Source organism: Mesorhizobium sp. WSM4306 (genome assembly GCF_007003975.1).
GTDB lineage: Bacteria > Pseudomonadota > Alphaproteobacteria > Rhizobiales > Rhizobiaceae > Mesorhizobium.
This window is the reverse complement of the sequence record NZ_VFTC01000039.1, coordinates 1-46182: the sequence shown is the minus strand read 5'-3', so window position 1 is coordinate 46182 and position 46182 is coordinate 1. Positions and strand designations below refer to the sequence as shown.

The window sequence follows — 46182 nt, the reverse complement described above, 5'->3', positions numbered from 1 at the left end:
CTAGGTGGCGGCCGCTTCACCTGGACAGCGGCAATGGTGATCGAGTTTTTGCGCGGGGGGTGAGCTTGATCTCCCCCTTGTGGGGGAGATGTCCGGCAGGACAGAGGGGGGGCGCTGTCCCGCCGGCCTCTCAATGGAGCAAATGGCGCCCTCAGGCTTGTTCCCGCCTGGTGCAGAGCGAACAAGGTGGCGTTCTGTCACGCCCCCCTCTGCCCTGCCGGACATCTCCCCCACAAGGGGGGAGATTAGCACTTCACCCGAACTTCGGATCAAGGCTCCCCGACTTGTACCGCTTGGCCATCTCAGCCACCGGCAGCGGCTTGATCTTCTGCGCATTGCCGGCCGTGCCGAACTGCTCGAAACGCTCCTTGCAGAGCTTGCGCATCGCGGCCATGGCCGGCGTCAGATATTTGCGCGGATCGAACTCTGAGGGATTCTCGGTCAGCACCTTGCGGATGGCGCCGGTCAGCGCCATGCGGTTGTCGGTGTCGATGTTGATCTTGCGCACGCCGTGCTTGATGCCGCGCTGGATCTCCTCCACCGGCACGCCCCAGGTCGGCTTCATCTGGCCGCCATATTTGTTGATGATCTCCTGCAGGTCCTCCGGCACCGAGGACGAGCCGTGCATCACCAGATGCATGTTGGGCAGGCGGCGGTGGATTTCCTCGATGACGTTCATCGCCAGCACGGCGCCGTCCGGCTTGCGCGAGAATTTGTAGGCGCCGTGGCTGGTGCCCATGGCCACCGCCAGCGCATCGACATGGGTGTCCTTGACGAACTCGACCGCCTGCTCCGGATCGGTCAGCAGCTGGTCGTGGCTGATCGCGCCTTCGACGCCGTGGCCGTCTTCCTGCTCGCCGCCGCCGCTTTCCAGCGAGCCGAGCACGCCGATCTCGCCTTCGACCGAGACACCGCCCCAATGCGCCATGTCGACGACGCGCTTGGTGATGCCGGAGTTGTAGGCGTAGTCGGCCGGCGTCTTGCCGTCTTCCTTCAGCGAGCCGTCCATCATCACCGAGGTGAAGCCGTACTGGATCGCGGTGACGCAGGTGGCTTCGTTGTTGCCGTGGTCGAGATGCATGCAGACCGGGATGTCGGGGTGGATTTCGACCAGCGCGTCGATCAGCTTGGCCAGCACCACGTCATTGGCGTAGGCGCGCGCGCCGCGGCTTGCCTGCAGGATGACCGGCGACTTGGTCTCCTCGGCCGCCTCCATGATGGCAAGGCCCTGTTCCATATTGTTCATGTTGAAGGCGGGCACGCCGTAGCCATATTCGGCGGCGTGGTCGAGCAATTGTCTCAGTGTTATGCGAGCCACCCAATAGTCTCCCGTATCTGGTTTCAAGCGCAACGTCGCGGCCGGCCGGTTGCCGGCCCGATGCTTCTGGCCGGATTTCGCCAGAACCGCAACCGTCAGCGGCCATCGAGGCCGCAATTCTTGTTGCAGGGCTGAAATCCGGCCATTTTCATTGGATCACACCGCGATCAGCTCCCGCGCCGCCAGGATCTGCACGCAGGCGTTGGCCGCTTCCTTGCCCTTGACGGTGAAATGCTCGAAGAAGAAGCGGTGATGCTCGGCGCTGTCATGATAATTGTGCGGCGTCAGCACCGCCGACAGCACCGGGACGCCGGTCGCCAGCTGCACATTCATCATGCCGTCGAGCACCGCGCCGGCCACGAAATCATGGCGATAGATGCCGCCATTGACGACAAAGGCGGTACCGAGGATCGCGGCGTAGCGCCCCGTTTCGGCAAGCGTCTTGGCATGCAGCGGGATTTCGTAGGCGCCCGGAACGTCGAAGACATCGACGGCAAAGCGCCCGCCGCCGAGCATGCTGAGTTCCGCCTCGAAGGCCTGCACGCATTGGTCGACGATATCGGCATGCCAGCGCGCACGAATGACGGCGATGCGGGTTGTTCCATAGTCAGTGGGGGTATGCTGATTCATGGGTCCATCCTTCCGTTTCGAACCAGAATCAGGACGCACGACGCAAAAACCGGCCCGCGAGCGAGCCGTCCTTTACGATCGTTCTCTTCCATCCGGACTGTAACCGTCGGCTCCGGAATCACACCGGATCTGCTGACCTTTCCGATGCCGGAAAGCGCTCGCGGGCTCGGGCCGAAACCCTTACCGCCGGTGGGGACTTTCACCCCGCCCTGAGAACATTAACGGAAGGGATATGGAGGGGCGGGAAGGGGCTGTCAATTGGCGACTAGCTAATCTCCCCCCTTGAGGGGGAGATGGCCGGCAGGCGAGAGGGGGTGGTCTCGCGTGAAGCGCTAACCTCCTATCGTCGCTGTAAGGTCGAGCCCGGTCGAACCGACCCCCTCTGTCGCCTTCGGCGACATCTCCCCCTCAAGGGGGGAGATTACCCACGTTCCGGAAACATCGCCTTCAACCCCACGCGCGAGGCCTTGGCCACGCCGCGCTCGGTGATCAGCCCCGTCACCAGCCGCGCCGGCGTTACATCAAACGCCGGATTTGCCGCCGGCGTCGCTTCCGGCGACACGCGCACCTGCGCTATTTTTCCGTCCGCCGTCTTGCCCCAGACAAGCGAGACCTCGTCGCCCGAACGTTCCTCGATCGGAATCTCAGCCAACCCGTCACCCACCGTCCAGTCGATGGTGGGCGAGGGCAGGGCGACGTAGAAGGGAATGCCGTTGTCGGCGGCGGCGAGCGCCTTGAGATAGGTGCCGATCTTGTTGCAGACATCGCCATTGGCCGTGGTGCGGTCTGTGCCGACGATCACCATGTCGACCGCGCCATGCTGCATCAGGTGGCCACCGGCATTGTCGACGATCAGCGTGTGCGGCACGCCGTGGCCGGCCATCTCCCAGGCGGTCAGTTGGGCGCCCTGGTTGCGCGGCCGCGTCTCGTCGACATAGACGTGGATCGGAATGCCGGCCTCGGCAGCCAGATAGATCGGCGAGGTCGCGGTGCCATAGTCGACGGTCGCCAGCCAGCCGGCATTGCAATGGGTGAGGATGTTCACCGGCTCGCCCGGCCTCTTGCGCGCAGCGATCTCCTTTATGACTTTCAGGCCGTTCTCGCCGATTGCGCGGTTTAGCCCGACATCCTCGTCGGCGATCTCCGCGGCGCGCTTGTAGGCGGCCTCAGCGCGTTGCGCTGGTGCGATCGGCTTGAGAAAGCGGCGCATTTCGTCCAGCGCCCAGCGCAGATTGATCGCCGTCGGCCGCGTCTTGTGCAGCGTCTCCCACACCGCGTCGAGCGCTGCGTCCGACGGGTCGTCCGCCATCTGGATGGCAACGCCATAGGCGGCGGTGACGCCGATCAGCGGCGCGCCGCGCACCCACATGTCGCGGATGGCGGTGGCGATGCCGGCAACGGTGCCGATCTTTTCGACACGGAACTCATGCGGCAGCCAGCGCTGGTCGATGATCTCGACCGAGCGCTTGTCGTCGCTCAGCCAGATGGTGCGGTAATGGCGCTCGCCGACGTTCAAATCCTGCTCTCCCGTTCGATCAGCATGGCGAGATTGTTGACCTCGTCGATGCTGTGGATCTGGCGCCGGTTGACGGCGATATGGCGGCCGAACTTCAGCGCTTTGGCCTCGCAAGAGGCGCGCAGATCCTCGTCCTCGATGGTCTCGAAATCGGCATTGTGGGCGAGTCCGAGAATGCGCCGATGCACCTCGATGCCGGCAAAGCCGAGCAGGTCGGTCCAGATCTGGTGCAGCACATGGTCGAGCGCCTGCTCGGAGGCAAGAATGTCGCCCTGATCCTCGAACAGGCTCTTCTGGTAGAGCATGCCGGTGCGCTCGCGGCGCCATAGATGCGAGAACTCGGCGCGGAACACCGCCCATGTCTCTGCCGCCACCTCGAGCAGATAGGAGCGCATGGCGTCGCGCTTGCCGTTCTGTTCGTGGCCGCGCTGCGAGAAGAAGGACATCCAGAAGTTGGCGAGCAGCATGCCGACGTCAAAAGCCATCGGACCGTAGAAGGCGAATTCCGGATCGATCATCCTTGTGTCGGTGTCGGTGACCATGATCGAGCCCGAATGCAGGTCGCCATGCAGCAGCGTTTCGGCATTGGCCGCGAACAAATGCTTCAGCCGCTGCGCCTCGACCTTGAGGTCGCGGTCGGCGCGCAGCTCGGCGACCAGGCCGTCAAGTTGCGGCGAGGTGTGCCGGTTCAACTTGGCGTCGAAATAGGGGTCGGAAAACACCAGGTCCTCGGTGATGCCGCAGAGTTCGACATTGTCGGCGAACAGCGCCAGATCGGCCTTCCGGTCCTTGGTCGGCATTGAGAGATCCGAGCCGCGGAACAAGGTGCGGGCCATGAACAGGCCGATATCCCTGGCGATGTTCGGCAGCTGGCGGCCGTCGATCAGGGCGCGGCGCAGGATGATGTGCGGCGGCGCCAGATACTCCATGATGATCAGCGCCTGGGCCTCATCGAAATGGTAGATCGCCGGCACCGAGCCCGGCGCGCGCGCCTCCTGCCTTGTCAGCGCGTGATATTCGAAAAAGGAGCGTTTCAGCGGCAGCGGCCAGCTGTCGCCGACCAGGCGGACATAGGGCAGGGCCTGCTTGACGATTGCTCCACCCGAGGGGCCCTCGACGATGAAGACGAGGTTGAGGTTGCCATCGCCGACCTCGCGCACCTTCCAGGCGCTGGTGTCCTTGCCGATCTTGGCGCACAGCGCTTCGTTGGCGCCGAGCCGCGCCGCAAGCGTCTCGACCGACAGTGCTTCGAACGGCAATTTCCCAGTCATTTCTCATCCTCCCGCTTGCTCGCTCCGATCATAGTGGAGCGATGGCGGCCGGGCCAAGCTAGGAAGCTGTCTGGCAATTGTCAATCGAGTTGACAATTGATGACGTAGCCCATAGCGTCATCGTCAGGGAGGAACGAATGGGCAATGATGCCGTGTTCCGCGTGGACGGGCTGAGGAAGTCCTTCGGCCATATCGAGGTGCTTGGCGGCGTCTCGCTCGAATTGCATGCCGGTGAGATCACCGTGCTGATGGGCGCCAATGGCGCCGGCAAATCCACCCTCGTGAAAATCATCAGCGGCGTCTACGACCATGCCGGCGGCACCATGAGCCTCGCCGGTCATGACTTCGCGCCGAACACGCCGGCCGAAGCGATCCGCGCCGGCGTCGTCACCGTGCACCAGAATATCAATGACGGCGTTGTCGCCGATCTCGATGTCGCCACCAATCTGACGCTCGACCGGCTGAGCGGCAAAGGCGCGTCGCTGCTGTTCAAACCCGGCCGCGTGCGCCGCGAGGCGAGGGCGGTCGCCGACCGCATGGGGCTCGCCATCGACCTCAGGGCCCGCGTCAGCGATCTGTCGCTGGCCGACCGCCAAATGGTGGCGATCGCGCGCGCCATGGCGCACCAGCCGAAAGTGCTGATCCTCGACGAACCTACCTCGTCGCTCTCCAGCGCCGAGGCAGACAGGCTGTTTTCGCTGCTCGATCGGCTGCGCGAGCAGGGCGTCGCCATCCTCTACATCTCGCACCGCATGTCGGATATCAGGCGGCTGGCCGACCGCATCGTCTCGATGCGCGATGGCGTCATCTCCGGCGTCTTCGATACCAAGCCGCTCGACTATGAAGGCGCGGTCAACGCCATGCTCGGCCGCAAGATCCATCTCGACCGGATCGAAGCGAGGAATTCGGCCAAACCGATCCTGACCATCGAGGGCCTGCGCATCGCGCCGAGCGCCCGGCCGATCTCGCTGACGCTTGGCGATGGCGAGGTCGTTGCCGTCACCGGCCTCGTCGGCGTCGGCAAGACCGCACTGGCCGAGACGCTGTTTGGCCTGCGCAAGCCGCTCGCCGGCACGATGGCTTTGAACGGCAAGCCCTATGCGCCCGCGTCGACCGGCGAAGCCATCGCCGCCGGCGTGTTCCTCGTCGCCAAGGACCGTGGCGAAAACGGCATTGTCGGTGGCTTCAACATCCAGGAAAACATCAGCCTGCCCTTTCACAAGCGCATGTCGCGCTTTGCCGTTCTCAAGCGCGGCCTCGAGCGTGCCACGGCCCGCCGCCAGATCGAGGACCTCGGCATCGTCTGCCGTTCCGAGAAGGACGAAATGACCACGCTGTCGGGCGGCAACCAGCAGAAGGTGATGGTGGCGCGCTGGATGGCGCAGGACGCGAGACTGTTCATCCTCGACGAGCCGTTCCAGGGTGTCGATATCTCGGCCAGGCGCGACATCGCCGCCAAGCTGCGGGCAAGCGCCAATGGCCGCGCCACGCTGTTGTTTGTCACCGAGCTCGACGAGGCGTTGGAGACCGCCGACCGTATCCTGGTGATGTCGGAGCAGACCATCGTTGGTGAACACCGCAACGCCGATGTCGATCTCGATCGCCTGCTGGCCGAGGTCGCGGGCGGGCAGCTGCACAGCGCGGCCTGAGCAAAGAACTATAGGAATTGGAATGGAGCGCATGGGTTTGAGTTGGGTAAAGACGGCGGGCGCTGAATGACGTTGCGCGACTACGCCATCCGCTATGGGTTCATCGTGCTTTTGTTCGGCCTGATAGCGTATTTCGCCATCGCCGCCGACGGGTTCGTCTCGCCGCAAAGTGCTGTCTTCATCTTCCAGTCGGTCGCCATCACCGGCGTGCTGGCGCTCGGCGTTACCGCCACGCTTGTCGTCGGCGGCTTCGACCTGTCGATCGGGTCGGTCGCTACATCGGCCATGATGGCGGCGGCCTATGTCATGGTCGTGCTGGAGCAGAACGTCGTCGTCGCCGTCGTCGTCTGCCTGCTCATTGGCGCCATTGTCGGCCTGATCAATGGCTGGCTGATCGTCTATATGCGCGTGCCCGATCTCCTGGCGACGCTCGGCATGATGTTCCTGCTCGTCGGCCTGCAGCGCATCCCGACCGAAGGCCGCTCCATTGCCACCGGCATGACCATGCCCGATGGTTCGGTCGCCAACGGCAAATTTGCCGACGCCTTCCTGGCGCTTGGCCGCCACCGCTTCGACTTCTTCATTCCGAACCTCATCCCGGTCTCGGTGGTCGTGCTCATCGTGCTTGCCGTGCTGATCTGGTTCTTCCTCGAATACACGCGTTTCGGCCGCATGATGTATGCCGTCGGCTCCAATGAACGTGCCGCCGAACTCGCCGGTGCGCCTGTCAAGGCATACAAAATCTGGGCCTACGTCATTTCAGGAGTTTTTGCCTCGATCGGCGGTATTTTGCTCGCCGCACGGCTTGGACGCGGCGACATCGCCTCGGGTAATAATCTGCTGCTCGATGCGGTTGCCGCGGCGCTGATCGGCTACGCGGTGCTCGGCGCCGCCAAGCCGAATGCCTTCGGCACCGCCGTCGGCGCGCTGTTCGTTGGCATCCTGCTGCAAGGCCTGACGATGATGAACGCGCCTTACTACACGCAGGATTTTGTGAAGGGCGTGGTCCTGGTCGTCGCCCTTGTCTTCACCTTCGCCCTCTCGGGCAGGGGCAGAAGATAGTCTCGGCCGGAAAAGGTTTTTGGGTTCAACAAAGTGGAGGAAACAACGTGAACATCACAAGAAGACTTCTGGGGAAAGTCGCGCTCGGACTGGCCGGCGCAACGATGCTGATGCCGGGGGCATTTGCCGCCGACAAGCCGGCGCCGTTCGACAAGCCCGGCGTCAAGATCGCGCTGGTGCGCTATCTCTCGACCGGCGATTTCTTCCAGGCCTATCTCTCGGGCGTTGAGTCGCAGTCCAAGGCGCTCGGCATCGACCTGCGCGTGCTCGACAGCCGTCAGGATGCGGCGCTGCAGTCCGACATGGTCGACCAGGCCATCGCTCTTGGCGTGCAGGGCATCATCATCCAGCACGGCCTGACGGAATCGATGAAGGACGCCGCCCAGCGCGCGGTCGACGCCGGCATCAAGGTCGTGGCCTTCGACGTGAATGTCGAAAACCCCAAGATCCCGCAGGTCGAACAGTCGGACAAGGATCTCGCCCGCCTCGCGCTCGAACAGGCGGTCAAGGACGATGGCGAGAGCTGGAACGCCGGCTATGTCTATGTCGCCGGCATCGCGCCGCTCGACCGCCGCAACGAGACCTGGGTCGACGTGAAGAAGAAATACGCCGGGATCAAGGAAGTCGCGATGTTCGGCACGCTCGACAACCCGATCGCCAACTCCGTCGCCAACCAGGCGCGCTCGGTGCTGCAGGCGCATCCCGACATCAACGTGATGTTCGCCCCCTATGACGAATTCGCCAAGGGTGTGAAGATCGCCGTCGACGAGGCGGGGCTGAACAAGAAGATCAAGATCTACTCGGCCGACATTTCGACCTCGGATATCGCCGCCATGCGCGAAACCGACAGTGCTTGGGCAGCGACCGCCGCTACCAATCCGGCCGTCGTCGGCCAGGTCTCGGTGCGCGCGCTGGCACAGCTGCTCGCCGGTGAAGATCCCGGCCATAGCGTCATCGTGCCGCCGACGCTGATCACCCAGAAGGACCTGATCGACAAGGACATCAAGAACATGGAAGACCTGTCGGCCAAGCTGCCGCAATTCGCCCATGCCGATGTCGCCATGCCGGCCTGGATGCCCAACCCGAACGCGAAGTAGCGTTCGGCATTCTATGTCTGGTGGAATTGATACGAAGCCGCTTGCAGCAGAACGCTGCGGGCGGCTTTTCCATAGAGTTCACTCGTTGAACAGGTCGGAATGCGAACCTGTGCGGGCAAGCTGCAGTTCGTCGCCGACAACGCGGTAGATCAGCAGCCAGTCCGGTTCGATATGGGCGTCCCGAAAGCCTTTCCAGTCGCTTTCAGAGGATGGTCCTTATACGCCGACGGCAGGTCATGCCCGGCGATGAGCAGCCCTAACAGATCGCGCAACTTGCCAAGGTTCTTGCCGCGCTTTTCCATGCGCTTCACGTCCCGGCGAAATTGCCCGGAGTGAATGGGAACTGGCATACCTAAAGTCCAAGATCCTTGAACAACTCGTCAGCTGAGGAGAAGCGCTTGCCTTTGCCTTTTTCCAACTCGGCCATGGCCTTTCGCGTGGTTGCATTGGGCACTTTCACGGGAAAGGGAAATTCCTTGTCAGCGGCTACGCGCACCAGAAGCAGGCGAATGGCATCGGAGACGGACAATCCCATCGCCGCCAACGCCTCAGTCGCCTGATCTTTTGTCGCGGCATCTATCCGAGCGCGAACTACTGTATCAGTAGCCATGTCGTGACTCCTTTTATGGAGCCACAATGTAGCTACAAAGTTTGGCAATTTCAAGCGGGACTGCAGTTAAAGCTGGCCTTCATCATGTCCGCCCGGCGCGCGCCAGCCCGTGCGCCACCAGCCGGTCGATGACCTCCGGGTAGCTGACGCCACTTGCCGCCATCGCCTTGGCGTACATGCTGATGTCGGTGAAGCCGGGGATGGTGTTGAGCTCATTGATGACGAACGTCATGTCCGGCATCAGGAAAAAGTCGACGCGCGCCATCGCGTCGCAACCGACGGCTCGGAAAGCCTTTGCCGCCATGGCGCGCATGGCTGCCTCGACCTCCGGCGGCAGCTCGGCTGGCACCATCAATGCCGCGCCATTCTCGTCGATGTACTTGGCATTGTAGTTGTAGAAGCCGTGGCTTTCCGCCGGCACGATCTCGCCCGGCCGCGAGACGAAGAGTTCGCCCACCGGGTTCTCCAGCACGCTGTATTCGATCTCGCGGCCGCGAATGAATTCCTCGGCCAGAAGCTTGCGATCGTGCTGGAAGGCTTCCGCCAACGCCCGCTCGAATTCCTGGCTGCCATTGACCTTTGCGACGCCGACCGACGAGCCCTGCCGCGCCGGCTTGATGAACAGCGGCAGGCCAAGCTGGTCCTCCAGTATGGCGAGCGAAGGCGCTGCACCCTCCTCGATCGTCACCGAGCGCGCGACGGGCACGCCGGCCGCCTTCAGCAGCCGTTTGGCGATGTCCTTGTCGAGCGCCGTGGCGGAACCAAGGATGCCGCAGCCGGCGAGCGGCACGCGCGCCACCTCGGCCAGCCCTTGCGCAGCGCCGTCCTCGCCATGCAGGCCGTGCAGCACTGGAAACAATATATCGATGGCGGGCAGGTCGTGAGGCGCGCCCTTGGCGGGAATCGCCAGCATCTGTCCATGTCCGCCCGGCACCAGGCAGACCTGCGTGCCGTCAGACGGCGTCGCCAGCACGCCGTCCTTGAAGCGGCTCAGCAGCCATTGTCCTTCGCGCGTGACGAAGATCGGAACGGCGTCGTATTTCGCCGGATCCAGCGCGGCCATGACATTGGTTGCCGAAAGCAGCGAAACCTCATGCTCGGCGGAGCGCCCGCCAAACAGCACGCCGATACGTAGTCTTTTCGCTGCCATCGATTACTCCACCAAGGATTAGTTGGGGGGCTTGCATGCGAAACACCAGGCGCCCCCAGAACTGGTCGAGCAATAAGCGAAGGATTGGAGTGGGATTTTGACCGGTTCGAGCAGTTTTTCAGCACGACGTGCGAAAGCGGTTTTCCGCCTGGAGTCCGTCAAGACCGGAGCGGCTCGCCGTTGGTGAAACGATGAACCGCTCCAGGACTATGTTCAGCGCAGCGCCGCCGCGATGTTGCCGCCGTCGACGGTGGTCACATCGGCGGTGGTGCGCTCGGCCAGCGCCTGGTGCAGGAAGGCCTGCGCCACATCATCGGCCGTCACTTCCTGTCCGAGCAGATTGCCGGACATGTATTCCTTCTCCGACACGCCGCGCGCGCCGGAGCGGTTGGCGATCATGGCGTCGGTCAGCAGGCCGGAGCGGATGCGGTCGGCGTTCACCGCATTCGAACGGATGCCATAGGCGCCGTAGTCCAGCGCATATTGCCGCGACAGGAACAGCGTCGCCGCTTTCGGGATGCCGTAGGCGCCGAATTTCGGGCCTGGATTGATCGCCTGCTTGGAGGTGTTGAACAAAAGCACGCCGCCCGTGCCTTGTTCCAGCATGATGCGCACCGCATTCTGCGCCGCCGACTGGTGGGCGAAGAAGTTGAGCTCGAAACTCTTGCGCAGCAGTGCATCGTCGAGTTCGCCGATGCGGCCTTCCCAGGCTGCGCCCGCATTGGAGACCAGGACATCGACGCCGCCATAGACGGCGACCGCCTTGTCGAAGGCCGCACGCATCTGCGCGGGGTCGGTGATGTCGGCGCCGACGCCGATCGAATTGTTGCCGGCCGCCTTGGCAGCTTCTGCTGCCTTTGCCGCGTCGAGATCGACGACGACCGCATGCGCGCCGTTGGCGGCAAAAAGCTTGGCCGTCGCTGCGCCAATCGCGCCGGCGCCGCCGGTGATCAGCACCACCTGGCCGGTCAGCGGCTTCGGCTTGTTCGAGGCAAGCTTGGCTTGTTCCAGCGACCAGTATTCGAGCGGGAAGAGGTCGGCCTTGGACAGCGGATGGAAGCTGCCTACGGTCTCGGCGCCGCGCACCGCCTCGATCCACATCTCGCCGACATCGGACGCGATCTTCGCATCCTTCAGCGTGCGGCCATGGCCGAACATGCCGAGGCCCGGCACCAGGGTCAGCCGCGGCATCGGGTCGAGCATGGTGCGCTTGACGTCGTCCAGCGCATCGTTGGTTTCGAAATAGGCGCGATAGTCACTGGCGAAGGCGTCGACATGGCTTTTGATGACGGCCTTGTAGTCGCCGGCCTTGTCGGCGTCCGGCGCCGGCACCGCCATCGGCCCGGTCTTGATGCGGATCGACAGATCGGGGGTCGACACACCGCGCGCGGCATAGTCTGCAATGCCGGCCGAGTTGATGAAATCGACGATCGCGTCCGAGGTGCGGAAATCGCTGATCATGCGATCGAAGCGGCCTTCGCCACGCGACACCGCCACCGCGCCGCGCAGCGTCGGTGCGATGGCAGCCGGCGTTGCGAGCTTTGCCGGCAGCGCTGCCTTGGCAGGCTGCGGCTTGCCGTTCTTCGCCACATAATCCACGGCGACGTTCACATAATGGATCATCCGGTCGTAGGCCTGCCTGGCATCGTCGCCGAAGGTGAAGATGCCGTGCTTGTCGAGGATCAGGCCTTCGACACCGGGGTCGGCGTCGTAAACGTCGGCCGCCACCTTGGCCAGGTCAAAGCCTGGCTTGATGTAGGGCACGTAACCCATTCTGTCGCCGAACACCGTCTTGATCAGCGCCTTGCTGTCTTCCTGGTCGACGATGGCGAGGATCGCGGTCGAATGGGTGTGGTCGACGAATTTGTGTGGCAGGAAGGCGTGCAGCAGCGTCTCGACCGAAGGGTTGGGCGAGGCGGGATCGATCAGGTTAGCCCGCTGCAGCGCCACCATGTCCTCGTCGGCGAGGCTGTCCAGCGCGCGCGCCTTCAAGAGCGCGCCCATCTTCACCGCCGGCAGGCCTTGCGGCTCGATGACGCCCATGTCCCAGCCGCTGCCCTTGACGCACAGCACATCCCACTCGTCGCCGACGAGGTCGGTCGCCTTGGTCTTGCAGGAGGTGTTACCGCCGCCATGCAGCACCAGCCGCGGCTCGCCGCCGAGCAGCCGGGTCGTGTAGACGCGCAGCGCGAGGTCGCGGGCAACGCCCTTTTTCGCATAGTCGGCAACGAGCTTTTCCGCCTCGCCATCATTCCAAAGGTTCTTCATGTCGCTATGTCCGCTTTGCTGTCTTTGATGTTGCTGTGAACAGGAATGCCGCGACGCCTTAATGACAATGCGCCGGCTGCAGGGATTTCGTTTGTCAGGAAGCCTTTTTTGCCCCCGCACTGGCTCCGGCATGGTCGAGCAGCCGGCGCGCCATGCTGGCGCCCACGACCAGATGCGTGCACAGACCGCCTGCGAGTGCCGCCAGCAGCGGCTGGAACTTGCTGTCTTCCTGCACCACCATAAGGCGTTTTTCGATCTGGCGTAGCGACGCGAGCGAGGCCGAGATGACGCGGCGGTTGTAGCTGCAGTCGAGCGCCTTGCCGGCGGCGTCGATGATCTGGCCGGCGATGACGCCGGCCGCACCCGCCTCACGCAACACCCCCATCTCGCCGGGGCTCAGCGCGCCGCATTTGACGACGTGGCTGTCGGCGTCGACGGTGCCGACCGAATAGAGCGCCAGATCGCAATTGCCGATATCGGCCAATTGCTCGCGGATCACCGGCTCGGCCCGCAGCCCATGCGCCAGCAATTCCGTCGTCAGCACCAGCGGCGCGTAGAAATTCAGGCCCTTGGCGTTGAGTCGGCGGGCGATCTCCATCGTGCACTGGTCTGGCCGGTAGGAATAGGGCGCGCCGAGATTGCCGCAGAGCTGCACCACAGTGACATCCTGCAGGTCGGCATAGGACATGATGTCGGCGATGGTGTAGACGGTGCGGCCCCAGGCGACGCCGATGCGGTCGCCCTTCTTGACCAGTTCGAGAAAGACGCTCGCCGCCAGCACCGCAATGTCTGTCGATGGATCGAGGACATAGTCGTTCTCTGGCGCGATCCAGACGGCGTCGAGTTCGAGTGCGTCCTCAAGCTGGCGGGCGAGTACGTCGTCGGTGAACAGCTGCGTCGAGGTCGAAATGTTGACGATGCCGGTCTCGCGCGCCTTGCGCAGATACATGGCGACCGAGGCGCGGGAAATGTTAAGCTGGCTTGCGACCTGGTCCTGGCGCAGGCCATGGGCATAATAGAGCCATGCGGCCTTGTGGATAAGCTGTTCTGCCGGTCGGATCGCCATGCCGTCTCCTCGGCTGACATTATTCACGGCTCTCGACAAAAGTCAAACTGGCATGGGTACACGATGCCTTCTTGCCCGTCGAATCTGGATAATCATTGCGCCAAATGTGCCCAGTCGGGAATCGCTGATGGTGACGTGGCCGGAACGTGTGGTTAGAAGTTCTCAACAAAAGAAAATTCGGGGAGAACGGGATGGGCAATCCCTACGATCAGGATCTCGGCAAGAGCGCCGCCAACCACCAGCCGCTGACGCCGCTCACCTATCTGGAGCGCGCGGCAAGGACCTATCCCGACCATGTCGCCATCATCCATGGCGGCCAGCGCATCACCTATCGCGACTTCTGGCGGCGCTCGCTGAAGCTCGCCTCGGCGCTGTCGAAGCACGGCATCGGCAAGGGCGATACAGTAACCGTCATGCTGTCCAACACGCCGCCGATGCTGGAGGCGCATTTCGGCGTGCCGATGACCAAGGCGGTGCTGCATTCGCTCAACACCCGCCTCGACGCCGCCGTCATCGCCTTCCAACTCGACCATGCCGAGACCAAAGTGCTGATCGTCGACCGCGAATTTGCCGCCGTCGTCAAACAGGCGCTGGCGCTGGCAAAGGTCAAGCCGCTGGCCATCGACTATGACGATCCCGACTATGCCGCCGACGCATCCTATCCAAAGGGCGAGCGCATCGGCTCGATCGACTATGAGGATTTCGTCGCCGGCGGCGACGAGAACTATGCCTGGTCGATGCCTGACGACGAATGGGACGCGATCTCGCTCAACTACACGTCAGGCACGACAGGCAATCCGAAGGGCGTTGTCTACCACCATCGCGGCGCTGCCCTGATGGCCTACACCAACACCATCCATGCCGGCATGGCCAAGCACGCCGTCTATCTCTGGACGCTGCCGATGTTCCACTGCAATGGCTGGTGTTTTCCGTGGACGCTCGCCGTCCAGGCCGGCACCCATGTCTGCCTGCGCTGGGTGCGGCCGAAGCCGATCTACGATGCCATCGCCGATCACGGCGTCACTCATCTCTGCGGCGCGCCGGTCGTCATGTCGGTGTTGATCAACGCCAGGGATGAGGACAAGCGCCACTTCCCGCAGACCGTCACCTTCAACACGGCGGCCGCGCCGCCGCCGGAAGCCGTGCTGTCGGGCATGGCCGATGCCGGCTTTGCCGTCACCCATCTCTATGGCCTGACCGAGACCTATGGCCCGGCGGTCGTCAACGAATGGCATGGCGCGTGGGACGACCTCGACAAGGGATCGAAGGCGCAGAAGAAAGCCAGGCAAGGCGTGCGCTATGCCGCACTTGAAGGCCTGACGGTGATGGATCCGGAAACGATGCAAGAGACGCCGGCCGACGGCGAGACCATCGGCGAGGTCATGTTCCGCGGCAACATCGTCATGAAGGGCTATCTCAAGAACAGGAAGGCGACCGACGAGGCTTTCGCCGGCGGCTGGTTCCATTCCGGCGACCTCGGCGTCATGCATCCCGACGGCTACATCCAGCTCAAGGACCGCTCCAAGGACATCATCATCTCCGGTGGCGAGAACATATCGTCGATCGAGGTCGAGGACGCGCTCTACAAGCACCCGTCTGTAGCGTCCTGCGGTGTCGTCGCCAGGGCCGACGACAAATGGGGCGAGGTGCCAGTCGCCTATGTCGAACTGAAGCCTGGCAAGGCGGCGAGCGAGGCCGAGATCATCGAGCACTGCCGCGCTTTGCTTGCCCGTTTCAAGGTGCCGAAGGCGGTGGTGTTTGCGGAGATCCCGAAGACATCGACGGGGAAGATCCAGAAGTTCCGGCTGCGCGAGATGGCGAAGGGGGCTTAGGTCGCGAGGCACTTCGCCACAGCTTCGACAATTTGCCGCGGGCCTCCGCGACTTCGTCATCCTGGGTGGAGCAGTCGCGAAGCGACGTCGCGGAAACCCTAGGATCCATGCCGTGACCTTGCGGCCGTGTTCCGGCGGGCGAGAATGGCTGCTGCGGATGGCGACTTGGTGTGGCCAGCGTAAGCTATTGATCCGTAGCACTTTTTGACCGACGTCCCGGCATGGATCCTAGGGTCTGCGCTGCGTCGCTACGCTCCTTGCTTCGCCCTAAGATGACGAATTCATAAGGCGGCCGCCAATCATCGCCCGAGGCAGCACGCTCCGCCCACTGTCACCATCTGTCACCAATTATACGCGTACGTCGAATCCGCATTGACACCTCCCTCTTTTCAATTTACGACTGACGAAAATTGAAATTCGTCACTCGTTAATTGACAGAGAGCTAATGTCCGAAGCCGCCAGCATTATGGTCGACGCCGCCCGCCAGGAGAATGTCACGCGCATTCTCGACTGCGCCGAGCGCTTGTTCCGCCACTATGGGTACGGCAAGACCAATGTTGCCGATATCGCCCGCGAACTCGGCATGTCGCCGGCCAACATCTACCGTTTTTTCGCCTCCAAGGTCGAAATCCACCAGGCTGTCTGCGGCCGGATGCTCCTCGCCAGCTACAATATGGCCTACGCGATCTGCCACCTGCCGATCAGCGCCGAGGAACGGCTGCGTCGCTATGTGCATGCGCAGTACAAGATGACACTGGAAGTCATGCTCGACGACCAGAAGGTCCACGAGATGGTCATCGTCGCGCTCGAGCGCGACTGGGGCGTCATCGACAAGCATGTCGACAGCATTCACGACCTGTTTGCCGAGGTGATCCGTCAAGGCATCGAGGCCGGCGAGTTCCGGGAACAGGATCCGGTCATCGCATCGCGCTGCTTCGGCGCCGCCACCGTCATTCTGTGCCACCCGCAAATGGTGGCGCAGTGCCTTGCCAAGACCAATCGGGCGATGCCCGACGACCTCATCGATTACGCCATCAAAGCCCTGAAATAACCGCCGCCTGCCGGGCGCCGGTGTCGACCATTCATCTCCAGTCGGGAGTACAAAAGTGTCTTTGTCCAGTTCCATCCTACGCAAGCTGCCGGCCGCCGGCCTGATCGTCGCCACGCTCGGGCTCGCCGCCTGCAGCCAGGAAAAGGCCGAAGTCCAGGACATCATTCGTCCGGTCAAGGTGGTCGAGATCGGCCAGGCGCAAAACAGCCGCGAACTCGCCTATTCCGGTTCGGTGCGCGCCCGTACCGAAATGAATCTCGGCTTTCGCATCTCGGGCAAGGTGACCCAGCGCCTTGTCGATATCGGCCAGCATGTGACATCGGGCGATGTGCTCGCCCGTATCGATTCCACCGACTACGAGCTTTCGGTCAAGAGCGCCAAGGCTAGCCTCGATGCCGCCGAGCGCCAGGTCGAGACGGTCGATCTGTCCCGCAAGCGCGCCGAGCAGCTTTTTGCCAAGAACTTCACCTCGAAGTCGCAGCTCGAGCAGGCGACGCTGAGCTACAACCAGGCCATGGCGACGCGCGATGCCGCCCGTTCGACCCTTTCACAAGCGCAGAACCAGGTCGTGTATACCGATCTCAAGGCGAGCGAGAATGGCATCGTGACTGCAGTCTCTGCCGATGTCGGCCAGGTGGTCGGCGCCGGAACGCCGGTCATGACAGTTGCTGTCGACGGCGAAAAGGAAGTCTTGATCGCGGTTCCCGAAATGGACATCGCCGCCTTCAAGCCAGGCAAGGATGTCACGGCCAGCTTCTGGTCCGACGATGCGCTGAAGCTCTCCGGCAAGGTTCGCGAAGTGGCCGGCAGCGCCGACCAGCAGTCGCGCACCTTTGCCGTTCGTGTCTCGCTGCCCGACGATCCGCGCGTGCTGCTCGGCATGACCGCCAACATCGAGGCTTCGGTGGCCAAGAAGCAGGAGATGGTGTCGATCCCGCTCAGCGCGCTGGCGGAAAAGGATGGTCGCAAGATTGTCTGGACCGTCGATCGCGCCGGCGAAACGGTGCACGAGCGCTCGGTCAAGGTAGCGGAGTTTACCGCCGACGGCGTCAGTGTCGCCGACGGGCTCAAGCCGGGTGATGTCGTCGTTGCCGCCGGCACTCAATTCATGACCGAGAATCTCAAGGTCAAGCTGACCGGCGATGCGGTGCAGGCCGCATCCGCGGAAGGCGACGCCGCAAAGGCCCTGCGCTGAAGGCAGGCGCATGAAGCCGGCTTGATCGTCGCTTCGGCGAAAAGGCTGGTGAAGCATTCAAGGTTTCCGGGCGGCGAGTGCCCGATGGTCGAGACGCCAAGGTCGAGTTCCCCCGCATCGATCCACGCGTCCCACCGCGATGAGAGTCTCTCCCGCTCGGAAAGCCTCGCCGCCCGGAAGCCAGCATCGGAATTCCCTGAAGCCGCATGCCAACGGTATGCGCTCACGATCAACGAATTGGACTGACGCCGATGACCACCACCAACGACAGCAGTGAAAAGCGGCCTTTCAATCTTTCGCGCTGGGCCATCGGCCATCCCTCCATCGCGCGCTTCCTGTTCGGCCTGATCATCATTGCCGGCGGGCTCGGCCTGATGCGCATGGGCCAGAAGGAAGACCCCGATTTCACCTTCCGCGTCATGGTCGTCCAGGCGATCTGGCCGGGCTCCTCGATCCAGGAGATGGAGGATCAGGTCGTCAACAAGATCGAGCGCAAGCTGCAGGAAACGCCGCATCTCGATTTCGTCCGCTCCTACACCCGCGCCGGCAGCGCCATCATCACCGTCCAGATCAAGGGCGACACCAATGCCGAGGAGGTGAAGGACGCCTTCTACCAGGTGCGCAAGAAGGTCGGCGACATCTCAGGCGACCTGCCGCAAGGCCTGCTCGGGCCCTATTTCAACGACGAGTTCGGCGACACTTTCATCACGCTGCATTCGATCAGCGGCGACGGCTACTCCTATCCCGAGCTGAAGAAGTTCGCCATCCAGGCGCGCGACATGCTGCTGACGACGCCGGGCGTCGAGAAGGCCGTCATCATCGGCGACCAGCCGGAGAAGATCTATATCGACATTTCGTCCAAGGCGCTGGCCGAACGCGGGCTGACGCTGACCGACCTGCAGAGCGCCATCAAGGGTCAGAACAATGTCGATCCGGCGGGTTCCGTCGACACCGGCCTGCGCTCGGTGCGCATCTCGGTCGAAGGCGACGTCACCAAGGCAGCAGACATCAGGGAACTGCGGCTGCGCGCCGGCGGTCAGGTGACGCGTCTCGGCGACATCGCCACCGTGTCCTCCGGCCTCGAGGATCCCTATCAGCGCAAATACCGCTTCAACGGCCACGAAAGCGTCCAGGTCGGCGTCGTCATGGCCAAGGGCTTCAACGTCACCGATGTCGGCAAGGACGTGGAGGCGACATACAAGCGCTTCGAAGAGGCGCTGCCTTACGGCGTTTCGGTCGACCAGATCTCCGACCAGCCGGAAGTCGTGCGCGATGCGGTGAAGGAGTTCATGGAGGCGCTCGGCGAAGCGCTGCTGATCGTGCTTGCGGTCTCGCTGCTGTCGATCGGCTGGCGCTCCGGCCTGGTCATCGCCATCGCCATTCCGCTGGTGCTGGCAGCGACCTTCGCCATCATGTACGAGCTCGGCATCGATCTGCAGCGCATTTCGCTCGGCGCGCTGATCATTGCGCTGGGTCTCCTCGTCGACGACGCCATGATCGTCGTCGAGATGATGGAGCGCAAGCTGGAGGAGGGGCTGGTCAAGATCGAGGCGGCGAGCTTCGCCTATTCCTCGACCGCCTTCCCGATGCTGACCGGCACGCTGATCACCACCGCCGGCTTCATCCCGGTCGGCTTCGCCGCCTCGACCGCCGGCGAATATGTGCGCACGCTGTTCTATGTCGTCGGCATCGCGCTGGTCGTGTCCTGGTTCGTCGCTGTCTATTTCACGCCGTGGCTCGGCTACATGATCCTCAAGCAGAGGAAGCATGCCGGCAATCATCACGATGCCTTCGACACCAGCTTCTACCGGCGGCTGCGCGCCACGGTCGGCTGGGCGGTGCGCCATCGCATCATCGTTCTGGTGATGACGCTGGTCACCTTCGCCACCAGCCTGTGGGCGTTCCAGTTCATCCCGCAGAACTTCTTCCCGCAGTCGTCGCGTCCCGAAATCCTGGTCGATCTCTGGCTGCCAGAGGGAACCTCGATCAAGGAGGTCGAGACGCAGGCCAAGGCGCTTGAATCGAGGATGATGGATGACAAGGACAAGCGCTTCATCGCCACCTATATTGGCGAGGGCGCGCCGCGCTTCTTCCTGCCGCTCGACCAGCAATTGCGCAATCCGAACTATGCCCAGCTCCTGGTGATGGCCAATGACGAGCCGGCGCGCGAGCGGCTGATCCTCAAGCTGCGCTCAATCCTCGCGCAGGATTTCCCCTCGATCCGTTCCAAGGTCGACCGCCTGTTCCTCGGTCCGCCAACCGGCTGGCCGGTGCAGATGCGCGTCATGGGTCCTGACCGCCAGGAAGTGCGCCGCCTCGCCGATCAGGTGAAGGCCAAGTTCGCCGAAAATCCGCTGCTCGCCGCAGTCCATGACGACTGGCTGGAGCCGGTGCCGGCGATGAAGCTGGTCATCGATCAGGATCGCGCCCGGGCGCTCGGCGTCACCTCGCAGCGCATCCGCCAGATGCTGCAGGCGTCGATGTCCGGCGCGTCATTGGATGACTTCCGCGACGGCGAGGAGACGGTGTCCATCGTCGCCCGCGAACCGGATGCCAGCCGCAACCTGCTGTCGTCGGTCGACTCGGTCTATATCCCGACCGATTTCGGTGGCTTCGTGCCGCTGTCGCAGGTCGCCAAGGTGGTGCCGGTGCTCGAGCAGGGCGTCGAATGGCGGCGCGACCGCCTGCCGACCATCTCGGTGCGCGCCACGCTGCCGGACGGCGTGCAGTCGAACGACGTCGTCACCAAGCTCTACAACGATATGCAGGGCATGCGCGCCGGCCTCGCCCCCGGCTACAAGATCGAGATCCAGGGCGGTGCGGAGGATTCCGCCGAAAGCCAGGCCTCGATCGCCGCCAAGGCGCCGGTTATGTTGGCCATCATCGTCGTGCTTTTGATGATCCAGCTGCAGCATTTCGGCAAAGCGATGCTGGTGCTGGCCACCGGCCCGCTCGGCATCATCGGTGCGGCGGCGGCGCTTTTGATCAGCGGCGCGCCGTTCGGCTTCGTCGCCATTCTCGGCGTCATCGCGTTGCTCGGCATCATCATGCGCAACTCGATCATCCTGGTCGACCAGATCGACCAGGACATCGCCAGAGGCATGGACCGATCGGAGGCGATCATCGGCTCGGCCGTGCGCCGTTTCCGGCCGATCGTGCTCACCGCGATGACGGCGGTGCTGGCGCTGATCCCGATCTCGCGCGCCGTGTTCTGGGGCCCGCTTGCCTATGCCATGATGGGAGGCATCCTGGTCGCCACCGTGCTCACCATCCTGGTGCTGCCGGCCGGCTATGCGCTGTTCTTCGGCCGTGAACCGAAGAAGGCAAAGGAGCCGGCGGGCGAGGCGGTGCAGGACAATGAGAGGCCGCAACTGGCCCTGGCCGCCGAGTAACCGTTGCTGGCGCATAGGATGCGCCCTTGGAAAAATGCTACAACGCCGTACGTTTGACGTGCGGCGTTGTGGCGTCCTGATGGCCATGATGCCCCGTATGTTGCGTGGAGGATGATCATGACCCTGGCCCAGACCTCGATCGCCCTGCGCCTGCCGATCGACGGACGCCATCGGCAGATGTTCATCGACGGCGCCTGGGTCGATGCCCGCTCGGGCCAGACCATGGAAACCCGCAATCCGGCAACCGGCGCGGTTCTAGCCACCGTGCCGCGCGGCGAGCGGCAGGACATCGAGCTCGCCGTCGCTGCGGCCCGAAAAGCCTTCGACGGGCCGTGGAGCCGGTTCAAACCCTATGAACGGCAGGTGTTGCTGCTGAAGATCGCAGACCTCTTCGAAAAGCATTGGGAAGAGATCAGCCGCTCCGACACGACGGACATGGGCATGCCGATCGTGCGCACCCGCGCCAATCGCAACCGCGTCATCGGCATGCTGCGCTATTACGCCGGCATGGCCACAGTGCTGCATGGCGAGACCATCGACAATTCGCTGGCCGGCGAAATCGTCTCCTTCACCCTTAAGGAGCCGGTCGGCGTCGTCGGCGCCATCATCCCGTGGAACGCGCCGACTGCGGCCTCGATCTGGAAGATCGGCCCGGCGCTCGCCACCGGCTGCACCATCGTTTTGAAACCGTCGGAAGAGGCGCCGCTGACGCCATTGTTGATCGCCGACATCATGAACGAGGCCGGCGTTCCCGCGGGCGTCGTCAACATCGTCACCGGCATCGGCGCCGAGGCGGGTGCGCCACTTGCCGAGCATCTGGGTGTCGACAAGGTCGTCTTCACCGGTTCGACCGCGACCGGCCAGTCGATCGTGCGGGCGTCAGCCGGCAATCTGAAGCGCGTCTCGCTGGAGTTGGGCGGGAAGTCCCCGGTCATCGTCTGCGCCGATGCCGATCTCGACAAGGCCGTCCCGGTGGCGGCGATGTCGGTATTCGCCAATTCCGGCCAGATCTGCATCGCCGGCTCGCGCCTGTTCGTCGAGCGCTCCATCCATGACGAGTTCGTCGCGCGGCTCGCCGCTTACGCCCAGGGTCTGAGGATCGGTGACGGCATCGACCCGGCAACCGAGATCGGCCCGCTGGTTTCGCTGCGGCAGCTCGAACGCGTGACCGGTTACCTGGAAGCCGGCGCGGCCGAGGGCGCAAGGCTGGTCACTGGCGGTACCCGCCTCACGGAGGGCGCGCTCGCCGCCGGCAACTTCGTCGCGCCCACCGTCTTTGCCGGTGTCTCCGACGACATGAAGATTGCGCGTGAGGAAATCTTCGGTCCTGTCATTTCGGCGCTGCCCTTCGACACGCTGGACGAAGCCGTCGAGCGCGCCAACAACACGCCCTACGGCCTTGCCGCCGGGGTGTTCACCCAAAACGTCGCCACAGCGCACCAGCTTTCGCGAAAGATCCGCGCCGGTTCGGTCTGGGTCAACACCTATCACGCCATCGACCCGGCAGTGCCCTTCGGCGGCTACAAGATGAGCGGTTATGGCCGCGAGGGCGGCGCCGAGCACCTCGGCGAGTATCTCAACACCAAGGGCGTGTTCATCAAAATAGATTGAATGGCCCCGGTCAGAAAATGCTCCGCAACAAGGGTTTCGCAAAACAGAATTCCTTTCCAGGACGGCAAAGCCGTCCGATCTTGGGTCGCATATCGGAGCGCGGGCATGATCCCAAAAGGTGGGTACCGGTTTTTGCCGGACAAACGGGAACCGTTTTGCCCAGAGATCATGCTCCAACAAAGGATCGCGCTCGTCCACGTCAGGTGATCATCCCATGGCAGACAACAAGCAATTGCGGCTCGGCGCTTTCATGCGCCCGGTCAGTCTTCACACCGGCGCCTGGCGCTATCCTGGCGCCTATCCCGACGCCAATTTCAACTTCGCCCATCTGAAGCGTTTCGCGCAGACGCTGGAAGCGGCGAAGTTCGACGCCTTCTTCATGGCCGACCATCTGGCAGTGCTCAACATGCCGATCGAGGCGCTGCGGCGCAGCCACACGGTGACCTCGTTCGAGCCGTTCACGCTGCTGTCGGCGCTGGCTGCCGTCACCGACCATATCGGCCTGGTCGCTACGGCATCGACGACCTTCGACGCGCCCTATCACATCGCTCGCCGCTTCGCCTCGCTCGACCATATCAGCGGCGGTCGCGCCGGCTGGAACATCGTCACCACATCCAATCCCGACGCGGCGCTGAACTTCGGCCTCGACGAACATGTTGAACACGACGAGCGCTATCACAATGCGCGGGAATTCTACGATGTCGTGACCGGCCTGTGGGACAGCTTTGCCGACGACGCCTTCATCCGTGACGCCGAAAGCGGGCTCTATTTCGATCCCGCCAAACTGCATGTGCTCAACCATAAGGGTGAGCATCTCTCGGTGCGCGGCCCGCTCAACATTGCCCGCCCTGTGCAGGGCTGGCCGGTTATCGTCCAGGCCGGTGCATCGGAGGCGGGGCGGCAATTGGCGGCCGAAACGGCTGAGGTCATCTTCGCCGCTCATTCCGATCTGGCCGCAGGGCAGCGTTTCTTTGCCGATGTCAAAGGCAGGGCGCAAAAACTCGGCCGCTCGCGTGACGACATCAAGATCCTGCCCGGCGCTTTCGTTATCGTCGGCGACAATGTCGAGGAAGCGCAGGCCAAGCGGGCGAAGCTCGACAGTCTGGTCTACTACGAGAGCGGCATCGCCTCGCTGTCGATCGCGTTGGGGCATGATGCCTCCGGCTTCGATCCCGATGCGCCCTTGCCGGAAATCCCCGAGACCAACGCCTCGAAGAGCGGCCGCGAGCGCGTCATAGAACTGGCGCGCCGGGAGAATTTGACCGTCCGCCAGCTGGCGCAGCGGCTCGGCGGTTACTCCGGTCTTGCCTTTGTCGGCACGCCGAAGACCATCGCCGACGCGATGGAGGAATGGCTGCTTGCCGAGGGATCCGATGGCTTCAACGTCATGTTTCCCTACCTGCCGGCCGGTCTCGACGACTTCGCCGAGAAGGTGGTGCCCGAATTGCAGCGGAGAGGCCTCTTCCGGCGCGAATATGAGGGCACGACCTTGCGCGAGAATCTCGGCCTGAAGCGGCCGCCGAACCGCTTCTTCGAAGGCTCCGAAGCGGCCATCCGCAAGGCCGGTTGACAAGGCTGGCTGAGACACTCGGATGCGTTTGTGCAAAAAAGAAATGGGCGCGCCGAAGCGCGCCCATTCCTTTTCAAACCGTCGTCGTCAGATGACGAAATACCAGTTGGCCAGCAGCATCACCACCACGCCGGCGACCAGTGTCAGATAGGGCAGCATGCCGGCCTTTTTGACCGAGAGGTCGGCTCCCGCCATGCCGAGGTCGGCCAGCATGTGGTCGGGGAACTTGCCCTTGTCCTGGACGTAATGCCGGTAGCAGAACACCGGGATGATCAGCGCTGCGGTGATCAGGCCCGCCCATAGCGCCATCGGGTTCCACACCTTGGCGCCGGCGCCCATGAAGATGGCGTTGACATAGGCGAAGATGGCGCCGACGCCGAGCAGCCAACTCGGGGCCTTCCAAGGCCGGTTGATGTGGCCGTTGTCGATGCGGTGGATCCAGCCGGCGTTGAGGTTGAGGAAGTTGAAGATTATGTAGCCGCAATTCGACACGGCAAGGATGAAGAAGAAGCTCGTCGCGTCGGCCGAGGCGATGGCCAGCACGATCAGGTTGAAGACGAGGTCGGTCCACATCGCCCGCGTCGGCGCGCCATGCTCGTTGACGTGGCTGAGGTAGCGCGGCAGCCAGCCGTCAACCGAGCCCTGGTAGAGCGTGCGCGAGGAGCCGGCCATCGCCGTCATGATGCACAGCACCAGCGCCAGGATCATCAGCATCACCAGGAGGCTGTGGATCAGCGCGCCCCCGCCGACCATGCCGGCAAGTGCATCGGCGACGCCCGAGCCGTCGACGATCGGTGTCGCCAGCATGCCGTTGAGGCCAAGCACGCCCTGGAAGGTAAAGGGCACCAGGATGAACAAGAGCATGCAGAGCAGGCCGGAATAGAAGATCGCCTTGAACGTGTCGGTGCCCGGGTTCTTGAACTCCGAGGTGTAGCAGACAGCCGTTTCGAAGCCGTAGGTCGACCATGCCGCGATGAACATGCCTCCTAGCGCCAGCGTCCAGCCTGCAACGTTCCACGAGCCGGGCTCCGGCGCGTAGGCGGCGGCCAGCGGCACCAGCGGCGAAAAGTTCGCCCAGTCGATCTGCCCGGTGAAGATCGGCACGACGCCGACGATCAGCATCGGGATGATGACGAGCAAGCCGATATATTTTTGCACGCTGGCGGTGCCGAGAATGCCGCGATGCTGGATCGAGAAGATGATCAGCATCAGCACAGCGCCGATGAAGAAGGTGGCGTTGAGGGTGAAGGACACCGGGCCGAGCGTGTGGCTCCACAGCGTCCAGGTGCGGATCGCCGGCGTGGCCGCCGCGGTCACCGCGGCAATGGCGTCGGCGGGCGCCGTGCCGACATGCGCGGCGATGTAGGCGACCACTTCCGGCGAGGTCTCGCTGAAGATCGGCAATGGCGCCAGCGCGTTGAGGATATAGGCGGCGGCGATCGAACAGCCGAGCGACAGCACCGGCGACCAGGCGAACCAGTTGCACCACACCGACAGCGGCGCGATGAACTTTGAATAACGCAGCCAGGCGGTCGCGCCGTAGATCGAGGCGCCGCCCGACTTGTTCGGGAACAGGCCGGCGATCTCGGCATAGGTGAAGGATTGCAGGAAGCCCATGATCATGGACACCGTCCAGATCAGGAAGGCCAGTTTTCCTGTGGTGCCGGCGATGCCGCCGATCGAAAACAGGACGAGGGCCGGAACGCCGCTCGCCACCCAGAAGGCGCCGCGCCAGTCGATATGCCTGAGCAGCTTGCTTTCGGCAGGCTGCTCGAGGGCCGTGCTTATGGTGCTCATGTCAGTGAATTCCCCTTTTTGCTGTTCCCGGCCGGCGATGCCTCGGCTTTGCGAAGCTTGTTCCCCGGCAAAATTTCGACGACGTTGAGTGTTTCCACTCAGTCGTATTTTTTTCTTAACAGTGAACATTGATCCGACGCGCTTTCGCGTCAAGCGATTTGTGATGTCGTGCACATCACGCTTGCGAAACAGGACCCAAACGACGTCGGCAGCAGCCGGCGAAGCAGTTCGGTCAGGCTTTGGGAGCAATCGTCAGGAGCGCGGCTTGGTCTTCTGCGGATCGTAATGGGCGAAGGCCACCACCTTCGCGGGCAATCGCTTGGCATGGCCGTCGAGCTTGCCGATCTCGACCTCGGTGCCGATGGCCGCATGGGTGACGTCGAGCCTCGCCAGCGCGATGTTCTTGTTCAGCACCGGCGAGCGCATGCCCGAGGTGACGACGCCGATCTGGGCGCGGCCGACATGGACGCAATCGCCATGGCCGACGGCGACATTGCTGTCGATGTCGAGGCCTACGAGCTTGTGCTGCGGATGTTCCTTGCGCCGGATCAGAGCCTCGCGGCCGATGAAGTCGTCGGTCTTGGTCTTCAACGGCACGGTGAAGCCGATGCCGGCTTCGAACGGGTCGGTCTGGTCGGAGAATTCATAGCCGGCGAAGATCAGCCCGGCCTCGATGCGCACCATGTCGAGCGCCTGCAGGCCCATCGGTTTCAGCCCGTGCGGCTGGCCGGCCTCCCAGATGGCGTCGAAAACTTTCTCGGCATCGCGCGGATGGCACCAGATCTCATAGCCAAGCTCGCCGGTATAGCCGGTGCGCGAGACGACGACCGGGATGCCGTTGCCGCCGCCGATGCGCGCGACCGCGAAACGGAACCATTCGAGCTCGTCGATGGAGGGCTGCAGCGGCGAGGTCCAGATCACATCGCGGAGGATGTCACGGCTCTTCGGTCCTTGCACGGCGACATTGTGCATCTGGTCGGTGGACGAGCGCACCAGCACGTTGAGGCCAAGTTTCTTCGCCGTCTCGCGCAGCCATTCGCCGGACAGGTCGTCGCCGCCGACCCAGCGGAAATTGTCCTTGCCGAGCCGCAGCAGCGTGCCGTCGTCGATCATGCCGCCATGCTCGTAGCACATGGCGGAATAGACGACCTGGCCGACACCGAGTTTCTTGACGTCACGGGTCAGCGCGTATTGCAGCAGCGCTTCGGAATCCGGGCCGGTGACCTCGAACTTGCGCAGCGGCGACAGGTCCATGATGACCGCATCCTGCCGGCAGGCCCAGTATTCGGCGATCGGTCCTTCCTTGGCGAAGGAATTGGCCAGCCAATAGCCCCTGTATTCGGCGAAGTTGCGGGTGTGCTTGGCGAAGGATGAGTGGAAGGCGGTCTCGCGGGTCATCTTGGGTTCCGAATCGGGCGTCATGCGTCTGGCGATCGCTCGCGAGAATTTGTGCTGGCCGGAATAGGTCCGCACATGTATGTCGGTGAGATCCCAGCCATTAGCCGGCGTCGTGTCGTCTGGGCAGGCGGAGGAGACACAGACGATGTCGGTGAGCGCTCGCAGCAGCACATAGTCGCCAGCCCGCGACCATGGCTCGTCCGACACCATGACGCCATGTGCGTCGATCGCCGTGTTGAAGAAGAAGTTGATCGCCATCCAGCCCGCGCGAGGATTGACACCTTTATCGGCCAGCGCACGATTAAAGTTCTCCGAGCAGTTGGTGTGGCCGGGATAGCCAATGTCGTCGTAATATTTGGCCGCGCACGCCAGCGCGAAGGCGTCGTGCCGGCCGCACGTATCCTGCACCACCTCGACCAGCGGCTCCATGTCCTGGTCATAATATTTCGAGTGCAGGCCGGGCATCGGATAGCTCGATCCCATCAGCGTGCGCGTCGTCGTCACGTCGAGCGGATGGTCGCGGCCCTTGTCCAGCTTGCGCGCCGAAAAGCACTGGAAGTCGGTGCACTGGCGGCCGTCGACATCGATGATCTGCAGATAGTCGCCGGCCTTGACGAAATAGGATTCGGCGGTTGCCGAATGGACGCGCAGGTCGAGCACGGGATCGGCGAGCGGATCGGCCAGCTGCGACTTCGATTTCAGGCGCACCGTGGCGCGGCGCACAAGGACGGTGAGCGGCGTTGCCGTGTCATGGCCGTCAACCAGCATCGGCCCGCCGGGCGCTGCAATCAGCAACGCACCATCGCGCTGGGCTGCAAAGGCTTGTTCCGTACCCGCCGGCGTCGAACCGCTGAAGACGCGCACCGCCTTGGGTTGGTCGATCTGCACCTGCCGGCGCTCGAGGCCGCGGCGCACGGAAGCGAGGCTATCATCGCCATCCACAAGCAGAGCCTTGATGCCCGCGGCATTGCTGTTGGATTTCTCACCGAGAATGCCGGGATCGCTTACACCGCTCTTGTCCCACGCCAGCAACTCGCAGGCCTGGCCGCCCTCGACATTGCGCACGGTGATGGTGTCACCGGCCTCGACGTCGATCAGCACCGCGCCATTGCCCTGGATCGTGTAGCGCTCCATGCCCGGCGGCAACGCGACCTGGCCCGGCCTGAGGATAAGGCTTGGCCGGGGCGGTCCGGCTGTCACGGCAGGGTAGGGCGACTGGCTCATCTCAACTCGGGTTTCGAGAAACAAGTTTGCCTGTGTGTGAAATTATTTTAGCAGCAAGAATAGCAGCGCGGTTGCGTTTGGCAAGGCGAAGGTAGCTTTTCGGGCGCGTCGCTTCGGATTGAAGTGGCTGACCAGCCTGGTCTCCGAATGTCGGCGCTGCCCCTCATCCGCCCTTCGGGCACCTTCTCCCCGTAAACGGGGCGAAGGATACTGCCGCGGTCGATTTCGCCAATCGCCAACGATGCAGATCGGAGTGCCGCCGTTGCGGACAGCCCCCTTCTCCCCGTCACTATACGGGGAGAAGATGCCGGCAGGCAGATGAGGGGCAGCGCCGAGCTTTTGCCGGTTAGCCGCTAAAGATCCTCGGAATAGCCGATCGTCACGCCATATTCCGCAGCCGAGTCCAGAACCGTGTGCCACAGGCTCTCGGCGAAGGTAGCAAATGCAAGAAGATTGAACACAGCCTGCCCGTCGGCCCGATCCGGGCCGCGCCACAGCGTGACGCTGGTGTGATCCATCGACGTAGCCGCCGCGGCACCCACAGCAAACACATCGGGATGCAGGTCGATCGAAGACAGCTTCGCAAGCATCGCGCGCGCCTTGTCGCCGGAGATGCTGATCAGCGCCCGGGCATGCGACTGATCGGAAAGCGAGGCCGAGCCGGCAAAGACGGGCGCTAGGGTATCCATCGTGTGTCTGCCGTCCTTGGACAGCACCAGGAACTGGTCGGGCCCCGACCAGATCAGCGTTGCGTCGGCCGTGCCGACCGCCTTGGGCGTTTCCGGAGCCGCGATACCGAAGCGCGCCTTCGCGGCCTTGGCCACATCAGCCGCCTTGCCGCGCCGCGCCATCACCTGGACGAGGTCGAAGTTGCGGATCTCGGTCAGTGACACGCCGGCATCGCCCCGTGCACCATAAGCGCCGGCAACAAGCGCCCGGTCGATTGGACTGCGAACATCCCAGGAAAACTCAGCCACGCTGGCGCCCTCCATCCGGATCGTAGAAGACGGGATTGCAGAGCTCGACATCATAGTCCTCGCCGCGCAGTGGATCGTGCGCGTGGACGATTTCGCCGATGCGCTCGCGGCCGCGTTCGACCAGGCCCAAGCCGATCCACTGGTCGAGCGTTGGCGAGAAACAGACCGAGGTGACGTAACCCTGGTCGTTGTCAGGTCCGGGTGTCTGTCCCTTCGGGATGATATGCGCGCCGGAGCGTAGGCGCCTTGCCTTGTCGACCGGCTTGATGCCGACGACGACCTGCCGGTCCGGCGCCACCAGCGCCTCGCGTCCGGCCATGACGCGGCCGATGAAATCCTTCTTGGTCGACATCATCTTGCCGAGGCCGAGATCGGTGGCGGTCGTCGTGCCGCTCAGCTCCGGTCCGGCGACGTGGCCTTTTTCGATGCGCATGACGCCGAGCGCTTCGGTGCCGTAAGGCGTGACACCGAATTGCTTACCGGCCTGCATCAGATTGCGCGCCATCGCCTCGCCGTAGCGCGCCGGAACTGAAATCTCGAACGCCATTTCGCCGGAGAAGGAAATGCGGAACAGCCGCGCCGTGATGCCGCCACGCAGCGCGACTTCGCGCGCGCCCATGAACGGGAAACCTTCGTTGGAGAGGTCTTCGACAGGGTCGACGATCTCCTTCAGCAGATCGCGTGTCTTCGGCCCCGCGATGGAGAATTGTGCCCACTGGTCGGAGACCGAGGTCAGCTGCACGTCGAGTTCGGGAAACAGCACCTGCCGGCAGAATTCGAGGTGCTGCATTACCAGCCCGGCTTTCGCCGTGGTGGTGGTGAGGAAATAGTGATCTTCTGCGAGACGCGAGGTCGTGCCGTCATCATAGACCAGGCCATCCTCGCGCAGCATCAGCCCGTAGCGCGCCTTGCCGACGGCGAGGTTGGAAAAGGTGTTGATGTAGACGCGGTCGAGAAAGGCGCCGGCATCCGGGCCATGCACGTCGATCTTGCCGAGCGTCGAGACGTCGCAGAAGCCGACACCGCCGCGCACAGCCTTGACCTCGCGCGTCACGGATTCCAGCCAGTCCTTCTCGCCGGCGCGCGGAAACCATTGCGCGCGCTTCCACAGGCCGGTGTCGACGAAGATGGCACCTTGCTCGGCGGCCCAGTGATGCGACGGGGTCAGCCGCGTGGCATGAAACGTCTCGTCGCGGTGATGGCCGGCGAAGGCGCCGATGGCGACGGGCACGTAGGGCGGCCGGTAGATGGTCGTACCAGTCTCGGGAATGGATTTTCCGGTCACCGCCGCCATGATTGCGAGGCCGCCGACATTGGAGGTCTTGCCCTGGTCGGTCGCCATGCCGAGCGTGGTGTAGCGCTTCAGATGCTCGACCGATTCAAAGCCCTCGCGCTGCGCCAGTTCGATGTCGGACGCCGTGACGTCATGCTGCTGGTCGACGAAGGCCTTGCCCTTGCCGGCAACATGCCAGAGCGGCGTCAGCGAAAACGTCTCGTCGTCGGCGACCGGTGCCGTGCCCGCATTGCCATTGCGTCCCGCGTCACGCGCCGCTGCAGCGCCAGCGGCAAAGCCTTGGCTGAGGCAGGCGCCAAGACCGAAATCGCCATTGGCAGCCCCTGCCGCCACCATGCCGGGAGGCGCGCCATCGGGTACGAAGGCTGAGATTTCGTCGCGCCATTTCGGCCGGCCGCGATGATAGGAGGTGAGCCCGACCGCCGGGTTCCAGCCGCCGGAAACGGCGAGCCCGTCGGCTTCGACTTCGGCGCGTGCACCGCCGGTCAGCGACACCGAAATCTTGCGCACGCCGTCCTTGCCGCCGTCGACGCCGCTGACGGAGCCATGCAGCACGGCGAAGCCGTTCTTGGAGGCGAGCGAGCGATGTGCCGGCGATACATCCGGCCGTGCGTCGATCACGGCTGCGATCTGCAATCCGGCTGCGAGCGCGGTCTCGACCGTGCGCCAGCCATCCTCATTGTTGGTGAACAGCGCGATCCGTTTTGCCGGCGTGGCGGCATAGCGCGAGACATAGGTCCGCATCGCCGAGGCCATCATCACGCCGGGCGTGTCGTTGCCGGCAAAGACGATCGGCCGTTCGATCGCGCCGGCTGCGACGACGCAGCGCTTGGCCACGATCCGCCACAGCCGCTGGCGCACCTGGTGTTCTGGCGGTGTCGGCAGGTGATCGTTGACGCGTTCGATCGCGCCATAGGTGCCGCCATCATAGACGCCGAACAAGGTCGTGCGCGTCATGATGCGGACATCCGGCATCGAGCTGAGCTCGGCCAATGTGCGCGCCAGCCATTCCGCCGCCGGCAGCCCGTCGATCGTGCCGTCATCCGACAGCAGGCAGCCGCCGGGGACAAAATCCTCTTCGCACAGGATGACGCGGGCGCCGCTGCGGCCGGCTGCAAGTGCGGCCGCCAACCCCGCCGGGCCGGAGCCGGCGATCACCACATCGCAATGCGCCCAGGCCTTGTCGTAGTGGTCGGGATCGGGGGCGACCGCCGCGCGGCCGAGACCCGCGGCACGGCGGATCGCCGGCTCGTAGATCATCTCCCAGAATTTCGCCGGCCACATGAAGGTCTTGTAGTAGAAGCCGGCGACGAAGATCGGCGCGAACAACTGGTTCACCGACATGAAGTCGTGGCGCAGCGACGGCCAGCGGTTCTGGCTGGCCGCTTCGAGCCCATCATAGAGCTCGGCGGTCGTCGCCTTGGTGTTAGCCTCGCGCCGTGCGCCGGTGCGCAACTCCACCAGCGCGTTCGGCTCCTCCGAACCGGCGGTCAGAATGCCGCGCGGGCGATGGTATTTGAACGAGCGGCCGACCAGCTTGACGCCATTGGCGACCAGCGCCGACGCCAGCGTGTCGCCCTGGAAGCCGGAAAAGCTCTTGCCGTCGAAGCGGAAGTTGAGCGGCGTGGACCGGTCGATGACACCGCCGGATGAGAGTCGGTTTGTCTGGTTGGTAGCCATTACGCGCCAACCTTCGCAGCACCGGCGCCCGCCGCTGGCTCAACGGAAGAAATCTCGTGCGTCAGCGTGTTGCGGGTGACCTTCAGCCAGGCCCGGCAGCCGCCGCCGTGATACCAGTTCTCGGCCATCACGCCGGCGACGTTGTCGCGCAGATAGACATAGTCGTAGACGGCCTCTTCGCCGGCATCCGCGACGGGGCGTTGCGGCTTGGCGTCGCCGAGATAGGTGAACTCGCCGAGTTCACGTTCGCCGCAGAAAGGACAGGTAATACGCATCGGTTTGTGGCCGTCCTCAGAGCATGATGCCAAAAAGTGTGGAGCGGTTTTCGGATAACATCATGCTCTATCTCTAATGCAGGTTCGGTTGGGCGCCCTGGCCCTTTTCGTCGATCATGGCGCCGCGCTGGAAGCGGTCGAGGCGAAACAGCGCCGCCTCCTTGTGCGACTCGTCGCGCGCCAACAGATGGGCAAAGACGAAGCCGGAGCCCGGCGTCGCCTTGAAGCCGCCATAGCACCAGCCGGCATTGAGATAGAGCCCGTCGACCGGCGTCTTGTCGATGATCGGCGAGCCGTCCATCGACATGTCCATGATGCCGCCCCACTGACGCAAAAGCCGCACGCGGCCGATCATCGGGATCAGCGCCATGCCGCCTTCGCAGACGTCTTCCATCACCGGCATGTTGCCGCGCTGGGCGTAGGAATTGTAGCCATCGATGTCGCCGCCGAAGACGAGGCCGCCCTTGTCCGACTGGCTGACATAGAAATGTCCGGCGCCGAAGGTCATGACGCCGGGAATGAGTGGCTTGATCGCTTCCGAGACGAAGGCTTGCAGCACATGGCTTTCGATAGGCAGGCGCAGGCCCGCCATCGCCGCGACGCGCGAGGAGGAACCGGCAACAGCCATGCCGACCTTGCCGGCGCCGATCTTGCCGCGCGACGTCTCGACGCCGGTGACCTTGCCGTTGCCGTCCCGGACAAAACCGGTGACCTCGCAATTCTGGATGATGTCGACGCCGAGTTCGCTCGCCGCATGGGCATAGCCCCACACCACCGCGTCATGCCGCGCCGTGCCGGCCCGCCGTTGCAACAGCCCGCCTTGCACGGGAAAGCGTGCATTGTCGAAGTTCAGGAACGGCATCGTTTTTCGCAGCGCCGTCTGGTCGAGCAGTTCGGCGTCGATGCCGTTGATGCGCATGGTGTTGCCGCGCCGGGCATACGCGTCGCGCTGCGCGTCGGAGTGGTAGAGATTGACGATGCCGCGCTGGCTGACCATGGCATTGTAGTTGAGGTCTTGCTCCATCCGCTCCCACAGCTTCATCGACAATTCGTAGAAGCCGGTATTGCCGGGCAGACCGTAGTTGGAGCGGATGATGGTGGTGTTGCGGCCCGCATTGCCGGAACCGATCCAGCCTTTTTCCAGCACGGCGACATTTTTGATGCCGAATTCGCTGGCCAGGAACCAGGCGGTGGCGAGGCCATGGCCGCCGCCGCCGATGATCACCACATCGTAGCGGTCCTTCGGCGTGGCGTCGCGCCAGGTGCGCTGCCAGTTCTTGTGGCCGGAAAGGGCAGCGCGGGCGAGCGAGAAGATTGAATATTTCATACGTTCATTCCGAGGTCGCTCGCACCGCTAGGACGATTAGATGTCCAGCGTGTGGTCGCGCTCCCATTGCGTGAAGTGCGAAGCATAGGAATTCCATTCCTGGTGCTTCAGCTTTAGGTAAGCCGACGAGAATTCCTCACCCAGCGCCGCCTTGAGCGATTTGTCCTTGTCGTATTCGCGCAACGCGTCGAGCAGGTTGAGCGGTAGCTTCGGCGCGCCCTTCACCGTATGGCCATGCTGGTACATGTCGATGTCGTAGCGCTTGCCGGGATCGGCCTTGGAGCGGATGCCGTCAAGGCCGGCTGCGATGATGACGGCCTGCAGCAAATACGGGTTGGCGGCGCCGTCCGGCAGCCGCAGCTCGAAGCGGCCGGGGCCGGGCACGCGCACCATATGGGTGCGGTTGTTGCCGGTCCAGGTCACCGTGTTCGGCGCCCAGGTGGCGCCAGAAATGGTGCGCGGCGCGTTGATGCGCTTGTAGGAGTTCACCGTCGGGTTGGTGATCGCGGCGAGTGCGGAGGCATGTTTCATGATGCCGCCGAGGAAATTCTTGCCCTTGGCCGACAGGCCGAGCTCCATCGCATTGTCGGCAAAGACATTGGTTTTCCCGGCCTTATCCCACACCGAGATGTGGGCGTGGCAGCCATTGCCGGTCAGGCCCTGGAAAGGTTTTGGCATGAAAGTGGCGCGCAGCCCGTGCTTTTCGGCGACAGACTTGACCATGAATTTGAAGAAGGAATGCTTGTCGGCGGTCGCGAGCACGTCGTCGAAGGCCCAGTTCATCTCGAACTGGCCGTTGGCGTCCTCGTGGTCGTTCTGGTAGGGGCTCCAGCCCAGCGCCAGCATGTGGTCGCAGATCTCGGCGATGACATCGTAGCGGCGCATCACCGCCTGCTGGTCGTAGCAGGGTTTCGAGGCCGTATCGTATTTGTCGGAGATCACGCTGCCGTCCGGCGAGATCAGGAAGAACTCGGGCTCGACACCGGTCTTGACATGCATGCCGTCAACGGCGGCTTCCGCGACCAGCCGCCTCAGCGTGTTACGCGGGGCCTGCTCGACTTCCTTGTCATCCATGATGCAGTTGGCGGCGACCCAGGCGACATCGGGCTTCCACGGCAGCTGGATCACTGAATCCGGATCCGGCACCGCCAGCATGTCGGGATGCGCCGGCGTCAGGTCAAGCCAGGTGGCGAAACCGGCAAAGCCGGCGCCGTCCTTCTGCATGTCTGATATTGCCTGTGCCGGCACCAGCTTGGCGCGCTGGCCACCGAACAGGTCGGTGTAGGAAATCATGAAATATTTGACGCCGTTCTCTTTGGCGAATGCGGCGAGATCGTTCCCCATTATAGTTCCTCGCTTATGTCGTTGGATGCTGTTCTAGAAGCCGTTCTTCCCCGGTATCCAGTTGGTGCCGGCAAGCGGCACACCGGCCATGGCGGCGGCTTCGATGGTGAGCGCGACAAGATCCTCGGGCTCGAGATTGTGCAGGCTGTTCTTGCCGCACGCACGCGCAATGGTCTGCGCTTCGAGTGTCATCACCTTCAGATAGTTCGCCAACCGCCGTCCGGCGGCGATCGGGTCGACCCGCTTCATCAGTTCGGGATCCTGCGTGGTGATCCCTGCGGGGTCGCGGCCCTCGTGCCAGTCGTCATAGGCGCCGGCGGTGGTGCCGAGCGCATTGTACTCCGCCTCCCAGCGCGGGTCGTTGTCGCCGAGCGCGACAAGCGCCGCCGTGCCGATCGACACCGCGTCGACGCCGAGCGCCAGCGCCTTGGCGACATCGGCGCCGTTGCGTATGCCGCCCGACACGATCAGCTGCACCTTGCGGTGCATGCCGAGATCCTGCAGCGCCTGCACCGCCGGCCTGATGCAGGCAAGCGTCGGTTGGCCGACATTTTCGATGAACACTTCCTGCGTCGCGGCGGTGCCGCCCTGCATGCCATCGACGACGACGACATCGGCGCCGGCTTTCACCGCAAGGGCTGTGTCGTAATAGGGGCGAGCGCCGCCGACCTTGACGTAGATCGGCTTTTCCCAGTCGGTGATTTCGCGCAGTTCGAGGATCTTGATCTCGAGATCGTCCGGCCCGGTCCAATCGGGATGGCGCGAGGCCGAACGCTGGTCGATGCCTTTCGGCAGCGTGCGCATTTCGGCGACGCGGTCGGAAATTTTCTGGCCGAGGAGCATGCCGCCGCCGCCCGGCTTGGCGCCTTGGCCGACGACCACTTCGATGGCGTCGGCGCGGCGCAAATCCCTGGGGTTCATGCCGTAGCGCGACGGCAGGTATTGATAGACCAGTTGCTTGGAATGTCCGCGCTCTTCCTCGGTCATGCCGCCGTCGCCGGTGGTGGTCGAGGTGCCTGATAGCGTCGCGCCGCGTCCCAGGGCTTCCTTGGCGGGGCCGGACAGCGAGCCGAAGCTCATGCCGGCGACGGTGATCGGGATTTTCAGTTCGATCGGCTTCTTGGCATAGCGTGAGCCCAGCACCACTGAGGTGTCGCAGCGCTCGCGATAGCCTTCCAGCGGATAGCGTGAGATCGAGGCGCCGAGGAACAGGAGATCGTCGAAATGCGGCAGCTTGCGCTTGGCGCCGGCGCCGCGGATGTCATAGATGCCGGTCGCCGCCGCGCGGCGGATTTCGGAGAGCGTGTAGTCGTCGAAGGTCGCGGATTTGCGCGGCGTCGTCGGCGGGTTCTTGTAGGTCATGATGCCTCAATACGCGTCGGCGTTGTCGATATTGAAATTGTAGAGCGTGCGCGCCGAGCCATAGCGCTTGAATTCAGATGGCTTCACCCCGGTCACACCGGCGCGGTCGAGCAGGCCCTGCAGCAATTCGATATGCTCGGGCCGCATTTCCTTGGCGATGCAGTCCGCGCCGAGGCTCTCGACCTTGCCGCGCACGAACAGCCGCGCCTCGTAGATGGAATCGCCCAGCGCATCGCCGGCATCGCCCAGCACCACCAGATTGCCGGACTGCGCCATGAAGGCCGACATGTGGCCGATATTGCCGTGCACGACGATGTCGATGCCTTTCATCGAGATGCCGCAACGCGACGAGGCATTGCCTTCGATGACCAGCAGCCCGCCCTTGCCGGTGGCGCCGGCATATTGGCTGGCGTCGCCCTTGATGACGATCGAGCCGGACATCATGTTCTCGCCGACGCCGGGGCCGGCCGAACCGTGCACGGTGATCGCGGCGCCATCATTCATGCCGGCGCAGTAGTAGCCGACGCTGCCGCGTACATCGATTGTAACGGGCTGGTCGACGCCGACGGCGACCGAATGATTGCCCTTGGGGTGCAGCACTTCCCATGCCGTCTCGTTGGAGCCGGGCGTCAGATTGTGCAGCGCCTGGTTCAGCTCTCGCAGCGACGACACATCGAGATCGAAGACCCTGGAGGCGTGGTCTTGCGCCGCCTTCGAAAGTTTGGTTGCCGGCATGGGCTCAATGCTCCCAGAAATAGACGGTTGCGGGTTCCGGTTCCCAGACCCTCGCATTGTCTATGCCGGGCAGTTTGGTCAGCGCGCGATATTCCGAGCCGAAGGCGACATACTGGTCGGTCTCGGCCATGACGGCCGGCTTGCAGGCAATCGGGTCGCGCACCACGCCAAAGCCGTTCTTGGTGCCGACGACGAAGGTGAAGAAGCCATCGAGGTCGGAAAGCGTGCCTTCCAGCGCCTCGCCGAGATTCTTGCCATGCGCCATCTGTGAGGAGAGGTAGGCGGCCGCGACCTCGGTGTCGTTCTCGGTCTCGAAGGTCATGCCTTCTCGCCGCAGTTCGCGCCGCACGTTGTTGTGGTTGGACAGCGAGCCATTGTGCACCAGGCACTGGTCGGCGCCGGTCGAAAACGGATGCGCACCCATCGTGGTGACGGCCGATTCCGTCGCCATGCGGGTGTGGCCGATACCGTGTGTGCCGGTCATCGAGCGGACGTCGAAACGGTCGACGACCGCTTCCGGCAGGCCGACTTCCTTGTAGATCTCCACCGCTTCGCCGGCGCCCATGATGCGCACGTCGGGCCGGATCGATTGCAGTGCTTCGCGTGCGGCGTCGACCTTGTTGGGTGCGGTCCTGACAACGGCATGCGTCGATTTCACCGCAATGCTCACCGGCGCGCCGATGGCCTTGGCAAGCTCGGCGTCGAGGCCGCGGAAATCGCGATCGGGCTTCGCCGACTGGATGGTGATCTTGGCCTCATTTTTGGAAGGTGCGCCATAGATCGCGATGCCGGCACTGTCGGGACCGCGATCGCTGAGCGAGATCAGCATCTGCGACAGCATCGAGCCGAGCTTAGGCTCAAGCGACTTGTCCTTCAAAAAAAGTCCGACGATTCCACACATGTCAGCCTCCCGGCGTTTGCAGCTAAGAGATGATTAGCGAATGCGATGCCTGAATTCAATCATATGAAAAAAATATTCCTGTAGTTACGTATGCGGCTCAATGCCGCTTTGTGCGCCATCTCCAGCCGCGTGGGCGCTGTGAGCCCATATGGCGGCGCGGATGCGGGCTGTTCTGTAGGCGTCGAGGATCGACAGCGCATAGATCAGGAAGCCGCCGGCATGGCGGCCGACGAAACTGGCGTCGGCCGGCGCGATCTTCGCCGTCACCCAGGCGAGGATGACCATGAAGAACAGGAACTGCAGGCCGCGCACCGGCACGCCCAGAATGACATGGCCGCTTGCTGGCAAGACGATCGCGGCGCCAAGCACGAGATACGGATTTGTCGGTGCGGGTGCGCTCATGCCACCTGCCTTTCCTGTCGGTTGATGGCATCGCGCAGCGCCGATGCCGAGGTAAGCAGCCTCTCGACCAGCGCCGGATCGAGCCTTGTGCCGCCGAACGCAGCCTGCCGGAACACGCCGTAACGCGCGCGTTCGGCCTCGGCCAGCAGCCAGACGATGCGCACACCATTCGGCGTAATCAACAATTCCTTGGCGTGACCTTCGGCAAAGATCTCCAGATGGCCGGCGATCAGGTTTTGCGGAAAGCGCGCCGCCCTGAGGTCAGTTCGCAGCACAGCTTCAATTGGAAATCCCGGCGCCTTCGGCAGCGTGTGCTGGAGGTGGTCGAATTTGGAAAAGGTCGTCGGCGAGCCCGGCCGCATCATCATGTCGAAAGCTGCCGGCACCGCGACCGATTCGGTGATCGAGACGCTGAGCCAACGCGCCGGCAGCTTTCGCGTCGCCAGCGTGTCGACGATGGTGCGCACTTGCACGCGCCTTTCGTTCCACGAACCCACCCAGGTGACCACTCCCACTGTACCATCCGAAACGCCGGCGGCATCCGGAATGAGAATGCGGATGCTGGCCTCTTCGGCGGCATGGGCGGCTGTGGCCCTGTTGCGGCTGGCACGCGCAAGCCAGGCGATGTGAACAACGAGGGCCAGGGCGAGCGCCCCGGCGAACCATGCTGACATCACTTCAGACATCCCATCATGCAGGGCTCGCCCTGCTTGGGGCGAGCCTCTTTCCAGTCTCGATCAATAACCCTGCGGCTTCGGCCACGGCATGGTGAACTGGTCGCCGCGGCGCACATAGCGGTAGCGGTAGAAGTGGAACCACAGCGAGATCAGGAAATAGAAGATGGTCATCGCGATCAGCTGCGAGCCGAAGCCGAGGAAGATCGCAAAGAAGGTCACCACACACAGGCAAAACAGCACGATCGCGGGCAACGGGTGGAATGGGTGTGTGTAGCCGCGGCGGATGGTGCCCAGAGGCCACTTCTTCCGGAACATCATGATGTTGATGCTCATGAAGGTGTATTGCAGCACGCCCGACAGGATCGAGAAGGTGATCGCCTGGTTGAGGTCGGCGATGAAGGCAAAGGCGAGGGCGATAGGCAGCAGGAACAGGATCGAGCGGTAAGGCGTGCGGTATTTCGGATGCACCGCCGAGAACCAGGTCGGCAGATAGCGGTCGCGTCCGAGCGAGAACCAGGCGCGGGCCGCGTCGTTGATGCAGCCATTGGCCGAGGCGAGCGCGGCCAGCAGCGTGGCGATGAAAAGCAGGTTTTCGAGCAGCGGGCTCCCGGTCAGCTTGCCGGCATCCCACAGCGGATAATAGGTGATGCCGAGATATTCCCAGGGCATCAGCGAGGCGCAGACATACCAGGTCATGGCGGCGGCGATCAGAAGCGTGATCATGCCGGCCATGGTGCCATAGGGCAGGGAGCGAGCCGGCGAGCGGACTTCTTCGGCTGCCTGCGTGGTGCCTTCGATGCCGAGATAATACCAGATGCCGAACTGGAAGGCGGCGATGACGCCGATCCAGCCATAGGGCAGCGCATTGCCTGGGGTGACCAGCTCGTTGAGCTTGAGCACCGCGCCTTGCGTCCACGGGCTGACCGAGAAGAACAGGATGACGATCGAGACATAGGCGATCGCGGTGATGACGAAGTTGACGTTGAGCGTCATCAAGACGCCGCGATAGTTCAGCCACGCCAACACGACGATGGTGGCGGCAATGAAGGAATTGTGGGTGAGCCCCTCGACGCCGGCCTTGGCGACGATGGTATCGCCGAGCAGGATGGCGTCCGAGACCTCAAGCATCGTGTAGGCAAAGACCAGGAACAGCGCGACGTTGAAGGCCATCAGCGGACCGACAATGTGCTTGGCCTGCGCGTACTGGCCGCCGGCGGCAGCCACCGTCGATGTCACTTCGGAATCGATCATAGCGACCGAGGTGTAGAGCAGCCCGACCACCCAGCAGACGATGAGTGCTGCCAGCGCGCCGCCCTTGTCGGCCGAGAAATTCCAGCCGGTGAATTCGCCGACCAGCACGATGCCGACGCCGAGCGCCCAGACATGGGCCGGGCCGAGCACCCTGAGCAGCGAAACCCTGTCGCCGTGGATTGCCGTAATTATCGTTTCAGCCGCGACCGCCATTGTTTTGCCCTAGACCCGGTGCTTTTCGGAAACGGCTTCAAGCTCGCCTTCGCGCGAGGAGGTCAGCATCTCCTCGGAGTAGGTCGTGTCGATCTTGAACCAGTCGTAGAGCATCCACAGCGCAAGCACGACCGAGATACCCCAGCATGCATAAGACAGAGCCATCCACATGGTGCGTCCCCAAAATCTCTGGCGTTACTTGTCGTCGAATTTTTCGTTGATGACGTCGCGATATTCGCGGTCGGAGGCGCGGAACAGGAAGACGAAATAGCCGATCAGCACCGCCGCCATGATGATCAGCGTCGGCCAGTCAATGATGTAGTGGAAGCGGTTCTGGATGATGTCGTGCGCGGTCTCGGGCGTGTAGCCAAGCTTTTCCCAGATCGAGGCCATGGTCGGGTTCTGCCCGAGCGCCTCCCAGGTCTTGGCGTCGAGCGCGTCGATGGATTTTGCAGCACCGGCGAGGCCCAGTTTCAGCGGCAGCCACAGCGCCACGAAAATGGCGACGACGACAACGACGATATCGAAAATCTGCCCGGCCTTGCCTTGTTCCGGCGGCGTGTAGCGCGACATGTCTTCTACCCCTCAGGATTTCAGGATTTGCGGTTGCGGGCCGCGTCGGCATTCTTGATGTCGAGACCGTAGATGAAGTCCTTGTCTTCCTTGTAGTGATTGACCATCGCCAGGATGGCGGCCGTGTTGAAGATCAGCACGGCGGCGGCCGCGATGGCGACGACGATCTTGATCCCGGTGTCCGGGATGTAGGGCCATGTCATGATGAGGACGAAGAGGATCGTCGCCCACAGGCAGACGATCAGGAGCGCGGATCCGCGCACGTCGGAACGGTACAGCGCTTCGATGCGCTGCTGCAGGTCTGACATCGGTTTTCCCCTTTTTCCAACGCCGGCTTCCGAGATCGGCCGATCGCTGCCCTCTTTCAAGAGAGTGAAATTTTTTTCATAAATTCAGGCCTATTTGCGGAATTGTCAAGACGAATTTACGTTTGGTTAACCGGTCATTTGGCGTGGCAAATTTTGCCTGACAATGAAATTATTTGCTTACGGGTATTGCGGCGCCCGAACGTTTGCGATCAATATTCGCTCAAAGCTCCCGCCGCAGCGCGAGGGGCAGGGAACACAATTGAATTTTCGAACGGAGGATTAGCGGATGACGGCATCCTGGAGATTTTCGACCCTGGCGGATCGCCATCGCGCACTCGGCTCGAAGCTCGAAGACTGGAGCGGCATGGGCACCGCCTGGACCTATGACAAGGATGCCGACGAGGAATACACCGCCATCCGCACCAAAGCCGGGCTGATGGATGTGTCGGGCCTGAAGAAGGTTCACATCACCGGGCCGCACGCGTCGCATCTCATCGATCTCGCCACGACGCGCGACGTCGAAAGGATCTATCCCGGCAAGTCGGCCTATGCCTGCATGCTGAACGAAGCGGGAAAATTCACCGACGACTGCATCCTCTACCGCACCGGCCCGAACAGCTGGATGGTGGTGCATGGCTCCGGCACCGGCCATGAGGAACTGCAGCGCGCTTCCGTCGGCCGCGACGTCTCGCTGCGCTTCGATGACAATCTGCACGACCTGTCGCTGCAGGGGCCGACCGCTGTCGACTATCTCTCCAAGCATGTGCCGGGCATCCGCGATCTCAACTACTTCCATCACATGCAGACGCAGCTGTTCGGTTTTCCCGTCATGATCTCGCGCACCGGCTACACCGGCGAGCGCGGCTACGAAATCTTCTGCCGCGGCCAGGATGCCGGCCCGATCTGGGACAGGATTCTCGACGAGGGCAAGAGCGCCGGCATCATTCCCTGCCGCTTCACCACGCTGGATATGTTGCGCGTCGAAAGCTACCTTTTGTTCTATCCCTACGATAATTCGCAAAAGTATCCGTTCGAGAATGAAGGCCCCGGCGACACGCTGTGGGAACTCGGCCTCGACTTCACCGTCAGTCCAGGGAAAACCGGCTTCCGCGGTGCGGAGGAGCATTATCGGCTGAAAGGCAAGGAACGCTTCAAGATCTATGGCGTTCTGCTCGACGGCAAGGAGCCGGCCGACGAGGGCGCGCCGGTCTATCGCGACGGCAAAAAGGTCGGCGTGGTGACCTGCGCCATGTATTCGCCGCTGGTCAAGAAATCGATGGGCATCGCTCGCCTCGACGTCGACTGCGCGGTCAAGGACACCAAGCTCGAGATCCGCAACAAGAGCGGATCGATCAAGGCGACGGCGCAGCCGCTGCCCTTCGACGATCCCAAGAAGACCAAGCGCACGGCAAAAGGCTGAGGCATAATCGACAGCGAGGGATTTTAGGGCACAAAGAGAGAATGGCAGCCAAGACGATCATCAGCCGGCCCATTTACGGAACCCTGTCTCCGCAGCCCGGCAAGCATCATCTTTTTCTGGCGGATGCGGAAGGCGCGCTGGCGATCGTTGATATGGCAAAGACGGCGCCGCCCGGCTTCTTCGACGGCGCAGAGATCGTCTTCATTCCCGGCACTGACGGCAAACATGTCGCCGTCCTCGAAGCATTGAAGCCGGCGCAATTTCACGTCGCGCCGTCCTTCGCCAGCCTCTTGCCGCGGCTGAAGCAGACGCTGACCAACGCCCATATGGGCCTGCGCCTCTATCTCGCAGGCACCGAAGGGCTCATTGGCCAGGCGATGCAGGTGGCGCTCGAAGCCGGCATTGACCACACGTCGATGCAGACCGAGCATCGCGGCTCGCTGGCGCGGCGCATGCAGTGTGTGCACTGCAAGGGCATCACCGAGAATGTGACGACGCAGCCGGCCACCTGTGCGCATTGCGGCCTGCTGCTTCTGGTGCGCGATCATTATTCCAGGCGGCTCGCGGCCTTCCAGGGCGTCTGCATCAATGCGGAAGACCGCAGTGAAATTCCTCCTGTCGAGGAGGCCTTCCCATGAGCACCGGCACCACCAAGCTCGATGTCGTTGTCAGCGATGTCGTCCCGGTCAACGACCTCGTCACCCGCTTTCATTTCCGCCGCCGCGACGGCGAGCTGCTGCCGACCTTTTCCGGCGGCGCCCATGTCGTGGTCGAGATGCGCGATGGCGACCTCACAAGGCTCAACCCCTATTCGCTGATGGGCTCGCCGCTCGACACCCGTGAATACACCATCTCGGTGCGCCGCGACGATGTCGGCCGCGGCGGCTCGCTGTTCATGCACCGGTCGGTCAAGCCGGGCCTGGAGATGGTGGTCAGCTATCCCGTAAACCTGTTCTCGCTTGATCTCAGGGCGAAGAAACATCTGATGCTGGCCGGCGGCATCGGCATCACGCCGTTCATGGCGCAGACCGCGCAGCTTGCCGGAGCCGGCGGCAATTTCGAGTTGCACTACACCTGCCGCACTGCTTCGCTCGGCACCTATGCCGACGTCCTGCAGGAACGCTATGGCCGCCGCATCAGGCTCTATCACGACGATCTGGAAGAGCGCATCGAGCTCGACCGGCTGTTGACCTCCCAGCCGCTTGGAACGCATCTCTATGTCTGCGGCCCGGCCGGCATGATCAACTGGGTACGAGCCCGCGCGGCAGAACTGGGCTGGCCGCCGGAGACCGTGCACTACGAGCATTTCGCGGCGCCCCAGCCCGGCCTGCCTTTCGACGTGACGTTGGCCGTCAGCGGCAAGACGATCCGCGTCGGCGAGCAGCAGAGCCTGCTCGAAGCGATCGAAGCCGCCGGCGTCGATCCGCCCTATCTCTGCCGCGGCGGTGTCTGCGGCCAGTGCGAGACCAACGTCATTTCGTATGACGGCGAGTTCATCCACAACGACCACTGGCTGAGCGAGGAAGACCACCGTTCCGGCTGCAAGATCATGCCGTGCGTGTCGCGCTTCGAAGGCAAGTCGCTGGTCTTGGAGCGGTAGGAGGAAATCATGGGCATCACCTTTCGCAAGGAAACGTTCCGCGACGATTTCACCTTCAAGAACAGCCCTGAGCACATCAGGCGCTTCCCGTTCCCGTTCCATGAGGACAGCTACATGTATGCGGTGAACATCGAGCCGCATGTCGTTGGCCCGAAGGGCTCAGTGCTGGAAAACCTGATCGACGTCGACGAGCACTATGTCGCCGAGATGCAGGACCGCGCGCTGGTGCTGGCGGAGGATCCGCTGCGCTGCCAATCGCTGCCGCACATGACGCTGGCCGGCTGGGATTTGCTCGAGCTTTTGATGGAGCAGCAGGCGCTCGGCTATCCCGAGCATTTCACGCTTGAGCGTGACGGCGACCGCTGGCGCTGGATCAACCGGCCGCTCGGCATCGACGACACCTTCACCTTCGGCGACACCTCGACGCTGCCCTATGGGCCGATGGAGTACATTACCCGCCAGAGCCAGGGAGATTTCTGCATCCTCGACCAGCGCGACGGCAATCTGTGGATGGATGCCGGCATGGTCACCACCCAGGCCGACTGGTCGCTCGATTTCGACATCGGCATGAACTTCTTCGAGTGGCACGCGCCGGTGCCGCTGGCGCATGAGAAGGGCATTTTCGTCCGGGCGCTGAAGTTCCTCACCAACATCCAGCAAGGCAAGCCGGCACGGCGCCTGAACTGGACGATGACCATCAATCCACGCCTCGACACCAGCCCCGAAAATTATCACAAATGGGGACCGGACCGCGCCACCGTGACGCCGGAGAATGTCGGCGACAAGGTGCATCTGCGCGTCGAACTGCAGAGCTTCTGGCGCCTGCCGCGCTCGAACGGCATCGTCTTCCCGATTCGCTGTTATCTCATCAAGATGGACGAGTTGGTGACGCAGCCGAAATGGGCAAGGCGTTTGCATCGCGTGATCCGCGATCTGCCGGAGGAGTTGGCGACTTACAAAGGTCTGACGCGGTATCGGCCGACGCTGGTCGAGTGGTTGTCCAAGCTCGATGATGGCAGCGTGACGAGTTCGGGGTTCGGGCCGGATTAGAAGCTGCCTGGTAGTGTACTGAGAGTTCTGCAAATTCGCTGAGAGAGGGCGGTCATGGCAGGCTGGTGATTGTTCACGTCACCTGA

37 protein-coding genes, 1 pseudogene and 1 riboswitch are annotated in these 46182 nt (G+C 63.2%); of the genes and pseudogenes, 13 read left to right on the top strand and 25 right to left on the bottom strand.

The window, feature by feature from the left end; translation table 11 throughout:
- Positions 1-253 precede the first annotated feature (253 nt).
- The 4 genes from fba to mtnK form a co-directional block, all read right to left on the bottom strand.
- On the bottom strand, positions 254-1318 hold the full coding sequence (gene fba / locus FJV77_RS29560; protein ID WP_013532928.1) for a class II fructose-bisphosphate aldolase: 1065 nt from the start codon (positions 1316-1318) through the stop codon (positions 254-256).
- 156 nt (positions 1319-1474) lie between these two features.
- Positions 1475-1948, bottom strand: coding sequence for a 6,7-dimethyl-8-ribityllumazine synthase (locus FJV77_RS29555; RefSeq protein WP_142869910.1), 474 nt, complete (start codon positions 1946-1948; stop codon positions 1475-1477).
- A 76-nt stretch (positions 1949-2024) separates the two neighbouring features.
- A riboswitch (FMN riboswitch) is annotated at positions 2025-2169 on the bottom strand.
- Positions 2170-2369: 200 nt separating this feature from the next.
- Positions 2370-3464: an S-methyl-5-thioribose-1-phosphate isomerase gene (mtnA, locus tag FJV77_RS29550; RefSeq protein ID WP_142869909.1), complete on the bottom strand. Its 1095-nt coding sequence runs from the start codon at positions 3462-3464 to the stop codon at positions 2370-2372.
- Positions 3461-4735 carry an S-methyl-5-thioribose kinase gene (mtnK, locus tag FJV77_RS29545; protein ID WP_142869908.1) on the bottom strand — a complete coding sequence of 425 codons (1275 nt, stop codon included), beginning with the start codon at positions 4733-4735 and terminating at the stop codon, positions 3461-3463. The genes mtnA and mtnK overlap by 4 nt, the downstream gene beginning before the upstream one ends.
- 137 nt (positions 4736-4872) lie before the next feature.
- Between mtnK and FJV77_RS29540 the strand changes: the two genes are divergently transcribed.
- The 3 genes from FJV77_RS29540 (at position 4873) to FJV77_RS29530 (ending at position 8543) form a co-directional block, all read left to right on the top strand.
- Positions 4873-6384: a sugar ABC transporter ATP-binding protein gene (locus FJV77_RS29540; protein ID WP_142869907.1), complete on the top strand. Its 1512-nt coding sequence runs from the start codon at positions 4873-4875 to the stop codon at positions 6382-6384.
- A 66-nt stretch (positions 6385-6450) separates the two neighbouring features.
- Complete coding sequence (locus FJV77_RS29535) at positions 6451-7446, top strand: ABC transporter permease (RefSeq protein ID WP_142869906.1); 996 nt, start codon at positions 6451-6453, stop codon at positions 7444-7446.
- Positions 7447-7493: 47 nt separating this feature from the next.
- Positions 7494-8543 (top strand): substrate-binding domain-containing protein, encoded by a 1050-nt coding sequence (locus FJV77_RS29530; RefSeq protein WP_142869905.1) that lies wholly within the window; start codon positions 7494-7496, stop codon positions 8541-8543.
- 78 nt (positions 8544-8621) lie between these two features.
- On the opposite strand, the pseudogene FJV77_RS29525 reads toward FJV77_RS29530, so the two are convergent.
- The 5 genes and pseudogenes from FJV77_RS29525 to FJV77_RS29505 form a co-directional block, all read right to left on the bottom strand.
- Positions 8622-8845 (bottom strand): annotated as a pseudogene (locus tag FJV77_RS29525) (type II toxin-antitoxin system YafQ family toxin).
- Positions 8846-8895: 50 nt separating this feature from the next.
- Positions 8896-9153 (bottom strand): type II toxin-antitoxin system RelB/DinJ family antitoxin, encoded by a 258-nt coding sequence (locus FJV77_RS29520; protein ID WP_142869904.1) that lies wholly within the window; start codon positions 9151-9153, stop codon positions 8896-8898.
- A gap of 82 nt (positions 9154-9235) precedes the next feature.
- The gene (locus FJV77_RS29515) at positions 9236-10303 is read right to left on the bottom strand and encodes a D-alanine--D-alanine ligase family protein (protein WP_142869903.1); all 1068 of its coding nucleotides are present in this window, start codon (positions 10301-10303) and stop codon (positions 9236-9238) included.
- Between the two features lie 213 nt (positions 10304-10516).
- Positions 10517-12571, bottom strand: a complete 2055-nt coding sequence (locus FJV77_RS29510; protein ID WP_142869902.1) for a bifunctional aldolase/short-chain dehydrogenase — start codon at positions 12569-12571, stop codon at positions 10517-10519.
- 94 nt (positions 12572-12665) lie between these two features.
- Positions 12666-13637, bottom strand: a complete 972-nt coding sequence (locus FJV77_RS29505) for a sugar-binding transcriptional regulator (RefSeq protein ID WP_142869901.1) — start codon at positions 13635-13637, stop codon at positions 12666-12668.
- 191 nt (positions 13638-13828) lie between these two features.
- On the opposite strand from FJV77_RS29505, the gene FJV77_RS29500 reads away from it, so the two are divergent.
- From FJV77_RS29500 to FJV77_RS29475, 6 genes are all read left to right on the top strand, one after another.
- Positions 13829-15469, top strand: coding sequence for an acyl-CoA synthetase (locus tag FJV77_RS29500; RefSeq protein ID WP_142869900.1), 1641 nt, complete (start codon positions 13829-13831; stop codon positions 15467-15469).
- A 445-nt stretch (positions 15470-15914) separates the two neighbouring features.
- The gene (locus FJV77_RS29495) at positions 15915-16520 is read left to right on the top strand and encodes a TetR family transcriptional regulator (protein WP_142869899.1); all 606 of its coding nucleotides are present in this window, start codon (positions 15915-15917) and stop codon (positions 16518-16520) included.
- Positions 16521-16575: 55 nt separating this feature from the next.
- Entirely contained in the window at positions 16576-17715 is a 1140-nt protein-coding gene (locus tag FJV77_RS29490) for an efflux RND transporter periplasmic adaptor subunit (protein ID WP_142869898.1), read from the top strand.
- A gap of 251 nt (positions 17716-17966) precedes the next feature.
- Positions 17967-21107 (top strand): efflux RND transporter permease subunit, encoded by a 3141-nt coding sequence (locus FJV77_RS29485; RefSeq protein WP_142869897.1) that lies wholly within the window; start codon positions 17967-17969, stop codon positions 21105-21107.
- Between the two features lie 117 nt (positions 21108-21224).
- Complete coding sequence (locus FJV77_RS29480; protein ID WP_142869896.1) at positions 21225-22718, top strand: aldehyde dehydrogenase family protein; 1494 nt, start codon at positions 21225-21227, stop codon at positions 22716-22718.
- Positions 22719-22932: 214 nt separating this feature from the next.
- Positions 22933-24288 (top strand): LLM class flavin-dependent oxidoreductase, encoded by a 1356-nt coding sequence (locus FJV77_RS29475; protein ID WP_142869895.1) that lies wholly within the window; start codon positions 22933-22935, stop codon positions 24286-24288.
- An 87-nt stretch (positions 24289-24375) separates the two neighbouring features.
- Here FJV77_RS29475 and FJV77_RS29470 read toward each other — a convergent pair whose 3' ends face one another.
- The 16 genes from FJV77_RS29470 to FJV77_RS29390 form a co-directional block, all read right to left on the bottom strand.
- Positions 24376-26085 (bottom strand): APC family permease, encoded by a 1710-nt coding sequence (locus tag FJV77_RS29470; protein ID WP_142869894.1) that lies wholly within the window; start codon positions 26083-26085, stop codon positions 24376-24378.
- Between the two features lie 252 nt (positions 26086-26337).
- A complete protein-coding gene (locus FJV77_RS29465; protein ID WP_142869893.1) occupies positions 26338-28707 on the bottom strand; it encodes an aminomethyltransferase family protein in 2370 nt (789 codons plus the stop codon).
- Positions 28708-29060: 353 nt separating this feature from the next.
- Positions 29061-29684 (bottom strand): sarcosine oxidase subunit gamma family protein, encoded by a 624-nt coding sequence (locus tag FJV77_RS29455; RefSeq protein WP_142869892.1) that lies wholly within the window; start codon positions 29682-29684, stop codon positions 29061-29063.
- Complete coding sequence (locus FJV77_RS29450) at positions 29677-32658, bottom strand: sarcosine oxidase subunit alpha (protein ID WP_142869891.1); 2982 nt, start codon at positions 32656-32658, stop codon at positions 29677-29679. The genes FJV77_RS29455 and FJV77_RS29450 overlap by 8 nt, the downstream gene beginning before the upstream one ends.
- Complete coding sequence (locus tag FJV77_RS29445; RefSeq protein ID WP_142869890.1) at positions 32658-32933, bottom strand: sarcosine oxidase subunit delta family protein; 276 nt, start codon at positions 32931-32933, stop codon at positions 32658-32660. The genes FJV77_RS29450 and FJV77_RS29445 overlap by 1 nt, the downstream gene beginning before the upstream one ends.
- A gap of 73 nt (positions 32934-33006) precedes the next feature.
- Positions 33007-34260, bottom strand: coding sequence for a sarcosine oxidase subunit beta family protein (locus tag FJV77_RS29440; RefSeq protein ID WP_142869889.1), 1254 nt, complete (start codon positions 34258-34260; stop codon positions 33007-33009).
- A 36-nt stretch (positions 34261-34296) separates the two neighbouring features.
- Positions 34297-35604 carry a type III glutamate--ammonia ligase gene (gene glnT / locus FJV77_RS29435; protein ID WP_142869888.1) on the bottom strand — a complete coding sequence of 436 codons (1308 nt, stop codon included), beginning with the start codon at positions 35602-35604 and terminating at the stop codon, positions 34297-34299.
- Between the two features lie 33 nt (positions 35605-35637).
- Entirely contained in the window at positions 35638-36966 is a 1329-nt protein-coding gene (locus tag FJV77_RS29430) for an FMN-binding glutamate synthase family protein (protein WP_023729272.1), read from the bottom strand.
- Between the two features lie 6 nt (positions 36967-36972).
- Positions 36973-37701 (bottom strand): GXGXG domain-containing protein, encoded by a 729-nt coding sequence (locus tag FJV77_RS29425; protein WP_142869887.1) that lies wholly within the window; start codon positions 37699-37701, stop codon positions 36973-36975.
- A gap of 4 nt (positions 37702-37705) precedes the next feature.
- Complete coding sequence (locus FJV77_RS29420) at positions 37706-38602, bottom strand: glutamine amidotransferase family protein (RefSeq protein ID WP_142869886.1); 897 nt, start codon at positions 38600-38602, stop codon at positions 37706-37708.
- An 84-nt stretch (positions 38603-38686) separates the two neighbouring features.
- Positions 38687-39004 (bottom strand): hypothetical protein, encoded by a 318-nt coding sequence (locus FJV77_RS29415; protein ID WP_142869885.1) that lies wholly within the window; start codon positions 39002-39004, stop codon positions 38687-38689.
- Positions 39001-39690, bottom strand: a complete 690-nt coding sequence (locus FJV77_RS29410; protein ID WP_185970469.1) for a hypothetical protein — start codon at positions 39688-39690, stop codon at positions 39001-39003. The genes FJV77_RS29415 and FJV77_RS29410 overlap by 4 nt, the downstream gene beginning before the upstream one ends.
- A gap of 51 nt (positions 39691-39741) precedes the next feature.
- Positions 39742-41145, bottom strand: coding sequence for an amino acid permease (locus FJV77_RS29405; protein ID WP_142869884.1), 1404 nt, complete (start codon positions 41143-41145; stop codon positions 39742-39744).
- Positions 41146-41154: 9 nt separating this feature from the next.
- Positions 41155-41316 (bottom strand): hypothetical protein, encoded by a 162-nt coding sequence (locus tag FJV77_RS29400; protein ID WP_142869883.1) that lies wholly within the window; start codon positions 41314-41316, stop codon positions 41155-41157.
- Between the two features lie 24 nt (positions 41317-41340).
- Entirely contained in the window at positions 41341-41718 is a 378-nt protein-coding gene (locus FJV77_RS29395; RefSeq protein ID WP_023668545.1) for a hypothetical protein, read from the bottom strand.
- A gap of 20 nt (positions 41719-41738) precedes the next feature.
- Positions 41739-42026, bottom strand: coding sequence for a hypothetical protein (locus tag FJV77_RS29390; protein ID WP_142869882.1), 288 nt, complete (start codon positions 42024-42026; stop codon positions 41739-41741).
- Positions 42027-42312: 286 nt separating this feature from the next.
- Here FJV77_RS29390 and FJV77_RS29385 point away from each other — a divergent pair, with 286 nt between their 5' ends.
- Genes FJV77_RS29385 through FJV77_RS29370 form a run of 4 tightly spaced genes read left to right on the top strand, consistent with a single transcriptional unit; the run spans position 42313 to position 46096 of the window.
- Entirely contained in the window at positions 42313-43446 is a 1134-nt protein-coding gene (locus FJV77_RS29385; RefSeq protein ID WP_142869881.1) for an aminomethyltransferase family protein, read from the top strand.
- Positions 43447-43487: 41 nt separating this feature from the next.
- Positions 43488-44084, top strand: coding sequence for a dimethylamine monooxygenase subunit DmmA family protein (locus FJV77_RS29380; protein WP_142869880.1), 597 nt, complete (start codon positions 43488-43490; stop codon positions 44082-44084).
- Entirely contained in the window at positions 44081-45046 is a 966-nt protein-coding gene (locus tag FJV77_RS29375) for a PDR/VanB family oxidoreductase (RefSeq protein WP_142869879.1), read from the top strand. The genes FJV77_RS29380 and FJV77_RS29375 overlap by 4 nt, the downstream gene beginning before the upstream one ends.
- A 9-nt stretch (positions 45047-45055) precedes the next feature.
- Positions 45056-46096 carry a DUF3445 domain-containing protein gene (locus tag FJV77_RS29370; RefSeq protein ID WP_142869878.1) on the top strand — a complete coding sequence of 347 codons (1041 nt, stop codon included), beginning with the start codon at positions 45056-45058 and terminating at the stop codon, positions 46094-46096.
- Positions 46097-46182: the final 86 nt, after the last annotated feature.

Coding starts and splice junctions, on each gene's coding strand:
- FJV77_RS29555 (WP_142869910.1), bottom strand. CDS start 1,948: ATGAATCAGCATACCCCCACTGACTATGGAACAACCCGCATCGCCGTC.
- mtnK (WP_142869908.1), bottom strand. CDS start 4,735: ATGACTGGGAAATTGCCGTTCGAAGCACTGTCGGTCGAGACGCTTGCG.
- FJV77_RS29540 (WP_142869907.1), top strand. CDS start 4,873: ATGGGCAATGATGCCGTGTTCCGCGTGGACGGGCTGAGGAAGTCCTTC.
- FJV77_RS29535 (WP_142869906.1), top strand. CDS start 6,451: ATGACGTTGCGCGACTACGCCATCCGCTATGGGTTCATCGTGCTTTTG.
- FJV77_RS29520 (WP_142869904.1), bottom strand. CDS start 9,153: ATGGCTACTGATACAGTAGTTCGCGCTCGGATAGATGCCGCGACAAAA.
- FJV77_RS29515 (WP_142869903.1), bottom strand. CDS start 10,303: ATGGCAGCGAAAAGACTACGTATCGGCGTGCTGTTTGGCGGGCGCTCC.
- FJV77_RS29510 (WP_142869902.1), bottom strand. CDS start 12,571: ATGAAGAACCTTTGGAATGATGGCGAGGCGGAAAAGCTCGTTGCCGAC.
- FJV77_RS29505 (WP_142869901.1), bottom strand. CDS start 13,637: ATGGCGATCCGACCGGCAGAACAGCTTATCCACAAGGCCGCATGGCTC.
- FJV77_RS29500 (WP_142869900.1), top strand. CDS start 13,829: ATGGGCAATCCCTACGATCAGGATCTCGGCAAGAGCGCCGCCAACCAC.
- FJV77_RS29495 (WP_142869899.1), top strand. CDS start 15,915: ATGTCCGAAGCCGCCAGCATTATGGTCGACGCCGCCCGCCAGGAGAAT.
- FJV77_RS29485 (WP_142869897.1), top strand. CDS start 17,967: ATGACCACCACCAACGACAGCAGTGAAAAGCGGCCTTTCAATCTTTCG.
- FJV77_RS29480 (WP_142869896.1), top strand. CDS start 21,225: ATGACCCTGGCCCAGACCTCGATCGCCCTGCGCCTGCCGATCGACGGA.
- FJV77_RS29475 (WP_142869895.1), top strand. CDS start 22,933: ATGGCAGACAACAAGCAATTGCGGCTCGGCGCTTTCATGCGCCCGGTC.
- FJV77_RS29470 (WP_142869894.1), bottom strand. CDS start 26,085: ATGAGCACCATAAGCACGGCCCTCGAGCAGCCTGCCGAAAGCAAGCTG.
- FJV77_RS29465 (WP_142869893.1), bottom strand. CDS start 28,707: ATGAGCCAGTCGCCCTACCCTGCCGTGACAGCCGGACCGCCCCGGCCA.
- FJV77_RS29450 (WP_142869891.1), bottom strand. CDS start 32,658: ATGGCTACCAACCAGACAAACCGACTCTCATCCGGCGGTGTCATCGAC.
- FJV77_RS29445 (WP_142869890.1), bottom strand. CDS start 32,933: ATGCGTATTACCTGTCCTTTCTGCGGCGAACGTGAACTCGGCGAGTTC.
- FJV77_RS29440 (WP_142869889.1), bottom strand. CDS start 34,260: ATGAAATATTCAATCTTCTCGCTCGCCCGCGCTGCCCTTTCCGGCCAC.
- glnT (WP_142869888.1), bottom strand. CDS start 35,604: ATGGGGAACGATCTCGCCGCATTCGCCAAAGAGAACGGCGTCAAATAT.
- FJV77_RS29430 (WP_023729272.1), bottom strand. CDS start 36,966: ATGACCTACAAGAACCCGCCGACGACGCCGCGCAAATCCGCGACCTTC.
- FJV77_RS29425 (WP_142869887.1), bottom strand. CDS start 37,701: ATGCCGGCAACCAAACTTTCGAAGGCGGCGCAAGACCACGCCTCCAGG.
- FJV77_RS29420 (WP_142869886.1), bottom strand. CDS start 38,602: ATGTGTGGAATCGTCGGACTTTTTTTGAAGGACAAGTCGCTTGAGCCT.
- FJV77_RS29415 (WP_142869885.1), bottom strand. CDS start 39,004: ATGAGCGCACCCGCACCGACAAATCCGTATCTCGTGCTTGGCGCCGCG.
- FJV77_RS29410 (WP_185970469.1), bottom strand. CDS start 39,690: ATGTCTGAAGTGATGTCAGCATGGTTCGCCGGGGCGCTCGCCCTGGCC.
- FJV77_RS29405 (WP_142869884.1), bottom strand. CDS start 41,145: ATGGCGGTCGCGGCTGAAACGATAATTACGGCAATCCACGGCGACAGG.
- FJV77_RS29400 (WP_142869883.1), bottom strand. CDS start 41,316: ATGTGGATGGCTCTGTCTTATGCATGCTGGGGTATCTCGGTCGTGCTT.
- FJV77_RS29395 (WP_023668545.1), bottom strand. CDS start 41,718: ATGTCGCGCTACACGCCGCCGGAACAAGGCAAGGCCGGGCAGATTTTC.
- FJV77_RS29390 (WP_142869882.1), bottom strand. CDS start 42,026: ATGTCAGACCTGCAGCAGCGCATCGAAGCGCTGTACCGTTCCGACGTG.
- FJV77_RS29385 (WP_142869881.1), top strand. CDS start 42,313: ATGACGGCATCCTGGAGATTTTCGACCCTGGCGGATCGCCATCGCGCA.
- FJV77_RS29380 (WP_142869880.1), top strand. CDS start 43,488: ATGGCAGCCAAGACGATCATCAGCCGGCCCATTTACGGAACCCTGTCT.
- FJV77_RS29375 (WP_142869879.1), top strand. CDS start 44,081: ATGAGCACCGGCACCACCAAGCTCGATGTCGTTGTCAGCGATGTCGTC.
- FJV77_RS29370 (WP_142869878.1), top strand. CDS start 45,056: ATGGGCATCACCTTTCGCAAGGAAACGTTCCGCGACGATTTCACCTTC.